This window comes from Methylobacterium sp. 174MFSha1.1, from assembly GCF_900116815.1.
In the GTDB taxonomy this organism is placed as follows: domain Bacteria; phylum Pseudomonadota; class Alphaproteobacteria; order Rhizobiales; family Beijerinckiaceae; genus Methylobacterium.
The window spans coordinates 1-50,784 of the sequence record NZ_FPCB01000043.1 but is presented as its reverse complement, the minus strand read 5'-3'; the positions used below and the strand labels follow the sequence as shown (position 1 = coordinate 50,784).

Annotated in this window: 46 protein-coding genes, 1 rRNA gene and 1 pseudogene; 21 read left to right on the top strand and 27 right to left on the bottom strand. The window is 70.9% G+C overall.

Going from position 1 to position 50,784, the window contains the following annotated elements:
• The 4 genes from glmS to BM430_RS28605 all read right to left on the bottom strand — a co-directional run.
• The coding region (glmS, locus tag BM430_RS28620; protein ID WP_093570626.1) for a glutamine--fructose-6-phosphate transaminase (isomerizing) at nucleotides 1-1,056 on the bottom strand (1,056 nt) is incomplete at its 3' end.
• 251 nt (nucleotides 1,057-1,307) lie between these two features.
• Entirely contained in the window at nucleotides 1,308-1,862 is a 555-nt protein-coding gene (locus BM430_RS28615; RefSeq protein WP_093570625.1) for a fasciclin domain-containing protein, read from the bottom strand.
• Nucleotides 1,863-1,999: 137 nt separating this feature from the next.
• Entirely contained in the window at nucleotides 2,000-2,731 is a 732-nt protein-coding gene (locus BM430_RS28610; protein WP_093570624.1) for an anti-sigma factor, read from the bottom strand.
• Complete coding sequence (locus BM430_RS28605) at nucleotides 2,728-3,324, bottom strand: sigma-70 family RNA polymerase sigma factor (protein ID WP_093570623.1); 597 nt, start codon at nucleotides 3,322-3,324, stop codon at nucleotides 2,728-2,730. The genes BM430_RS28610 and BM430_RS28605 overlap by 4 nt, the downstream gene beginning before the upstream one ends.
• Before the next feature lie 186 nt (nucleotides 3,325-3,510).
• On the opposite strand from BM430_RS28605, the gene BM430_RS28600 reads away from it, so the two are divergent.
• Nucleotides 3,511-4,266 carry a DUF2270 domain-containing protein gene (locus BM430_RS28600; protein ID WP_093570622.1) on the top strand — a complete coding sequence of 252 codons (756 nt, stop codon included), beginning with the start codon at nucleotides 3,511-3,513 and terminating at the stop codon, nucleotides 4,264-4,266.
• A 236-nt stretch (nucleotides 4,267-4,502) separates the two neighbouring features.
• Here the strand turns inward: BM430_RS28600 and glmU are convergent, their stop codons facing one another.
• Entirely contained in the window at nucleotides 4,503-5,864 is a 1,362-nt protein-coding gene (glmU, locus tag BM430_RS28595; RefSeq protein ID WP_093570621.1) for a bifunctional UDP-N-acetylglucosamine diphosphorylase/glucosamine-1-phosphate N-acetyltransferase GlmU, read from the bottom strand.
• Nucleotides 5,865-6,069: 205 nt separating this feature from the next.
• On the opposite strand from glmU, the gene BM430_RS28590 reads away from it, so the two are divergent.
• Nucleotides 6,070-7,653, top strand: a complete 1,584-nt coding sequence (locus BM430_RS28590) for an OpgD/OpgG family glucan biosynthesis protein (RefSeq protein WP_093570620.1) — start codon at nucleotides 6,070-6,072, stop codon at nucleotides 7,651-7,653.
• An 11-nt stretch (nucleotides 7,654-7,664) separates the two neighbouring features.
• Nucleotides 7,665-9,815 carry a glucans biosynthesis glucosyltransferase MdoH gene (gene mdoH / locus BM430_RS28585; protein WP_093570633.1) on the top strand — a complete coding sequence of 717 codons (2,151 nt, stop codon included), beginning with the start codon at nucleotides 7,665-7,667 and terminating at the stop codon, nucleotides 9,813-9,815.
• 240 nt (nucleotides 9,816-10,055) lie between these two features.
• On the opposite strand, the gene BM430_RS28580 is transcribed toward mdoH, so the two are convergent.
• The 6 genes from BM430_RS28580 to BM430_RS28555 all read right to left on the bottom strand — a co-directional run bounded on the left by BM430_RS28580 (nucleotide 10,056) and on the right by BM430_RS28555 (nucleotide 15,997).
• Nucleotides 10,056-10,760 (bottom strand): class I SAM-dependent methyltransferase, encoded by a 705-nt coding sequence (locus BM430_RS28580; protein WP_093570619.1) that lies wholly within the window; start codon nucleotides 10,758-10,760, stop codon nucleotides 10,056-10,058.
• A 667-nt stretch (nucleotides 10,761-11,427) separates the two neighbouring features.
• Complete coding sequence (locus BM430_RS28575; RefSeq protein ID WP_093570618.1) at nucleotides 11,428-12,660, bottom strand: DUF2336 domain-containing protein; 1,233 nt, start codon at nucleotides 12,658-12,660, stop codon at nucleotides 11,428-11,430.
• 26 nt (nucleotides 12,661-12,686) lie between these two features.
• Nucleotides 12,687-13,739, bottom strand: coding sequence for a transglycosylase SLT domain-containing protein (locus tag BM430_RS28570; RefSeq protein WP_093570632.1), 1,053 nt, complete (start codon nucleotides 13,737-13,739; stop codon nucleotides 12,687-12,689).
• Between the two features lie 162 nt (nucleotides 13,740-13,901).
• Nucleotides 13,902-14,189, bottom strand: a complete 288-nt coding sequence (locus BM430_RS28565; protein ID WP_093570617.1) for a ribbon-helix-helix domain-containing protein — start codon at nucleotides 14,187-14,189, stop codon at nucleotides 13,902-13,904.
• 516 nt (nucleotides 14,190-14,705) lie between these two features.
• A complete protein-coding gene (locus tag BM430_RS28560; RefSeq protein WP_093570616.1) occupies nucleotides 14,706-15,332 on the bottom strand; it encodes a flavin reductase family protein in 627 nt (208 codons plus the stop codon).
• A 101-nt stretch (nucleotides 15,333-15,433) separates the two neighbouring features.
• Nucleotides 15,434-15,997 carry a nitroreductase family protein gene (locus BM430_RS28555; protein ID WP_093570615.1) on the bottom strand — a complete coding sequence of 188 codons (564 nt, stop codon included), beginning with the start codon at nucleotides 15,995-15,997 and terminating at the stop codon, nucleotides 15,434-15,436.
• 102 nt (nucleotides 15,998-16,099) lie between these two features.
• On the opposite strand from BM430_RS28555, the gene BM430_RS28550 reads away from it, so the two are divergent.
• From BM430_RS28550 to BM430_RS28530, 5 genes are all read left to right on the top strand, one after another.
• Nucleotides 16,100-18,604, top strand: a complete 2,505-nt coding sequence (locus BM430_RS28550) for a YfhO family protein (RefSeq protein ID WP_244539699.1) — start codon at nucleotides 16,100-16,102, stop codon at nucleotides 18,602-18,604.
• Entirely contained in the window at nucleotides 18,576-19,520 is a 945-nt protein-coding gene (locus tag BM430_RS28545; RefSeq protein ID WP_177303199.1) for a hypothetical protein, read from the top strand. The genes BM430_RS28550 and BM430_RS28545 overlap by 29 nt, the downstream gene beginning before the upstream one ends.
• A 210-nt stretch (nucleotides 19,521-19,730) precedes the next feature.
• Nucleotides 19,731-20,276 (top strand): TadE/TadG family type IV pilus assembly protein, encoded by a 546-nt coding sequence (locus tag BM430_RS28540; protein ID WP_093570614.1) that lies wholly within the window; start codon nucleotides 19,731-19,733, stop codon nucleotides 20,274-20,276.
• A 2-nt stretch (nucleotides 20,277-20,278) separates the two neighbouring features.
• Nucleotides 20,279-21,007, top strand: a complete 729-nt coding sequence (locus tag BM430_RS28535) for a TadE/TadG family type IV pilus assembly protein (protein ID WP_244539698.1) — start codon at nucleotides 20,279-20,281, stop codon at nucleotides 21,005-21,007.
• The gene (locus BM430_RS28530; RefSeq protein ID WP_093570613.1) at nucleotides 20,998-22,440 is read left to right on the top strand and encodes a TadE/TadG family type IV pilus assembly protein; all 1,443 of its coding nucleotides are present in this window, start codon (nucleotides 20,998-21,000) and stop codon (nucleotides 22,438-22,440) included. Before BM430_RS28535 ends, BM430_RS28530 begins: the two co-directional genes overlap by 10 nt.
• A 191-nt stretch (nucleotides 22,441-22,631) precedes the next feature.
• Here BM430_RS28530 and thrS read toward each other — a convergent pair whose 3' ends face one another.
• The 3 genes from thrS to BM430_RS28515 form a co-directional block, all read right to left on the bottom strand.
• Nucleotides 22,632-24,644 carry a threonine--tRNA ligase gene (thrS, locus tag BM430_RS28525; RefSeq protein WP_093570612.1) on the bottom strand — a complete coding sequence of 671 codons (2,013 nt, stop codon included), beginning with the start codon at nucleotides 24,642-24,644 and terminating at the stop codon, nucleotides 22,632-22,634.
• Between the two features lie 169 nt (nucleotides 24,645-24,813).
• Entirely contained in the window at nucleotides 24,814-25,131 is a 318-nt protein-coding gene (yidD, locus tag BM430_RS28520) for a membrane protein insertion efficiency factor YidD (RefSeq protein WP_093570611.1), read from the bottom strand.
• Entirely contained in the window at nucleotides 25,128-25,586 is a 459-nt protein-coding gene (locus tag BM430_RS28515) for an iron-sulfur cluster assembly scaffold protein (RefSeq protein ID WP_093570610.1), read from the bottom strand. The genes yidD and BM430_RS28515 overlap by 4 nt, the downstream gene beginning before the upstream one ends.
• A 283-nt stretch (nucleotides 25,587-25,869) precedes the next feature.
• Between BM430_RS28515 and folE the strand changes: the two genes are divergently transcribed.
• The 3 genes from folE (at nucleotide 25,870) to BM430_RS28500 (ending at nucleotide 28,586) form a co-directional block, all read left to right on the top strand.
• Entirely contained in the window at nucleotides 25,870-26,529 is a 660-nt protein-coding gene (gene folE, locus BM430_RS28510; protein ID WP_093570609.1) for a GTP cyclohydrolase I FolE, read from the top strand.
• Complete coding sequence (gene hisI / locus BM430_RS28505; protein WP_093570608.1) at nucleotides 26,526-26,948, top strand: phosphoribosyl-AMP cyclohydrolase; 423 nt, start codon at nucleotides 26,526-26,528, stop codon at nucleotides 26,946-26,948. The genes folE and hisI overlap by 4 nt, the downstream gene beginning before the upstream one ends.
• 114 nt (nucleotides 26,949-27,062) lie before the next feature.
• Nucleotides 27,063-28,586: an acetate--CoA ligase gene (locus BM430_RS28500; RefSeq protein WP_177303198.1), complete on the top strand. Its 1,524-nt coding sequence runs from the start codon at nucleotides 27,063-27,065 to the stop codon at nucleotides 28,584-28,586.
• A gap of 278 nt (nucleotides 28,587-28,864) precedes the next feature.
• Here BM430_RS28500 and glgX read toward each other — a convergent pair whose 3' ends face one another.
• The 6 genes and pseudogenes from glgX to BM430_RS28470 form a co-directional block, all read right to left on the bottom strand.
• Entirely contained in the window at nucleotides 28,865-30,961 is a 2,097-nt protein-coding gene (glgX, locus tag BM430_RS28495; RefSeq protein ID WP_093570607.1) for a glycogen debranching protein GlgX, read from the bottom strand.
• Nucleotides 30,962-31,104: 143 nt separating this feature from the next.
• Nucleotides 31,105-32,136, bottom strand: coding sequence for a tRNA dihydrouridine(20/20a) synthase DusA (dusA, locus tag BM430_RS28490; RefSeq protein ID WP_093570627.1), 1,032 nt, complete (start codon nucleotides 32,134-32,136; stop codon nucleotides 31,105-31,107).
• A 165-nt stretch (nucleotides 32,137-32,301) separates the two neighbouring features.
• Complete coding sequence (locus BM430_RS28485) at nucleotides 32,302-33,369, bottom strand: Hint domain-containing protein (protein ID WP_093570606.1); 1,068 nt, start codon at nucleotides 33,367-33,369, stop codon at nucleotides 32,302-32,304.
• A 99-nt stretch (nucleotides 33,370-33,468) separates the two neighbouring features.
• Nucleotides 33,469-33,782: pseudogene (locus BM430_RS28480) on the bottom strand (tRNA-dihydrouridine synthase); the annotation flags it as partial.
• A gap of 141 nt (nucleotides 33,783-33,923) precedes the next feature.
• Nucleotides 33,924-36,245, bottom strand: coding sequence for a methyl-accepting chemotaxis protein (locus BM430_RS28475; RefSeq protein WP_093570605.1), 2,322 nt, complete (start codon nucleotides 36,243-36,245; stop codon nucleotides 33,924-33,926).
• Between the two features lie 207 nt (nucleotides 36,246-36,452).
• Nucleotides 36,453-37,100, bottom strand: coding sequence for an urease accessory protein UreE (locus tag BM430_RS28470; RefSeq protein WP_093570604.1), 648 nt, complete (start codon nucleotides 37,098-37,100; stop codon nucleotides 36,453-36,455).
• Nucleotides 37,101-37,356: 256 nt separating this feature from the next.
• Here BM430_RS28470 and BM430_RS28465 point away from each other — a divergent pair, with 256 nt between their 5' ends.
• The 3 genes from BM430_RS28465 (at nucleotide 37,357) to BM430_RS28455 (ending at nucleotide 39,279) form a co-directional block, all read left to right on the top strand.
• Complete coding sequence (locus BM430_RS28465) at nucleotides 37,357-37,626, top strand: hypothetical protein (RefSeq protein ID WP_048453159.1); 270 nt, start codon at nucleotides 37,357-37,359, stop codon at nucleotides 37,624-37,626.
• Nucleotides 37,627-37,784: 158 nt separating this feature from the next.
• A complete protein-coding gene (locus BM430_RS28460) occupies nucleotides 37,785-38,510 on the top strand; it encodes a J domain-containing protein (RefSeq protein WP_093570603.1) in 726 nt (241 codons plus the stop codon).
• Nucleotides 38,511-38,523: 13 nt separating this feature from the next.
• On the top strand, nucleotides 38,524-39,279 hold the full coding sequence (locus BM430_RS28455) for an N-acetylmuramoyl-L-alanine amidase (RefSeq protein ID WP_093570602.1): 756 nt from the start codon (nucleotides 38,524-38,526) through the stop codon (nucleotides 39,277-39,279).
• A 7-nt stretch (nucleotides 39,280-39,286) separates the two neighbouring features.
• Here BM430_RS28455 and BM430_RS28450 read toward each other — a convergent pair whose 3' ends face one another.
• Entirely contained in the window at nucleotides 39,287-39,811 is a 525-nt protein-coding gene (locus tag BM430_RS28450; protein WP_093570601.1) for a CoA-binding protein, read from the bottom strand.
• The gene (locus BM430_RS28445) at nucleotides 39,808-40,590 is read right to left on the bottom strand and encodes an enoyl-CoA hydratase (RefSeq protein WP_093570600.1); all 783 of its coding nucleotides are present in this window, start codon (nucleotides 40,588-40,590) and stop codon (nucleotides 39,808-39,810) included. The genes BM430_RS28450 and BM430_RS28445 overlap by 4 nt, the downstream gene beginning before the upstream one ends.
• Nucleotides 40,591-40,686: 96 nt before the next feature.
• Between BM430_RS28445 and BM430_RS28440 the strand changes: the two genes are divergently transcribed.
• The 3 genes from BM430_RS28440 to rpsI all read left to right on the top strand — a co-directional run bounded on the left by BM430_RS28440 (nucleotide 40,687) and on the right by rpsI (nucleotide 42,272).
• Nucleotides 40,687-41,115, top strand: coding sequence for a PaaI family thioesterase (locus BM430_RS28440; protein WP_093570599.1), 429 nt, complete (start codon nucleotides 40,687-40,689; stop codon nucleotides 41,113-41,115).
• Between the two features lie 202 nt (nucleotides 41,116-41,317).
• A complete protein-coding gene (rplM, locus tag BM430_RS28435; protein WP_093570598.1) occupies nucleotides 41,318-41,779 on the top strand; it encodes a 50S ribosomal protein L13 in 462 nt (153 codons plus the stop codon).
• Between the two features lies 1 nt (nucleotide 41,780).
• Nucleotides 41,781-42,272: a 30S ribosomal protein S9 gene (rpsI, locus tag BM430_RS28430; protein WP_093570597.1), complete on the top strand. Its 492-nt coding sequence runs from the start codon at nucleotides 41,781-41,783 to the stop codon at nucleotides 42,270-42,272.
• A 100-nt stretch (nucleotides 42,273-42,372) separates the two neighbouring features.
• Here the strand turns inward: rpsI and BM430_RS28425 are convergent, their stop codons facing one another.
• A complete protein-coding gene (locus tag BM430_RS28425; protein ID WP_093570596.1) occupies nucleotides 42,373-42,879 on the bottom strand; it encodes a DUF2380 domain-containing protein in 507 nt (168 codons plus the stop codon).
• Between the two features lie 153 nt (nucleotides 42,880-43,032).
• Here BM430_RS28425 and BM430_RS28420 point away from each other — a divergent pair, with 153 nt between their 5' ends.
• The gene (locus BM430_RS28420; RefSeq protein WP_093570595.1) at nucleotides 43,033-44,049 is read left to right on the top strand and encodes an AraC family transcriptional regulator; all 1,017 of its coding nucleotides are present in this window, start codon (nucleotides 43,033-43,035) and stop codon (nucleotides 44,047-44,049) included.
• Nucleotides 44,050-44,124: 75 nt separating this feature from the next.
• Here the strand turns inward: BM430_RS28420 and BM430_RS28415 are convergent, their stop codons facing one another.
• Complete coding sequence (locus BM430_RS28415) at nucleotides 44,125-44,652, bottom strand: DUF5872 domain-containing protein (RefSeq protein WP_093570594.1); 528 nt, start codon at nucleotides 44,650-44,652, stop codon at nucleotides 44,125-44,127.
• A 237-nt stretch (nucleotides 44,653-44,889) separates the two neighbouring features.
• On the opposite strand from BM430_RS28415, the gene argC reads away from it, so the two are divergent.
• On the top strand, nucleotides 44,890-45,831 hold the full coding sequence (argC, locus tag BM430_RS28410) for an N-acetyl-gamma-glutamyl-phosphate reductase (protein ID WP_093570593.1): 942 nt from the start codon (nucleotides 44,890-44,892) through the stop codon (nucleotides 45,829-45,831).
• Nucleotides 45,832-46,082: 251 nt separating this feature from the next.
• Here the strand turns inward: argC and BM430_RS28405 are convergent, their stop codons facing one another.
• The 3 genes from BM430_RS28405 to BM430_RS28395 all read right to left on the bottom strand — a co-directional run bounded on the left by BM430_RS28405 (nucleotide 46,083) and on the right by BM430_RS28395 (nucleotide 48,862).
• Nucleotides 46,083-46,787 carry a glutathione S-transferase N-terminal domain-containing protein gene (locus tag BM430_RS28405; protein WP_093570592.1) on the bottom strand — a complete coding sequence of 235 codons (705 nt, stop codon included), beginning with the start codon at nucleotides 46,785-46,787 and terminating at the stop codon, nucleotides 46,083-46,085.
• Nucleotides 46,788-46,850: 63 nt separating this feature from the next.
• Nucleotides 46,851-47,750, bottom strand: coding sequence for an NAD(P)-dependent oxidoreductase (locus BM430_RS28400; protein WP_093570591.1), 900 nt, complete (start codon nucleotides 47,748-47,750; stop codon nucleotides 46,851-46,853).
• A 26-nt stretch (nucleotides 47,751-47,776) separates the two neighbouring features.
• On the bottom strand, nucleotides 47,777-48,862 hold the full coding sequence (locus BM430_RS28395; RefSeq protein WP_093570590.1) for an isocitrate/isopropylmalate dehydrogenase family protein: 1,086 nt from the start codon (nucleotides 48,860-48,862) through the stop codon (nucleotides 47,777-47,779).
• 128 nt (nucleotides 48,863-48,990) lie between these two features.
• Here BM430_RS28395 and BM430_RS28390 point away from each other — a divergent pair, with 128 nt between their 5' ends.
• The gene (locus BM430_RS28390) at nucleotides 48,991-50,139 is read left to right on the top strand and encodes an epoxide hydrolase family protein (RefSeq protein WP_093570589.1); all 1,149 of its coding nucleotides are present in this window, start codon (nucleotides 48,991-48,993) and stop codon (nucleotides 50,137-50,139) included.
• 478 nt (nucleotides 50,140-50,617) lie between these two features.
• Nucleotides 50,618-50,784 (top strand): 16S ribosomal RNA (locus tag BM430_RS28385); the annotation flags it as partial.

Here is a 50,784-nt window from a genome sequence, read left to right as displayed (position 1 = left end):
GGCGGTCTCGCCCGATTGCGAGATGACGATCGTCAGCCCGTCCTTCTCCAGCGGCGGCTCGCGGTAGCGGGTCTCGGAGGCGACGTCGATCTCGACCGGAAGGCGCGCCAGCGTCTCGAACCAGTACTTGGCGACGAGGCCGGCATAGTAGGCGGTGCCGCAGGCGGTGATCGAGATCCGGCCGAGCTTGGCGAAGTCGAAGGGCAAGGCCTCCGGCAGGGCGACCCGGCCCGCCGCCAGGTCGACGTAGTGGGCGAAGGTGCGGCCCACCACCTCCGGCTGCTCGTAGATCTCCTTGGCCATGAAGTGGCGGTAATTGCCCTTGTCGACCAGGAAGGCCTGGGTGGCGATCCTCTGGCGCGGGCGGGCGACGACGTTGCCGGCGACGTCGCGGATCTCGGCACCGTCGCGGGTCAGGATGGTCCAGTCGCCTTCGTCGAGATAGGTGATCTCGTCGGTGAAGGGGGCGAGGGCGAGCGCGTCGGAGCCGAGATAGGTCTCGCCGTCGCCGAAGCCGACCGCGAGCGGCGCGCCGTGGCGGGCGCCGATCAAAAAGTCCTCCTCGCCGGCGAACAGGAAGGCGAGGGCGAAGGCGCCGCGCAGGCGCGGCAGGGCCGCCTCGACGGCGGAGAGGGGCTTAAGGCCCTGGCGCATCAGGTGGCTGACGAGTTGGGCCACCACCTCGGTGTCGGTCTCGGTCTCGAAGACGCAGCCCTCGGCGGCGAGTTCGGCCTTCAGTTCGCGAAAATTCTCGATGATGCCGTTATGCACCACCGCGAGGCGCTCGGTGGCGTGCGGGTGGGCGTTGGTCTCGTTCGGCCGGCCGTGGGTGGCCCAGCGGGTGTGGCCGATGCCGATCGCCCCGGCGAGCGGGTTCTGCAGCAGCTTGAGCTGGAGGTTCGACAGCTTGCCCTCGGCGCGGCGGCGCTCCAGCCGGCCGGCTTCCAGGGTGGCGATGCCGGCAGAATCGTAGCCGCGATATTCGAGCCGGCGCAGCGCGTCGACCACCTGTCCCGCCACGGCATTCCGGCCGACGATACCCACGATCCCGCACATGCTCACCGCCTCACGTCTCGCTCGCAGAGTGTCCCGCTGCGGGACGCCCCGGCCGTTATGCAGGGCATTGCGGCAGAATTCCTGCCGCACCGCACCTGCCACGCTCGCAGCGCTTCTACCGGACCGGCCGGCGATCCGGCGAGTCAACTTGCGTAACGGTTTGTGACGGCCAAGGTTCGCCGCGGGGTCGTGGCAGGGTTGACGGACCGTGTGCGGGTGGCCCGAAGGCCGACCCGCCCGGCCGGATGCCTTCAGGGCATCATCACGGTGTCGATGACGTGGATGACGCCGTTCGACTGCATCACGTTGCCGATCGTCACCCGCGCCGTGTTGCCCTTGTCGTCGGCCACGAACAGCCGCTTGCCCTTCTGCATCACCGTCAGGGTCCCGCCGGCGGCGGTCTTCAGTTCGGCCTGGCCGCCGCCCTGCTTGACCAGCCCCATCAGGTCCTTGGCCGTGTAGGTGCCGGGCACGACGTGGTAGGTCAGGATCTTGGTCAGCGTCGGCTTGTTCTGCGGCTGGACCAGGGACTCGACCGTGCCGGCCGGCAGCTTGGCGAAGGCGGCGTTGGTGGGGGCGAACACCGTGAACGGGCCGGGGCCGGCCAGGGTGTCGACGAGGCCGGCGGCCTTCACGGCGGCGACCAGGGTGGTGTGGTCCTTCGAGTTGACCGCGTTCTCGACGATCGACTTCGAGGCGTACATCGGCGCGCCGCCGACCATCGGGTTCTTGGCCTCAGCGGCCCCGGCGGCGGTCGCCAGGGCGAGCGCCAGGACCAGGGTGCGGGCGTGGGTCCGGATCGTCATGGGGTGTCGTCCCGTCTCTCGTGTCGGCCCCGCTCTCGTCGGGGTCGAGGGCCGGTACGGCGGGGCGGCGAGGAAAGTTTCAGGCCGGGCGCGATTTTTTCGCGCCTGTCTGCGTCGAGCGTGATATTTCTACCGTCCTATTCCCGTACCAGACGGCCGGAATAGACCACCGGCCCGGTCGGGGCGCCCGAGGGCGAACCGCCCGGGGGCTCGACCGAGACGGCGAGACTCGCCCCGTCGAGGACGGCCCGGTCGGCCGCCGGCAGGGGGAGCCGGCTGCCGGCCTCGGCCCGGACGAGGCCGAGCGAGCGCGGGGCGCCCGCCGCCGGAACCACCCAGAGTTCGAGGCTGCGGTCGCGGGGCGCCTCGGCGGCGAGCGACCGGACCTGGACCGTGCCGGCCCGCGGATCGACCCGCACCACCAGGGCCGGCAGCTCGCCGCCCCGGTTCACCACTGCGAGGTACTGCGACGCCTCGGGCGAGAGAACACCGGGGAGGAGAATCCCGGACGCGAGGCGCTCAACCGCGATGAACAGGGCGAGGCCGGCGGCGAGCGCCCCCGCGGCGAGCGCGGCGCGGCGCCAGCGCCGGAGCGCCGGGCGCAGGTCGACGACGGAGGGCCGCGGCGCCTCGCCCGGTAGGCGGGCGGCGATGCCCGCCCAGGCGCCGGGCGGCGGCGCGACCTCCGGCACGGCCCCGGCCAGGGGGGCGAGACGCGCCTCCCAGGCCCACTCGGCCGCCTGGAGCGCCGGAGAGCCGGCGCGCTCGCGCCGGTAGGCCTCGCGCTCGGCCATGCTCAGGGTGCCGAGCACGTATTCGGCGGCCCGCAGGTCGGTCTCGTCGGGGGCGCTCATATCGGGGGCGCTCATGCGGCCTCGTCCAGGCAGCCGCGCAGCGAGGCGAGCCCGCGATGCAGCCAGGTCTTCACGGTGTTGACCGGCCGGTCGTGGCGCACGGCCAGTTCCTCCCGCGACAGGCCCTCGCAATAGGCCTGCACCACGCAGTCGCGCTGCACCGGCTCGAGCCGTTCGAGGCAGGCGAGGAGCGCGTCGCGGCTCAGGAACTCCGCCTCGCTGTCCCGGGGATCGGCGACGCGGGCGAGCCAGTCGTCATCCTCGTCGTCGCCCGCCGGCATCGGAACCTCGCTTCTCCGCCGCACCCAGTCGATGGCGCGGTGGCGCGCGATCGCGGCGAGCCAGGCCATCGGCTGTCCCGCCTCCGGGGCGTAGCCCGCCGCCTTCTGCCAGACCCGCAGGTAGCAATCCTGCAGCACGTCCTCGGCGGCGCCCCGGTCCCGGACGATACGCAGGACGAGGCCGAAAAGTTTCGGGGCGGTGCGGTCGTAGAGCGTTCGGAGCGCGTCCTGCCGTCCCGCTGCCACCCGGGCGATCAGCTCGGCCAAAGCCGCGGCCTCGGGCGCGCCGGGCGGGTCTTCGTGGGGACGGTCCTCGACGCGCCGCATCGCTTGAAATCTCCGGGGACGCGCCGCCCCCTTCGACCTCGCCATAGATCAATCGCGCCCGAAGGACTACGGGGCGATGAGACCATGGTGCCGCCGCGAGGCGCCTTCCGGTCCCGCCGGATTCTGCGCCATGATGCCGGCTTCCGGGCCCACACGGTGAAGAGGCCCGGCCGGGGGAGGCCCGCCATGATCGCCGCACCGACGGAGGCCGTCGCGCTCCCGTTCCCGAAGACGCCCTCCGAGACCATCACGGTGCTGGCCCATTACCACCGGGCCGAGATCGCCCGGATGGCCGGCTGGCGCGACCGGATCGACCGCACCACGAACTGGGCGATCACCGTCATCGCCGCGATGCTCTCGGTCTCGCTCTCGACGCCGACGGCGCATCACGGCGTGCTGCTGTTCTGCATGCTGCTGGTGATGCTGCTGCTCAGCATCGAGGCGCGGCGCTACCGCTTCTTCGACGTCTACCGCACCCGGGTGCGCCAGCTCGAGCGGCACTACTACGCCGAGGTCTTCGCCCCCGGAACCGCGCCCAGGCCCGGCGCGCCCGACCCGAGGACGCCCGATCCCGGTTGGACCCGGCTGCTCGCCGACGACCTGCGCCACCCGATGTTCCACATCAGCCTGCGCGAGGCCTTCGGCCGGCGGCTGCGGCGCAATTACGGCTGGATGTTCGCGATCCTGCTGCTCGCCTGGGTGCTGAAGATCACCTCGGCCCGGCTCCAGGAAGTGGGAGGCCAGGCGGGAGGCCAGGCGGGAGGCCCGGCGAGCGTCGCCGAGACCACGCACGGGATCCCCGAGATCCTGGCCGGGGCGGGCCTCGGGCCGCTGCCGGGCTGGCTCGTGCTCGCGGGCGTGGCCGCGTTCTACGCCTGGCTCCTCGCGGCGGGCCTGCGCGCCGGCCGCCGCGACCCCGACGACGGATCGGTTCACGTGTGAGGCGTGTTGCGGCAGTTGGGAACGGATGAGTGGACGACGACGCTTCCACCTCGCAGGGTCATCCCGGGGCCGCGTAAGCGGAACCCGGGATCCAGAAACGCAGGTCGTTCAGAAAAAGGTGGGCCGCTGTTCGCTTCTTCCGGAACGAACCGAGGTTCTGGATTCCGGGCTCTGCTCACTCGGCCCCGGAATGACCCGGAGGATCAAAGGTTCGTCTACGACAACGAACTGATCTTTCAGTTCTTCGTCGGCTTCGCCCAGCCGGCCTTGATCACCTGCCGGCCGCGGCCGATCGCGAGCGTGCCGGGCGGCACGTCGTCGGTGATGACCGAGCCGGAGCCCACGAAGGCGCCGGCCCCGACCGTGACCGGCGCGACGAGCGCCGAGTTCGAGCCGACGAAGGCGCCGGCGCCGATCACCGTGCGGTGCTTGTTCACGCCGTCGTAGTTGCAGGTGATGGTGCCGGCCCCGAGATTGGCGCCCTCCCCTACCTCGGCGTCGCCCACGTAGGAGAGGTGGTTGACCTTGGCGCCGGCCTTGATCGCGGCGTTCTTCACCTCGACGAAGTTGCCGATCCGGGTGCCCTCCTCCAGCACCGCGCCGGGGCGCAGGCGGGCATAGGGGCCGACCTGCACGCCGGCGGCGAGGCGAGCCCGCTCCAGGTGCGAGAAGGCGTGGATGGTACAACGATCGCCGACGACGACGCCGGGGCCGAACACCACGTGGGGCTCCACCACCACGTCGCGGCCGAGCGCGGTGTCGTGGCTGAAGAAGACCGTCTCGGGGGCGATCAGGGTGGCGCCGGCGAGCATCGCGCGCCGGCGCAACGTGCCCTGTACCGCGGCCTCGGCGGCCGCCAGCTGCACCCGGTCGTTGACGCCCTGCGCCTCGGCTTCCGCCACCGGCACCACCGCGACGGTGAGGCCGTCCGCGACCGCGAGCGCGACGGCGTCGGGCAGGTAGTACTCGCCCGCCGCGTTGGCGTTGCCGATCCGCTCGAGGATCCCGAGGGCGTGGGCGCCCGAGAGCGCCATCAGCCCGGCATTGCACAGGGTGACGCGGCGCTCGGCCTCGCTCGCGTCCTTCTCCTCGCGGATCGCCGTCACCCGGCCGCCCTCGACCAGCACCCGGCCGTAGCCGGTGGGATCCGGGCTCTCGAAGGCCAGCACCGCGACCGCGGCGCCCTGGCCGAGCGGCGCACGCAGGCGGGCATAGGTTTCCGGCGCGATCAGCGGCGTGTCGCCGAAGGCCACCACCACGTCGTCGGCGCCCTCGGCGAGCGCGCGGCGGGCCGCCAGCACCGCGTGGGCGGTGCCGAGGCGCTCGGCTTGCGAGAAGGTCTCGGCGCCGGGAAAATCCGCCACCACCCGGGCGACGTCGTCGCGGCCGGGCTCGACCACCACGGCGAGGCGCCCCGCGCCGGCTTCCGCCACCGAGGCGAGCACGTGGGCGAGCATCGGCCGGCCGGCGATGGGGTGGAGCACCTTGGGCAGGTCGGAGCGCATCCGCGTGCCCTTGCCGGCGGCGAGCACGACGGCGAGGAGGGAGCGGGTCCCTGCGGGCTCGGACGTCCCGGTGGGCTTCTGCGTGGCGGTCATCGGCGGCCTGTCATCGTCTCGGGACGGGTGGTCCCTGCATGGCGCAACCGTCTAGCCGATCGCCCCGGATCGGCAAGCGCGCGGCGTCTCGACCCGCATCGCTGACGTTGCGGCGTGTGAGACGCGATTCTTAACCCCCGGTTCATTCCGGATCGTGGTAAACGGCCGGCGCCCCTCCGAATCCGGCACGGTTCCTCTCCCCACGATGATGCAGCCTCCCCCCGCTCAGCCCCCTCGCACAGCCCTCGACCGACGCGCCGTGCTGGCGCTCGCCGGCGGCCTCGCCGCGACCGGCGCGGCGGGCGCGCAGCCGGCGGAGCCGGCACCGCTGTCGGACGGGCAGCGTTTCGATCCCGGCCAGGTGGTCGAGCTCGCCCGCGCGCTGGCGAAGAAGCCCTTTGCTGCCCCGGCGAACGACCTGCCCGACCCGTTCAAGAGCCTCACCTACGAGCAGTATATCGGCGTCAGGGCGCAACCCTCCGCCCTGCTCTGGGCCGGCGAGGGCCGCGGCTTCGTGGTCGAGCCGCTGCACCGCGGCTTCGTCTTCACCACGCCGGTGGCCCTGCACGCGGTCGAGGACGGGGTGGTGCGGCGCCTGTCCTACGACCGCAACCGCTTCACCTTCGGCAAGCTGGCTCCCCCGGAGGAGGGGCGCGACCTCGGCTTCTCGGGCTTCCGGCTCTATGCCAGCTTCAACGGCGCCGCCCCGTCCGACTGCGCGATCTTCCAGGGCGCCTCGTTCTTCCGCGCGCTCGCCGCCGGCCAGAGCTACGGCGTCACCGCCCGCGCCCTGACCCTGAAGCCGGCCGAGGCGAAGGGTGAGGAATTCCCGCTGTTCCGCGCCTTCTGGCTCGAGCGGCCCGGCGCCGGCACCGGGCAGATCGTGATCCACGCGCTGGTCGATTCCGAATCGGCCACCGCGGCGCTCCGCATGACCCTGCGGCCGGGCGAGGCCACCATCGTCGACGTCGAGGCGACGGTCTGCCCACGCACGACCCTGGAGCATGTCGGCATCGCCGGCATGACCGGCGCCTACCTCTTCGGGCCGACCGACCACCGCGGCGCCGACGACGCCCGCCCCGCCGCCCACGAGGTCGACGGGCTCCAGATCCGCAACGGCTGGGGCGAGGCGATCTGGCGCCCGGTGCAGAACCCGGAGACCTTGCAGATCTCCGCCTTCATGGACCAGGACCCGAAGGGCTTCGGGCTGATCCAGCGCGCCCGCGCCTATGCCGACTACCAGGACGACGTGCAGCGCTGGGAGAAGCGCCCGAGCCTGTGGGTCGAGCCGCTCGGCAGCTGGGGGCCGGGCGTGCCGCAGCACGGCTGGGGCGCCGGCGCGGTGCAGCTGATCGAGATCCCGAGCGAATCCGAGGTCAACGAGAACATCCTGACCTACTGGCGGCCCAAGGACCCGGTCGCCAAGGAGATCGCCTTCAGCTACCGCCAGTTCTGGTGCTGGAGCGTGCCGGGCGCGCCCCCGCTCGCCGCCTGCTCCGGCACGAGGGTCGGCAAGGGCGCGGGCGGAAAGCGCCGGCTCTTCCTCGTCGACTTCACCGGCGAGGCGCCGTTCGCCGACGGCATCGACCCGAACGCGCTGCAGATCGCGCTCCACACCGCGCCCGGCAGCATCGCCCGCCAGCGGGTCTACCCGTACCCCGAGCGCAAGACCGTGCGGGCGGTATTCGAGCTCGATCCGGGCAACGACACGTCCTGCGAGCTGCGCCTCGTCGTCAAGGCCGGCGACAAACCCGTCAGTGAGACATGGCTGTATCGGTGGACCCCGTGACCCTCGTCCAAATGACTCTCGCTCAAGACCCGGACAGCCTCCGCCGCGATGCCCGTCCCCTCGCGGTCGCGCCCGCGGTGCCGGAGGAATCGCCCCTCGCCATGCCGGTGCAGGATCTGAACGCCTGGTCGGAGGCGCAGGAGCACACGGTCCCCGGCCGCCGGGCGCCCTGGGGGGCCCGCGCCTTCGTGTTCGGCGGCGGCCTCGCGCTGACGGTCTACGGCGCCGTGCAGATGTACGAGGTCGTGTCTGTCGCCGGCTCGACCACCTGGCTGCAATGGCTGCTGCTCGCGCTGTTCACCCTCAACTTCTCGTGGATCGCGCTCGCCTTCACCTCGGGGCTGCTGGGCTTCCTGGCACTCTTGCGCCGGCGCCGGCCGGAGGTGAATCCCACGCCGCTCACCACCCGCACCGCCGTGGTGATGCCGGTCTACAACGAGGCCACCGCCCGCACCTTCGCGGCGGTCGAGGCGATCCGCGACTCGATCGAGGCGACGGGCGAGGGCGCGGCCTTCGATTACTGGATCCTGTCCGACTCGACCCAGGCCGATGCCTGGATCGCCGAGGAGCGGGCCTATCTCTCCTTGCGCGAGCGCCTCGGCGAGGGCGCGCGCCTGTATTACCGCCACCGGCAGAAGAACCATCACCGCAAGGCCGGCAACATCGCCGACTTCGTCACCCGCTGGGGCGGCCATTACGACCACATGCTGGTCCTCGACGCCGACAGCCTGATGAGCGGCGAGTGCGTGGTGACGCTCGCCCGCGCCATGGAGGCGGACCCGGATTCCGGCATCATCCAGTCGCTGCCCTTGATCATCAACCGCAACACCCTGTTCGCCCGGGTGCAGCAATTCGCGGCCCGGATCTACGGCCCGGTCATCGCCACCGGCCTCGCCCTGTGGTCCGGCCGCGACGGCAATTACTGGGGCCACAACGCGATCATCCGCACCAAGGCCTTCGCCGACCATTGCGGCCTGCCGGACCTCTCCGGAAAACCGCCCTTCGGCGGCCACGTGCTCAGCCACGACTTCGTCGAGGCGGCCCTGATCCGGCGCGCCGGCTGGAGCGTCTACATGCTCCCCGAACTCCAGGGCTCCTACGAGGAGAGCCCGCCCTCGCTGATCGACGTCGCGATCCGCGACCGGCGCTGGGCGCAGGGCAACCTCCAGCACAGCCGCATCATCGGCACGGCGGGGCTCAAGCTCGCCTCGCGCCAGCACTTCGCCACCGGCATCGCCGGCTACCTCGCCTCGCCGCTCTGGGCGGCGCAGCTCGTGGTCGGTATCGCGCTGGCCCTCCAGACCGCCTACATCCGCCCCGAATACTTTTCGACCGAGTTCCGCCTCTACCCGGTCTGGCCGCGCTTCGACCCCGTGCGCGCGCTCCAGCTCTTCGGGATCACGATGGCGATCCTGCTCGCCCCGAAGCTGTTCGGGCTGATCCTCGGCCTTCTCGACCGGACGGTGCGGCGCGCGAGCGGCGGGGCCTTGCGCCTCGTGCTCTCGGCCCTGATCGAGACCCTGCTCTCGGCGCTGATCGCCCCGATCGCGATGCTGGTGCAATCGGGCTCGGTGATCCAGATCCTGCTCCGGCGCGATGCCGGCTGGAACCCGCAGCGGCGCGACGACGGCTCGATCCCGCTCTCGGACATCGTGCGCCGGCACCGCTGGCACACCATCCTGGGGCTGGTGGCCGGCATCTCGGCCTTCGCCATCGCGACCTCGCTGTTCCTGTGGATGTCGCCCACCATCCTCGGCCTCGTCCTGGCGATCCCGATCTCCTGGGCGAGCGGGCAATTGGCGCTGGGCCTCGCCCTCAAGCGCGCCGGCCTCTTGATGACGCCCGAGGAGCGGGAGCCCCCGGCGATCGCGGTCGCCGCCAGGGCGATCGAGGCGCGCAACGCGGCTCTGGGCTTCGACGACGCCGACGGAGTGCGCGCACTCCACGCCGATCCCGACCTCCAGGCCGGCCACCTCGCCTTCCTGCCTCCGGCCGAGCCCCGCCCCCGCGGCGCGCCCCAACCCGACCACGTCATGGCCCAGGCCAAGGTGGTCGAGGCCGAGACCATCGACGAGGCGGCGGGCTGGCTCAACGCCAAGGAGAAGATGGTGCTGCTGCACGACCGGGCGCTGCTCGACCGGCTGGCGCGGCTCGGGGGGTGATCGACCCGCCCATTGACGGCCCTGCGCGACAGTCTTGACGTTCTCCGACGTCATTCCGGGGCCGCGAAAGCGGAACCCGGAATCCATAACCGCTGACAGTTCAGGAAAAATGCGGAACGCGTCAAACCGGGTTCTGCGCCGTCAGCGGTTATGGATCCCGGGTTCTCGGCTGCGCCGAGCCCCGGGATGACCCTGCGGGTTGGAAGCCGGCATGAACATCCTGCTTCCCGGCGGGTGCCGTCAGCCTGCCGGCTTCGCCCACTCCATCACCACGAACCACGGCACCCGCCGGTAGCGCGCGACCTTCGCCGGATCGCCGCCCTGCGGCGCCGGCTCGTCGAAGTGGCGCAGCGCCAGCCCCTGCTCGAGCAGAAGATTCATATAGAGCGAGAGCGGCCGGTGCCAGTTGTTCACCCGGATGCCGTGCCACGCCGCCCACTCGGCCCGCTCCTCCAGGTAATCGTCGATCCGGAAGCGGCGGACGCCGTCGGGATCTTCGGTCCAGCCGCCGGCGGTGCAAAAGCTCGTCAGGTTGGCGATCAGGAGTGTGCCGCCCGGCGCCAGAACGCGGGCCATCTCGGGAATCGCCGCGCGGATATCCGGGATGTCGATCAGCGTGAGGTAGCTGACGACGAGGTCGAAGGCGCCGTCCGCGAAGGGCAGCGCCTCGGCGCGGCCCGGGAGATAGACTCCCGCCGGATCGCGGGCCCGAGCCTGCCGCAGCAGGGCGTCGGTGGGATCGATGCCGACCGTCTCGACCCCGTGATCCTGCACCATGCGGCAGAAGCGGCCCTCGCCGCAGCCGACATCGAGGGCGCGGCGGAAGCCGCGGCCGCGGATCCGCGCCAGCATCGGCGCATCGAGCACGCAGGCGCGGCCGAAATCGCCCCCCTCGCCCATGTCGGCGATCCAGGCGGCGGCGGATTCGTCCCAGCCATGGCTCATCGGTGACGCTCGGTTCGGGAAGGGGCGCGTCTCTTACGCTCTCCGCGCCGCCGCCTCGCCAAGTTAACCGTTAGGCCGCGGCGCGGCGGAAGACCGCGCGATGATGTCACGATGTTCCAGGCCTCCCAATCGAGTGCGCCCCGCTGGGTGCGCGGCCCTTCGCTTCGCCATACCGAGACCACGAAAGAACACCCGGGCCTTAATCCCGCTGGTTTAAGGATAAAATTCTCTGCAACAAATACTTGTCGCTGCACCGCACGACGTCGTAAGCAAGATGCGCAACCCGAATCGGGAGGAATCGATGAGCGTTTCCGCGCATTTCGTTCGACCGATCTACACCCAATCCGTGATGGTCTCGCTTGCCGGCTACCTTGCCGCGGCGGTGATGTGCGCCGACCGGCGGGCGGCCGGGCGCTGACGGCGTCCGGAGGCTGCCCGATCGGTCGCGCCGGTCGATCGAGCCCCCTCCTCCGATGATTCCCTCCGGGTCATCCCGGGGCTCGACGCAGTCGAGAACCCGGGATCCATAACCGCTGACGGTGCAAGATCGGGCGGGAAGGCTCCCGCCTCTTCCTGAAGCCTCGGCGGTTATGGATCCCGGGTTCCGCTTTCGCGGCCCCGGGATGACAGTGAGTGTTCCAAGCCGGCCGGCCCCCTCGACCGGCCCTCACGCCGCGAGGCGCGGCCGGTCGCGGCGGTAGCTGGCGATCAGGCCGGCGGGAATCGTCTCCCGCGCGGGTCCGGTCGCCGTGTCGGTGGCGGCCTCGCTCGCGAGGGCGCGGGCGAGCACCCGGGCCTCGTCACGGGCCGCCTCGGCGTCGAAGCGGTTGAGCAGCGCGACGATGGCGTGGGCATCGGCGAAGGGCAGGCGCTCGCAGGCGGTCACCGCCCGCTCGATCATCCGCCGCGACAGGCCGGAGCCGGTGCTCTCGGAGAAGCCGCTCGCCTCCTCGTGCCAGGCGGACATCGCCGCCGCGAAGGCGGGTTCGAGGGCGGGCGGCAGGCCGGCCCGGCGGTAGAGCGCCGCCATGCCGCTGCCGCGCGGATCGTGCAGCAGCCCCGCCACCCGCTCGGCCGACAGGCCCGAGAGTTCGGTCAGCGCCGCCTCGGTGAAGGCCATCCGGCCCGACAGCATCGCCCGCAGGATCAGCCCGGGGGTGAGCTGGGCGGCGGCGCGCAGATGCGCGACGAGGCGGCGCAGGTCAGCCCGGTCCGAGCCTTCGGCGAGCCCGAGCGTCGCGCGCTCGCGCGCCTCCCGGGTCACCCGCTCGCTGCGCTCGCGCGAGAGCCAGCCGCAGCCGCTCACGAAGGCCGACAGGGCGCTGGCGAGGCGGGCGGTCACCGCCTGGCGCACGTCGAGGGGCAGGTCGGCCCGGGCGAGCAGGGCCTCGCGGAGGGCGGCGTCCTCGCCGTGGCGCTCGACCATCCGCAGGAGGCTGCCGCGGGTGATCTCGGCGCCCGGATTGGCGGCGAGCGCCGCGAGCGCCCGCGCGCCGGCGATCTCCGCGAGCGCCCCACACAGCATGGCCGAGAGGTGGGGCCGCCCGGCGATGGCGACCCGGCCCGATTCGTCGCCGACGGCGGCGCAATCGACGAGGTCGGCATCCGACAGGACGGGCGAGCGGGCGAGCACCAGACCGGCGATCTCCGCCTGGTCCTGGGCGAGCGCCACCACCAGGGTCCGGGGTGCCTCCGCGGCGTTGGCGCAGGCCTCGGCGAGCGCCCGCCGCACCAGCGGCGAGGGATCGTCGAGGAGCGCCGTGATGGCGGTCTTCGCCTCCCAGCGCGCCGCCGGGTCGAGCTTGGCGTAGAGGTAGGCCCGGGCGAGCGCCGAGGCCGCCTCGGCGCGGCGGCCGGCGGATTCGTGCTGCGTCCAGAGCAGGAACTGGCGGATGATCATCGGCGCGGCTCCGTGACGGGTTGTCTTCAGGACTGGATCGAGGAGGGCGTGACAGCGGCTCGGGTGCGCCCGCCGAATTCCCGCGGCCGGGCCGGCGGCAGGGGCACGCCGGTCGCCGCGGGGTCTTGAACCGGATCCTGGATCGTGTCCCGGAGGGTATCCGGGATCCCGGCCGGCGCGCCCGGCGACGGCGCGGGCATCGCGGCGGCGACCACCGGCCCGTCGCTCGAGCGCGGGAAGTAGCTCGGCGCCGCCACGCCGCTGCCCCGGCTGCCCCACAGCTTGGCGACGCTGTCGGAGACGGGTCCCCGGCGGGCATCGGTCTGGAACAGCGAGCGCAGGCCGCTGCCCGCCTCGGGCGCGTAGGCGGTCGGCGCGGTGGCCTGCGCGGTGAGCGTCGCGGTCGCCGACGGGACGCCCGGGCTGGTGCCGAGCACGGCGTAGAGCTCGGAGGCGCTGCGGGCCCGGCCGGTGCGGTCGTAGAACAGGCCGCGATTGCCGGCGGCGGCCTCCGGCAGGTCGGCGGCGGCGGAGCGTCCCGGCGCGCCCTCGGCGGCCCGGATCAGGGTCAGCGCCCCGCGCACGCCGAGGAGGTGGGCGGCGTAGAGGTCGGCCCGGTTCGGCTCGCGGCCGAGGGCGTCCGAGAGGGCGTCGGCGTTGCGGCGGGTCAGTGCGCCGGCCATCGCTGAGGCGACCTCCGGGTCGCGCCGCAGATCGAGGATCGCCTGCCGGGCGGCCGGATCGCTCACCGTGTAGCCGCCCGACGAGCGGGCGCTGATCGCCTCGGCGTAGGAGCCGAGGCCGAGCGAGGGGCCATCCTGCTTCATCACCCCGAGCCAGGTCTGCTCGATGAACTGGAACAGGCCGGTGGCCGAGGACGTGCCGGCCTTGGCGCTCGGGTTGAGGCTCGATTCGCGCTGCGCCGTCGAGAGCAGGTAGTCGAAGGCGGCGCCGGTCTTCTCGGCGCCCTGGCGGATCGCGTCGATCACCGGGTTGCCCGAGGCGGCGGCGCGGCCGGTGCCCTGGGCGGCGCCCTGGCTGGCAGTCCCTTGCGACGGCGTGTTGCTGAACAGGAACATGGCGGCCCGGTGGAGCGGCACCGCAAGGCGCGGGCCGGCTCTCTCTCGGGCTTCAGGATGCTGGGGTTATGGTAAAGGAAGATTGAAGCGGGGGCGGGCGGGTGTGTCCCGCGCGGCATTCTCCGTACCGCCCACCGCGGCTCACGCCCTCGCCGGGCGAGCTCAGGAGAACCGGCTCTCCCGTTCGGCCTCGGCGAAGAGTTCTTCCAGGTGGGCGTCGACCTGTTCGAGCGTCAGGTCGGGGCGGGGGTCGTCCAGCGAGCGGCGGATGCGGGCGCGGATGGCGTTCAGGCGCTCGGCATGCTCCTCGCGCTGGCGCTGCCAGAGACGCACCGCATCGCGCAGCGTGTCGCTGACGGAGGCGTACTCGCCGGCCGCGACGCTCTCGTGCACGGCGCGGAGCTGCTGGGACGTCAGGGTGACAGTGATCGTCTCGTCGGGAGCTTGCATCGGTGGGCTCTTCGCTGTCGCCACGCGAGACGATAGCACGGGAGCCGACCGGAACGCCGCACCTCGTTGCGACACAGTGAGAACCGGTCGTTGGGGCACCAGAGTCATCGAGCGAGCTCGCCGCCTTGTCTTCCCATCTGCGGTGTTGGGATATTCGCGCAAAACCCCGCGTAAGGTTTGGCGCGGGATCCCCTCTCCCGTATGGGCAGGGCTGTCCGGGGAAAGAAATGGCGCAGCCTTTTCCCTCCCCCCTCTGCGGGGGAGGGTGGCCTGCGGAGCAGGCCGGGAGAGGGGACGCCGCTTCCGGAGAAGTCGCGCGCTTCATGACGCGCGCCACCTGAAGCAGCGTCGCGCTGCCCCTCTCCCGCCCGGCTCCGCCGGGCACCCTCCCCCGCAGAGGGGGGAGGGGGAAAAGCCCGCGCGATTTTGTTTCCCCCAGACAACCCTGCCGTATGGGAGAGGGGAGCGCACCTTGTCATTTCTCCAAACGGTATTGCTCGCGCGAAGCCCCCGCCCTCACCGCTTCGGCGCGTCCCCCCCGCCCGCCGGCCGGCGCATCTCGAAGCGGTTCTCGGATTCGACCGTGAAGTAGTCGAAGTAGCCGCCGCGCATGATCGGCCGCATCGCCCCGGTATCGACCCGGCCCTCCGGCGTCACGAAGCGGTCGTCGATGTACATCGACACCACCTGGCCGATCACCATGAAGTAGGCCGCCTCCCCGCCCTCGGCCGGGACGAGCGGGATGGTCTGGAGCCATTTGCATTCGAGGGCGGCGGGGGCGTCCGCCACCCGCGGCGGGCGCACCTTGCGCGAGGGCGCGGTGGCGAGGTTCGCGAAGTCGAACTCGCTCTCGCCGCGCGGCAGCGGCGCCGAGGATTGGTTCATCCCCTCGCGCAGGTCGAAGGTCGCGAGGCTGCAGACGAACTCGCCGCCCTCCTCCGCGAAGGTCAGCGCGTCCTTGCGGCCGTAGGAGGAGAACATCACCATCTCGGGACTGTCCCCGACCCCGTTGAAGAACGAGTAGGGCGAGAGGTTCAGCTGTCCTGAAGCACTGAGCGCGCTGACCCAGCCGATCGGGCGTGGCGCCACCAGGGCCTTGAACGGGTTGTGCTTCAGGGGGCGGGTCTCGGCGTCGTAATGCATCGGCGGTCCCGGGGCGTCTCTGGAGAACGGGCGGCCCGCCGACGCGGACCGTCCGCCGCCCAGTAGAGCATCCGCCGGCCGCGGCGCCAGCCCGCCGCCGCTCAGTACCGCGTCACGATCTCAGGCAACGCCGGCCGCGGCCGGTCGGGCGGGACCTGCTCGGCCCGGCCGACATGGACGAAGCCCGCCAGCCGCTCGGCCGGGTCGAGGCCCAGCGCGTCGAGCACCCGGCGGTCATAGGCCATCCACTCGGTGAGCCAGGCGGTGCGGAAGCCGAGACCGTTGGCCGCCACGATGAGGTTCATGCAGACGGCGCCGGCCGAGAGCACCTGCTCCCAGTCGGGGATCTTCACGTGCGGGCCGGCCCGCGACACCACGGCGATCACGAGCGGCGCCTGGGCCAGGCGCCCGGCCTCGAGGGCGAGCCGCTTGTCGTCGGCCTCCGGGTGGTCGGCCCGGTAGGCCTCGGCCACCACGCGGCCGATGCGGGTCTGGCCCTCGCCCTCGATCACGATGAAGCGCCAGGGCGCGAGCTTGCCGTGGTCCGGCACGCGGGACGCGACGGCGAGGATGGCGTCCAGCTCCTCGGGGGACGGGCCGGGGCCGGCGAGCTGGGCCGGCGCGACCGAGCGGCGGGTACGGAGAAGGTCGAGGATTGCGTTCATCTCGGCTTCAGTGGCTTGAGCTATAGCGGACGGACGGAGACGACAGGCTGCCATCCTGGCGCCCCGATGCTCCCTTTAAGCACCATTCCGCCCCGGACGGCCATGTCCGGGCGCGACGTGAAGCCGGGCGCCGGGCGAACCGGGGCCGAGGACGCCGACCGCACCATGACGCGCTCCCCCGCATCCCCTACCCGCAACGGTCTCGCCCATCCCTGGAGTGCCCGGGATTTCTGGCTGGCGCTCGCCGCCGTGCTGCTGTTCTGGGCCGCCGCGGCGGCGGTGTGGCCGCTTCACGGCGCGGTGGTGCCGTGGGACTCCAAGAACCACTTCTATCCGATGCTGCGCTACCTCGGCGCGGCGCTCGCGAACGGCGAATTGCCGCTGTGGAACCCCTACCACTTCGCCGGGCACCCCTCGGTCGCGGATCCGCAATCGCTCCTCTTCACCCCGACGATGCTGCTCTTCGCGTGGCTCGACCCCTCGCCGTCGATGGAGCTGTTCGACGCGGTGGTGTTCGCCCACCTGATTCCCGGAGCGGTCGCGACGCTGCTTCTCTTCCGCCGCCGCGGCTGGCACGCCGCCGGCGCGGTCGCGGCCGCGATGGTGTTCGTGCTCGGCGGCTCGGCCTCGGCCCGGCTGCAGCACACCGGCATGATCATCTCCTACGGCTTCGTGCCGCTGGCCTGGTGGCTCCTGGAGGAGGCCCTCGCCCGCCGCTCCTACGCCTTCGGGCTCGCCTTCGCGGTGGTGGCCGCCGTGATGACGGTGGGGCGCGACCAGGTGGCCTTCCTGTGCGGCCTGAGCCTGATCGGCGTCGCGGTCCACGCGGTGCTCACGGCGCCGGCGCCGTTCGCCTACCTGCGGGCGCGGATCGGCGTGCTCGCCGTGATGGCGGTGGTCGGCGGGGCGCTGCTCGCCGTGCCCTCGCTCCTCACCATGCAGTTCCTGATGACCTCGACCCGGCCGTCATTCGGCTACGGCGCGGCCATCATGGGCTCGCTGCCGCCCTCGAGCTTCGCCACCGCGCTCTTCGCCGACGTGTTCGGCTCCCTGCGCTGGACCTACGATTACTGGGGTCCGGACTGGAAATCGATGGACGGCAACACCTGGACCGACCGGGCGGTGAACTACCTCTTCGCCGGGACCCTGCCGGCCCTGCTGATCCTGTGGCACGGCCTCGCCGGCGGGCGGCTGGCCGCGCGGGAGATCCGCTATCCGGTCGTCGTGCTCGGCGCCGCCACGCTCTACGCGCTCGGGCGCTACACCCCGCTCTTCGCGCCCATCTTCGACCATTTCCCCGGCGTCGACCTCTACCGCCGACCCGCCGACGCCACCTTCGTCATCAATATCGGGCTCTCGCTCACCGCCGGCTACCTCGTCCACCGCTACGTCACGGAGGGGGCGCCCCGGCTCCGGTCGGGCGCCGTCGGCCTCGCCCGCGCAGTCCGCCTCGCCCTGCCGGCTCTCGCGCTCGCGGCCGTCAGTGGCATCCTCTTCGTGTCCTACACCTACGCGGCCAAGGCCCACCACCTGCCGGACGCGCTGCGCGACGGCCTGATCGGCGCCGGCATCGCGCTCGCCGCGGTGGTGGCGATGCTGTGGGCGACCCCCGGCCGGCGGGCGCTGGTCGCCTCCTGCCTCGTCGCGCTGCTCGGGGCGGAGCTCGTCTGGCGCAACGCCGGCAATTCCCTCAACGCCGAGCCGGCGGGCCGCTACGCGGTGTTCCAGAAGCTGCCGCCCGAGCAGCTCCAGGGCCTGACGCTGCTCAAGGCCGAGCTCGACGCCCGCCACGCCAAGGGCGAACATCCGCGGGTCGAGATCCTGGGCCTCGGCGGCGCCTGGCAGAACGCCTCGATGGTGCTCGGGCTCGAGGACACGATCGGCTACAACCCCCTGCGGCTCGCCGATTACGAGCGCGCCGTCGGCCCCGGCGAGAACGCCGCCGACCCGAACCTGCGCCAGTTTCCCGGCCTGTTCCGCGGCTACCGCTCGCGGCTCGCGAGCCTGCTCGGCCTCGAATACCTCGTCCTCGACCGGCCGGCCGAGCGGCTGCCGCGGCACTTCCCGCAGCTGACCGGCGCGAAGCTCCTCTACGGCTCGGGCGAGATGTGGATCTACCGCCTCGACCCGGCCAAGCCCCGGGCCTACCTGGCGACCCGCCTCGTCCCGGTCGATTCCGAGAGCGTGCTCAACCAGGATGAATTGCCCGAGTTCGAGGGCAACGAGACGGCGCTGGTCGACCAGGACAGCGTGCCGAAGATCAAGGGCGGGTTCGGCCTCAAGGACCCGGCCGCGCCGGTGACCGCCGCGACGGGCACGGCGACCATTCTCGCCTATCGCCGCAATGTCGTCACCGTGGAGGTCGAGACCGACCGCGACAGCGTGCTGGTGCTGCACGACATCTTCTATCCCGGCTGGCAGGCGCGGGTGGACGGTGAGCGCCGCCCGATCCTGCGCACCAACCTGCTCTTCCGCGGGGTCGAGGTGCCGGCCGGCAAGCACGTGGTCGAGTTCCGGTTCCGGCCGCTCTCGGTCGACAACCTGGTGGCGGCGGCGAGCGAATTGCTGGCGAGGGACGATGACGCGGGCGAGACGGCGGTTCGGTAAAGGCCTGGCGCTCGCGCTCGCGTCGAGTGCTTGCCTCGCGGCGAGTCCTGCTCTCGCCCAGGCTCCCCTCGCTCAAGCGCCGGCTCCGCTTCCGGGCGGGGTACAGGGTGTCGCGCCGCAGGGCGTGACGCAGGGGCCGTCCCCGGCGCCGGCCCCCGCCGAGGCCAGCCTGTCCCTGCGGGCGGTCTTGACCAGCGAGGCCAAGCCCCTGCGCGGCGGCCTGACCTGGCGGATCTACGAGGACCGTCCGGAGGGCGGCAAGCCCGTGGTGCTGGCCCGCTCCGAGGAGGCGCAACCGACCTTCCGGCTACCGCCGGGCAGCTACCTCGCCAACGTGACCTACGGCTTCGTCAGCACCTCGAAGCGCGTGACCCTGAATTCGGGGGCTTTGAGCGACCAGCTCACCGTCAATGCCGGGGCCCTGCGCCTCTCCGGCGCAGTCGGCGAGGCGAAGATTCCGGGCGGCCAGCTCGCCTTCGCGGTCTTCGTGCCGATCGGCAACAACCCGGAGGGGCGGCTCGTGCGCGACGGCGTCAAGACCGGCGAGGTGGTGCGCCTGCCCGAGGGCACCTACCACGTCGTCTCGACCTGGGGCGATTCCAACGCGATCCAGCGCGCCGACCTGAAGGTGGAGAACGGGCGCCTCACCGACGCGACCCTCAACCACCGCGCCGCCACCGTGACCCTGAAGCTCGTCGCATCCCCCGGCACCGAGGCCTTCGCCGGCACCGCCTTCAGCGTGCTGACGCCGGGCGGCGACACGATCCGCGAGGCGATCGGCGCCTTCCCGCAGGTGACCCTGGCGGACGGCGAGTACCAGCTGATCGCCCGCCACGACGGCAAGGTCTACACCCAGGACTTCAAGGTCGAGAGCGGCGTCGACCGCGACATCGAGGCGATCGCCAAGGACCCCTGAATGCGAGGATCCCTGAGTGCGAGGATCGCTGGGCGTCGGCATCCCATGCGGGATGACCGGGTGCCGATCCCCGGACGGAAGCGGCTTTCGGCGGGCGGGCTAACCCGCGATTAAGCGAGCGGCCGCGCGTCGCCCGGTGTAACGGTGAAGCCCCGCAGTCTCGTGTCACGGCTTATCCGGATCTTAACCCGCTGACGCAACGTTGGCCGCATGCGATGCGTGCGTGCTTTCATCTGCGACGAGAAGGGATCGACGGCCGTCGAGTTCGGCCTGGTCGGCCTGCTGTTCATCGCCTTCCTCGTGGGCACGATGACCGTGGCCCAGATCCTGTATTTCGGCCAGAAGCTCGACTACGCGACCGAGCAGGCGTCGCGGCAGGTCCTCATCGGCACGACCCAGAAGACCCCGACCGCGAGCCTGGCGAGTTTCACGCAGGCGCTCTGCGGCTTCCTGCCCGGGGCCATGTCGTGCAGCGACGTCATCGTCAACCTGTATAGAGTGCCGCCCGGGAATCCGGGCTACTACGCCTACGCCAAGTCCGACATGAGCGGCCTGGCGCTGCCGGCCCTGACGCCGGGCAGCGGCCAGTTCACCCTCGGCACACGGGGCGAGTACCAGTACCTGCAGGTCATCTACCCGATCACCCTCCTGCCGCCCTTCGTGACCGGCTGGCTCGACGCCACCACGACCTACAAGGGCAAGGCGGCCTACCTGCTGATCTCGACGGCCGCCTTCCGCGTCGAGCAGTACCAATAGCCATGATGCGGCCTGCGCTCCTCACCCGGATCCGGCGCTTCCGCCCGGCCGATGACGGGCTCGCCGCCACCGAGCTCGCGCTGGTCCTGCCGATGCTCCTCGCGCTGCTGCTCGGGGGCATCCAGCTCGTCGCCTACGTCAACGCGTCGCGCAAGGTCGATCTGGTGGTGCGGTCGATCAGCCAGATGATCTCGCAGGCCCCGCCCCCCACCGACAACAGCACGGTCAACGGCCTGGTCAACCAGGGGGATCTGCACTTCAGCTACGACGCGTCGCTGGTGCTGTTCCCGTTCCTGATGAGCGAGGGCAGACGCCAGGGCAGGCAGTGGTGGCAGGTCATCACGATCAACTACGCCAGCATCCAGTTCAAGCCGACCGCCGCGACCTGCGCGGACCCGACCGATCAGAGCGCCTGCTACAGCGCCAACGTGGTGTGGACCAGCACCGGCACGACGCAGCCGGCGAGCGGACCGCTCTACCGGCGCTGCGGCGCGGCGCTGATCCCGGCCGACAACAATGCGGCCGCGACCCCGACGACCCTGCCGCGCTCCCTCTACGGTCCCGCCTCGGTGGTGGTGATCGACGCGGTGTTCACCTTCACGCCGACCTTCGGGGCGCGGTACCTGCCCTCGTTCGACATCAAGCGTTCGGCCTACATCCAGCCGCGCTACGCCCCGCTGATCGACTACGACACCACCGGCAACGACGGAATCGCCACGAAATGTCCCTGACTCGCGCATCCCGGCTGGTCGCGGCGCTGGCATCGCTGATGCGGGACCGCGACGGCGGTATCGGCATCATCTTCGGGCTCAGCCTGATCCCGATCGTCGGCCTCGTCGGGCTCGGAGTCGATTACGGCATGGCGATCACCAACCGCGCGCGGCTCGACCGGGCGGCGGATGCGTCGGCGCTCGCCGCCGTGGTGACGGCCAAGGCCTACGTCGCCGCCAACTCGTCGCAGAGCGGCGTCCTCGACAAGGCGAGAGCCGCGGGGGTGGCACAGGCCGTCAACACCTTCAAGGTCAATACCGGCAGCGTGCCGCTGTCGAGCGTGACGCTGGCGACGCCGGCCGTCGACATCTCGGGCCAGACGGTCACCGCCGCCGTGACCTACACGGCGATCGTCCAGAACAGCTTCGCGAAGTTGTTCAGGGTCCCGACCACCACGGTCACCAACACGTCCAAGGCGTCCGCCGACCTGCCGAGCTACCTCGATTTCTACCTGATGGTCGATGTGTCGGGCTCGATGGGCCTGCCGACGACGGCGAGCGGCATGACGCAGCTCGCCAAAGATAATAAAGATAATTACGACGACTACCAGCAAGGCTGCCAGTTCGCCTGCCATTACAACGGCTTCAACGGATGGAACCTGGCGGCGGGCAAGATCCAGCTTCGCTCGGACGCGGTGAACAATGCCGTCTGCGCGCTGCTGAAGCGGGCCGCGGCCCCCGTGGTACCAAATCAGTACCGGATCGGCATCTATCCGTTCGTCAATCAGCTGGCGACTCTCGCGAGCCTCAGCAGCGATGTGAATACCCTGAATACGGCGGCTCAGTGCGGGATGACTTGGCCGCTCGCCCTCACCAATCTCCTCGATACGGGGACGACGCAGCTCAATTCGCCCGGCGACCCGACCACCGGCACCGGCGCGGGCGGCACCCATTTCGAGGTCGCCTTGCCGCAGATGAAAGGCATCGTCGGCCTGAACGGCTTCGGCGACGGATCGACCAGCACGAGCCGCAAGCCGTTCGTGTTCCTCGTCACCGACGGGATGCAGAACGGGCAGCACTACTACGTCATGTCGAACGGAAAATACGCCTACCCGGGCAATCCCTCGAAGTTCCCGGGCTATGCCGATGCTTGGTGGGACGGGTCGCAGCCGTCCCAAATCGACGCGAAGAACTGTGATGCCCTGAAGGCCGCCGGCGCGACGATCTCGGTTCTCTATATCCCGTACAACCAGATCGTCTTCACCAACAACAGCGGATACATCGCCTGGGAGAACAACCGGGTCAACGGGTTCAGCCCATCGCTTGCGACGCCCCTCCAGGACTGCGCCTCCGGGCCGAGCTACTTCCGCACCGCCAACTCGCCGGCCGACATCACCGCCGCCCTGAACGCGATGTTCGATCAGGCGCTGAAGCTCGCTCGCCTCACCCAGTAGGACGGACCGGGCGCGCGGCGCGGAGCCTTCCGCGCGGCTTGCCAGTCCGAGCCGGAACGATCCGATTCGGGAATGACGATCCCGGAAGCGCCGATCTCTCGGGCATGACGACACGGAACAACAGGACTTGCCCGAGTTCCGTGGGCAGGGCTCGGGTGCGGGCGTCGAACGGCGTTCGACGCCCGCATACGCTACGGCACCGGCGTTTCCCCGTGCTGCCCGTCGAGCGTCACGCCCTCACTCGGCATGCTGGCGGCCATCGCCTCCGCCCGGCGCAGATCCGGAAAAGTCGCCTCGGCCACCAGTTCGGCCAGGGCCTGGTCGAGCGGCAGGGTACGGCTCTGGGGGCTGCCGAGGCGGCGGATCGAGACGGTGCGCTCCTCGCCCTCCTTGCGGCCGACGACCAGCATCACCGGCACCTTGGCGTGGGAATGCTCGCGGACCTTGTAGTTGATCTTCTCGTTGCGAAGGTCGGCCTCGGCCCGCAGGCCAGCCGCGTCCGCCGCCTTGAGAACCTCGCGGGCATACGGATCGGCCTCGCCGGTGATCGTCGCGACGACCACCTGCAACGGCGCCAGCCAGAGCGGGAAGTGGCCGGCGAAATGCTCGATCAGGATGCCGGTGAAGCGCTCCATCGAGCCGCAGATCGCCCGGTGGACCATCACCGGGGTCTTCTTCTGCCCGTCGGCATCGACGAAGAAGGCGCCGAACCGCTCCGGCAGGTTGAAGTCGACCTGCGTGGTGCCGCATTGCCAGTCGCGGCCGATGGCGTCGCGCAGCACGTACTCGAATTTGGGCCCGTAGAAGGCGCCCTCGCCCGGGTTGATCGCCGTCTTGATCCGACCGCCGGACTGCTCCTCGATCTGCGCGAGCACCCGGGTCATCACCTCCTCGGCGTGGTCCCACAGCGCGTCCGAGCCGACGCGCTTCTCCGGCCGCGTCGAGAGCTTCACCACGATCTCGTCGAAGCCGAAATCGGCGTAGGTCGAGAGGATCAGGTCGTTGATCTTCAGGCACTCGGCGGCGAGCTGGTCCTCGGTGCAGAAGACGTGGGCGTCGTCCTGCGTGAAGGCGCGCACCCGCATCAGCCCGTGCAGCGCCCCCGACGGCTCGTAGCGCGAGACCGAGCCGAACTCGGCGAGCCGCAGCGGCAGGTCGCGGTAGGACTTCAGCCCGTGCTTGAAGATCTGCACGTGCCCGGGACAGTTCATCGGCTTGATTGCGAAGACGCGCTCGTCCTCGGTCTTCGTGACGAACATGTTCTCCCGGTACCAGTCCCAGTGGCCGGAAGTCTCCCACAGGGCCTTGTCGAGGATCTGCGGCGCGTTCACCTCGGCGTAGTCGCCCTTCAGGCGCCGGCGCATGTAGGCGATGAGGGACTGGAACAGCGTCCAGCCCTTCGGGTGCCAGAACACCACGCCCGGCCCCTCCTCCTGGAAGTGGAAGAGGTCCATCTCGCGGCCTAAGCGGCGGTGGTCGCGGCGCTCGGCCTCGGCGAGGCGGTTGAGGTAGGCGTCGAGATCGGCTTGGGTTCCCCAGGCCGTGCCGTAGATCCGGCTCAGCATCGGCTTCGTCGAATCGCCGCGCCAATAGGCGCCGGCCACCTTCATCAGCTTGAAGGCGCTGCCGACCTTGCCCGTCGAGGTCATGTGCGGGCCGCGGCAGAGGTCGAACCACGCGCCCTGACGGTAGATCCGCAGGTCCTCGCCCGGCGGGATCGCGTCGACGAGTTCGACCTTGAACGCCTCGCCCTTCTCCTCGAACAGCTTACGCACGTCGTCGCGGGCCCAGACCTCCTTGGTGAAGGGGGCGTCGCGGGCGATGATCTCGCGCATCCGCGCCTCGATCGCCGGGAAATCGTCCGGCGAGAACGGGGTCTCGCGGTGGAAGTCGTAGTAGAAGCCGTTCTCGATCACCGGACCGATCGTGACCTGCGTCTCCGGCCACAGCGACTGCACGGCTTCCGCGAGCACGTGGGCGCAATCGTGCCGGATCAGCTCCAGGGCCCGCGGGTCGGTGCGGTCGAGGAACTCGATGCGGACGTCCTCGGCGATCGTGTCGTCGAGATCGCGGACGGTCCCGTCGAGCGCCATCGCCACGGTGCGCTTGGCCAGCGACTTGGCGATGCCCTCGACCACAGTACGGCCGGTCACCGCGCCGTCGTAGGACCGCGTGGCGCCATCGGGAAATGTCAGGATCGGCATGGGACTTCTAAAAGCTCCTCGGGGCTCACTCCTGCGCACGGTGCAGGTAAGCCGGGTGGTGGACGGCGTCCGGCGGGCCCAAGGCCGCGGGGCTGATGGCCGCGCACCGGACCGGCGCCCTATACCAGCGATGCCGGGACATGTCAGGCACGGTCCCGCGCCTTCGCGCTCAGCCCTCGACGCTCTCGCAGAGCGGCGGCGGGGCGTTGACCCCGCGCCAGCGGCCATAGGCCCAGGGGCGGTGCCAGGCGGCACCGGCGGGGGGGGCCTCGGGGACGAGGTCGATGCCGTGGGTGCCGAACGGGCCGCAGCGGCAGATCCGGGCGAGTCCCATCCAGCCGCCGGCCCAGAGGCCGTGGCGCTGGATCGCCTCGTCGGTATAGGCCGAGCAGGACGGCCAGTGCCGGCACTGGCGCCCGACGAGGCCGGACAGGCTCAGCTGGTAGCCGCGGATGGCGAGATGCGCCGCGCGGCGGGCCGGGTTCACGCCGGCACCGCTTCTGTCTTGACGGTTGTCTTGGCAGCGACCTGATCGAGGGCGTCGACCACCGCGTCGAAAGTGAGCAGCGTCGAGGCGTGGCGCGCCTTGAAGTCCCGCACCGGCGCCAGCACCGCGAAATCGGCGAATTTCCCCTCCGGCGCCGGGCCGTTCTCCTTCAGCATCCGCCGCACCGTCTCGCGCAAACCGCGCAGCTCCTCGGCGCTGGCGCCGACCACGTGGCGGGCCATCAGCGAGGAGGCGGCCTGGCCGAGCGCGCAGGCCTTCACGTCGTGGGCGAAGTCGGTGACCGTGTCGCCCTCGGTGACGAGGTCGACCGTCACGGTCGAGCCGCACAGCTTCGAGTGCTTGGACGCGCTCGCCGCCGGCGCCGGCAACCGGCCGAGGCGGGGGATGTCCGCCGCGAGGGCGAGGATGCGGGCGTTGTAGATGTCGTCGAGCATGGCATTCGTACTTTGGACGAGAGGGGCCGCGGGACGGACGAATCGGGCTTGACCGGACGGGTCTGACTTTGGCTTGACGGAAGGATGAGCTTGAGAACGCGGTGACCTGCTGCGCGCCCGGCGCATTGCGTGCACCGGGCGGATTCCCGATATAGGCACGGTTGCCCGGCAGCGCGAGGCGCGGCCGGATCGGGGCGCATCTCGAGTCCCGGCATGGCTCGCTCCCAGGGGCGGCCCTGAACTTGGCGGCCTTGATGTTGACGGCCCTGATCTTGGAGGCGTGATGGATGCGGTGCTGAAGTCCTTGTCGGTCCGGGCCCCGGAGGCGGCCGACAAGCGCAGCGACGCCCCCCGGCCGGAGCGCGTCACCGAGCGCCCGACCCGCCAGGAGGCCGAGGCCGCCGTGCGCACCCTGCTGCGCTGGGCCGGCGACGACCCGGAGCGCGAGGGCCTGCTCGAGACGCCGCAGCGCGTGGTCAAGGCCTACGAGCAGATCTTCGGCGGCTACCGCCAGGACGCGGACGCCATCCTCGACCGGGTGTTCGAGGAGGTCGAGGGCTACAACGACATCGTCCTGGTGCGCGACATCGCCTTCCACTCCCATTGCGAGCACCACATGGTGCCGTTCATGGGAAAAGCCCACATCGCCTATTACCCGCGGCGCGGCGTCGTCGGCCTGTCGAAGCTCGCCCGCGTGGTCGACGCCTTCGCCCGCCGGCTCCAGACCCAGGAGACGATGACGGCCCAGATCGCCGAGACGATCGATTCGGTGCTGCATCCCCGCGGCGTCGCCGTGATGGTGGAGGCCGAGCACCTGTGCATGGCGATGCGCGGCGTGCAGAAATCCGGCGTCTCGACCATCACCACCCAGTTCACCGGCGTGTTCAAGCAGGACCCGACCGAGCAGGTCCGCTTCCTCACCCTGGTCCGCGACCGGCGATGACCCCGCTCCCCACCTTCGACGCCCCCGGCGACAAGCGCGCGCTGGAGGAGGGCGAGACCTTCACCCCGCGCTTCGGCCCGGACGGACTGATCACCGCGCTCGCGGTCGATGCCGATTCGGGCGCGGTGCTGATGCTCGCCCACATGAACGCCGAGTCGCTCGCCCGCACGCTGGCCACCGGCGAGGTCTGGTACTGGTCGCGCTCCAGGTCCGAGCTCTGGCACAAGGGCGCCACCAGCGGGCAGATCCAGACCCTCGTCGAGATGCGGGTCGATTGCGACCAGGACGCCCTGCTCCTGCGGGTGCGCGTCGGCGGCGACGGCGGCTGCTGCCATACCGGGCGGCGGGACTGCTTCTATCGCGGGGTCTCGTACGATGCGGGGAGCGGGGCGGTGAGGCTGGTGCCGCCCTCGTCGTAAGACGACCGCGAGACCATCCTGCCTTGCGTGGCAGGGCTGGCCTCAAGCCCCCTGGCCACCTCCCCCGCCCCCGCGCTAGCACAGGCCCCGGACCCCAGGATCCGGAGCCGCCCCTTGCCCGACGACCGCCAGCCGCCGCCCCGCTTCAACGGCGCCCGCTACTGCCTGGAGGCCAATGCCCGGGAGCGGGGCGACAAGCCGGCGCTGATCATGGTCGGCGATCATGGTCGCACCGACGTCATGACCTTCGCGCAAGTCGACCGGGCGGTGCGCGGCGTCGCGGCGGGCCTTCGCGGTCTCGGCCTGCCGGCGGGCGCCCGGGTGATGATCCGCATGGGCAACGACGCGGATTACGTGATCACCTATTTCGCGGCTCTCGCCGCCGGGCTGGTGGCGCAGCCCTCCTCGCCCCAGCTCACCGCCGGCGAGGCGGCGTTCCTGATGCAGGATTCCGGCGCCGCGGTGATCGCGGCCGCCGACGATTGCCCCCTCGATCCGGAAGCCTGCCGCGGCCGGATCGTGCTGCGCCGCGACGACATCGCCCGCCTGCGCGAGGGAGCGCCGCTCGAGGATTACGCCGACACCGCCGCCGACGATCCGGCGACGCTGGTCTACACCTCCGGCACCACCAGCCGGCCGAAGGGCGTGCTGCACGCCCACCGCGCCGTCTGGGGCCGGCGGCCGATGCACGATTTCTGGCTCGGCCTGCGCGAGGACGACGTGGTGCTGCATGCCGGCACCATGAACTGGACCTACACGCTCGGGGTCGGCATCCAGGATCCCTGGGCGCGGGGCGCCACCACGGTGCTCTATAACGGCCGGCGCGATCCCGCCCTGTGGCCGGCGCTCATCGCCCGCCACCGCGCCACCCTGTTCGCGGCGGTGCCGAGCCTCTACCGGCAGATCCTCAAATACGCCGACCTCTCCGCCCACGACCTGTCGTCCCTGCGCCACGGCATCACGGCGGGCGAGGCGCTCTCGCCCCAGCTCCTCGCCGAGTGGCGGGCGGCCACCGGCACGCCGCTCTACGAGGCGCTCGGGATGAGCGAGATCTCGACCTACATCTCGACGAGCCCCCTCGTGCCGATCAAGCCGGGCTCGCCGGGCAAGCCGCAGCCGGGGCGGCGCGTCGCGATCCTCCCCGTCGAGGGCGCGCCGGAGCCGCTGCCGGCGGGCGCGGTCGGGCTGCTGGCGATCCACCGCTCCGACCCGGCCCTGATGCTCGGCTACTGGAACCGCCCCGAGGAGGAGGCGGCGGTGATGCGGGGCGACTGGTTCACCGGCGGCGACCTCGCTTCGTTGGATGCCGACGGCTACGTCTGGTTCGAGGGCCGCAACGACGACATCATGAACGCCTTCGGCTACCGGGTGTCGCCGAACGAGGTCGAGAGCGTGCTGATCGCGCATCCCGACGTGCAGGAGGTCGCGGTGACCGAGCTCTCCGTGCGCGACGACGTGCGGGTGATCGCCGCCTTCGTGGTGCCGAAGGCCGGCGCCGAACCGCAGCGGGACGCGCTGCTGGCTTGGTGCGGCGAGCGGCTCGCCGCCTACAAGTGCCCGCGCGAGGTCGTCTTCCTGGAGGCGCTGCCGCGGACCCCGAACGGCAAGGTGCAGCGCAAGCGGCTGGCGGCGGGGTAAGAGTATGAATGGCGAGGTCCCACCGCCGACATGCCGTCCAGACCTCGCTCCCTCCTCGCATCTGTCACGCTCCGCGTCATCCCGGGGCTCGCCGCAGGCGAGAACCCGGGATCCATAACCGCTGACGTTGGCGGACGAAGCGGATCGCGCACCGCTCTCTCCTGAACCGTCGGCGGTTATGGATCCCGGGTTCCGCTGTCGCGGCCCCGGGATGACATGGAGGGTGCTGCGACCGTCGTGGCTGGGCAACGAAGCCGGCGCAGGTGAGCCAATCGGGATCAGGTCCCCCGACGCCCCGCATTCCGCGCCAGCACCAGCAACGCCCGCTCCGGCAGCCGCACCACCCCCCCGGCCTTGACGCTCTCCCGCCCGCCCGGCCGGCCATCCGGCACCGTGGTGTCGAAGAGCGGCACCCACGGCCCGCCGATCACCGGGGCGAGCCGGAAGTCCAGTGGCCCCTCCCCCGCATTGGCGAGGATCAGGAGGCGGCGCCCATCCGGGGCGTCGTTGCCGATCTGCATGCCGAAGGCCCGGCGCTCGCCGTCGCCCCAGGCGCCGTCATCCATCTCGGCGCCGCAGGGCGAGAGCCAGTGCACGTCCCTCAGGCCCCCCGACGCCACGGTCTCGCCGGTGAGGAACTTTCGCCGCCGCAGGGCCCGGTGGTCGCGGCGCAGCCCCAGCAGGTTGCGCACGAAGGCGGTCAGGCCCGGATCGCCGTGATCGGTCTCCCAGTCGACCCAGGAGGTGGCATTGTCCTGGCAATATGCGTTGTTGTTGCCACCTTGCGTGCGCGAGCGCTCGTCGCCCATCAGCAGCATCGGCACGCCTTGGGCCAGCAGGATCGTGGCGAGCAGGTTGCGCTTCTGGCGCGCCCGCACCGACAAGATGGCCGGGTCGTCGGTCGGCCCCTCGACGCCGTAGTTGCGCGAGACGTTGTGGCCGTGGCCGTCGCGGTTGCCCTCGCCATTGGCCTCGTTGTGCTTCTCCTCGTAGGCGACGACGTCGGCCAGCGTGTAGCCGTCATGCGAGGCGATGAAGTTGATGCTGGCCGACGGACCGCGGCCGGAGGCGGAAAAAATTTCCTTCGAGCCGGTCAAGCCTTGCGTCAGTTTCGGCAGCTGGCCGGCATCGCCGCGCCAGAAGCCGCGGGCCGCGTCGCGGAACTGGTCGTTCCAGTCGCTCCAGCCGACGGGGAAGCCGCCGAGCTGGTAGCCGCCCATGCCGATGTCCCACGGCTCGGCGATGAGCTTGACCCGCGACAGGAGCGGGTCCTGCGCCATCGCCTGGAGCACCGCGGCGCGGGGGGTGAAGTCGTGGGGGGCGCGGGCGAGGCTCGAGGCGAGGTCGAAGCGGAACCCGTCGATCCGGTAGGTCTCGACCCAGTGGCGCAGGGAATCGAGCACCATCTGCATCACCCGCGGCACCGCCACGTCGAGGGTGTTGCCGCAGCCGGTGCAGTCGATGTCGCGGCGCGGATCCTCGGGGTTCAGCTTGTAGTAGCTGGCATTGTCGATGCCGCGGAACGACAGGCTCGGGCCGGTATGGTCGGCCTCGCAGGTGTGGTTGTAGACGACGTCGATCAGCACCTCGATGCCGGCGGCGTGGAGCTGGCGGATCGCACTTTTCAGTCCCGCCGTCCCCGCCGGCCCGAGATAGCGCGGTTCGGGGGAGAAGTAGTTGAGCGGCGAGTAGCCCCAGAAATTGGTCAGGTCCTTCTCGACCAGGAAGCGGTCGTCGACGAAGGCCTGGATCGGCAGCAACTCGATCGCCGTGACGCCGAGGCGCACGAGGTGATCGACGATCGCCGGGTGGCCGAGCGCCGCGTAGGAGCCGCGCCAGGGCAGCGGCACGTCCGGATGCGTCTGGGTCAGGGCCCGGACATGGGCCTCGTAGATCACGCTGTCGACGAGGGGATGGCGCAGGGGCGGATCGTCGTGGACCGGCGCCTCGGGGGCGGTGACGACGCCCTTCGGCATCATCGGGGCGCTGTCGCGCCGGTCGAGCACGTCCTCGCGGTGGCTGCCGCGGCGATAGGGGTAGAGCGCGTCGTGCCACCGCACGCGGCCGTGCAGTTCGCGGGCGTAGGGGTCGATCAGGAGCTTGTGCGGGTTGAAGCGGTGGCCGCGCGCCGGCTCCCAGGGGCCGTGCACCCGGTAGCCGTAGAGCTGCCCCGGCAGCACGCCCGAGAGGTAGCCGTGCCAGACGTCGTCGGTGCGGCGCGGCAGGCGGACCACGTCGGTCTGGACCCGGCCGGTCGGGTCGAACAGGCACAGGTCCACCGCCGTGGCATGGGCGGAGAACAGCGCGAAATTGACCCCGCGCCCGTCGAAATGGGCGCCGAGCGGGCCCGCGGCGCCGTCGTCGAGTGCGATCATCCGGTCCGTCCACCCCTCGGGCGCGCCTGTTCGCCAGCGAACATGCCCGCGGAGCGCCCGGCTGCCAAGCTGAGGCGCGACAGCGATCCCCGGCGAAGTCTTTTGAGACGTCGCCGGGGATCGCTGTCGCCGGAGTGCCGTCCTCAGGCGGCGGCGCTCGCCGGCTCCCGGGAGACGAACGCCACGGCGTCCCGCAGGGTGTGCAGGCCGGCATCAGGCCGCGTGCCGGCGACCGAGAGGTGGCGGCGATAGGGCCGCGCGCCCGGGCGGCCGTTGAACAGGCCGAGCATGTGCCGGGTCATGGCGTGCAGGCGCACGCCCTCCTGGAGCCGCGCCGCGATGTAGGGCGCGTAGGCCTCGACCGCCGCGAACGGATCGGCGACCGGCGCGGGTTCGCCGAACAGCTCGGGATCGACCCCGAGCAGCAGGGCCGGCTCCGCATAGGCGGCGCGGCCGAGCATCACCCCGTCGAGACCGACCCCGTCCCGCGGCTCCAGCTCGGCCTTCGCGGCGGCCAGGTCCTGCAAGCCGCCGTTGAGGGCGACCGGCAGATCGGGATTCGCGCGCTTGAGGCGGTGGACCCGGCCGTAATCGAGGGGCGGGATATCCCGGTTCTCCTTCGGCGACAGGCCCTTGAGCCAGGCCTTGCGGGCATGCACGATCAGGGCGTCGACGCCCGCCGCCCGCACCGCGGCGGTCAGCGCGTCGAGCGCCGCCTCCGGGTCCTGGTCGTCGACGCCGATGCGGCACTTCACCGTCACCGGCACCGAGACCGCCGCCTTCATGGCGGCGACGCAGTCACCGACGAGGGCCGGCTCGCGCATCAGGCAGGCGCCGAAGCGCCCGTCCTGCACCCGGTCGGAGGGGCAGCCGACATTGAGGTTCACCTCGCGGTAGCCGAAGTCTTCGGCGATGCGCGCCGCCGCCGCGATGTCGCCCGGATCCGACCCGCCGAGCTGGATCGCCACCGGGTGCTCGGCCGCGTCGAAGCCGATCAGCCGCTCCCGCGGCCCGTGCAGCACCGCCCCGGTCGTCACCATCTCGGTGTAGAGGAGCGCCCGGGCCGAGAGGGTGCGGTGGAACGCCCGGCAGTGGCGATCCGTCCAGTCCATCATCGGGGCCACGGAGAACCGCCAGGCGCTGCCGTCGCCGGCGCCATTGATCGTGTCAGCCATCATGGCGAGCGTTATGCCGCATCGCCCGCCGTCGTTCCAGGCGACGAGCCGCCGCTCGGTCGCGCCGCCTGGCGAGACGGCTCTTCGTTTCTACCACAGAGCTCCCGACCACCGTCGTCGCTCGCCGTGGCGACGTCAGCACGATGGCAGGTCTATGATGTGCACTTAGACGGCGAGCCAGGAGCAGCGCTTGGCCTCGTCCCAGGCACACTGTGCGGTGAGCGTATCGGCAAACCAAGCCGACAGGCGCGCCCGCTCGGCTTCAACCAACGGTCCTTCAGTCACGACGGGACGGCAGCGACCGTTGCGCCCGGTCGGCACGAAATCGGGATTTTCGAGGAGATTGTCGCTCTCGGCCTCGAACCAGGCGCGAGATCCCAGATCGATATAGCTCTCCACCGGCAGGCCCTCGGTGACGAGAATGTCATGCTCGTCTAGCTCCACGTGCCAGTAAGTGATGCATTCGACAGGCAGCCGCTCGATCGAGGTTCCGTTGATGAGGCACATCGCGGGTACGAGCGCGCCACCTTCGCCGCGTTCGTCATGGCTGATTAGAATCGGATGGCCGGGCGACAGTCGAACGTCGATTCGCGGGAGGTCTGGGCCGAAGGCGCCCTTGAGGATACGCACCGGCCAAGCATTAAAGGGTAGGTTGCCTTCGGAAGTCTTCAGGTGCCTGCAGCCAGTCCAGACGATCCTGCGGCGGCGTCCAGATAGTGTAATCGCCACATCCCCGGTGCGCAATTTTTCGACCGCGATATCACCTCGGATCGTGCGGACGAGTGACCCTTCGACAAGGCAGAGCGCCGGAAGGCTGTTGAGATCGAAGGCTTCTCCGCGATTTAACGTAAAATTGACTTGACTAACGCTCCCCCCAAGCCTCACAAATGATGTCGGATTATAGTTTTCATAATATTCAGCAGGTCCGAAAGGTGACCCGGAAGGCGAGCCGAAAACAGACCCCCCCTTCACGGGACCAGCAATACCTGCGATGAAACCTCCACCCCCTGTACCAACATACACTAGAGGGTATTGATTTAGGGTTCCGCGCGGACCCGTTGTTATCAGCGTAAATCTGTCGTTTGGAATATCTCCCAGGATATCCAGGTTATCGAAATTGCTGTCGGCTGTCTCTGAGATCGTGATACCGGCAAGGTTTCCCGCAGGTCCGCTGACGACAGAATTGCCGTCGATCTGGACGCCAGCGAACGGATATGTAAATCTATCGACCATTCGCCGGTTCTCTTGCCTATTGCTTCAAAATTTGTCTGCTCGAATTAAGAAAAACGAGGGCACCCGTCAAGGTAGAAGCCGGCCAGAATGATGTTGGATCTCGCCGACGAGGGCCGGCTCGCGTATCAGGCAGGCGCCGAAGCGCCCGTCCTCCACCCGGCCGAAGGGGCCGCCGACATCGAGGTTCACCTCGCGGTGGCCGAACTCCTCGGCGGTGCACCCGCCGCGAGGCCGCCCGGATCCGACCCGCCGAGCTGAATCACCACCGGGTGCTCCGCCGCGTCGAAGCCGATCAGTCGCTCCCGCGGCCCGTGCAGCACCGAGCCGATCATCACGATCTCGGTGTACAGCAGGGCGCAGGTCGAGAGGGTGCGGCGGAATGCCCGGCAGCGGCGTTCGGTCCAGTCGATCATCGGGGCCACGGAGAATCACCACGCGCTGAATTGGCGGGCTTTATTCGCTGTGGCAATCGCCCAGCCTGCCCTTCGTGCGGGAGAGTACAAGCCTGTAGAATCTGTTTTTGGCCGCTTTGTTGTCCGCAGGACAGCAGCGCCTCACGCCGCCTTCACGCCCCCCAGGAACGCATCGACCTCCCCGCGCAGGCCCGTCGCGGTGCCGGCGAGCGCCTCGGCGGCGGCGAGCACGCGGGCGGCGGCCGCGCCGGCGCCCTCGGCATCGCGGCGCACGTCGCGGATGCCGGTCGAGACCACCTGCGTCCCCTGCGCGGCCTCGCCGACGTTGCGGGCGATCTCCTGGGTCGCCGCGCCCTGCTGCTCCATGGCGGCGGTGATGCCGGTCGCGATCTCGGACATCTCACCGATCACCCCGCCGATCGCGCTCAGGGCCGCCACGGCCTCGCGGGTCGCGCCCTGGATGCGGGCGATCTGGTCGCCGATCTCCTCGGTGGCCTTCGCGGTCTGGCCGGCGAGCTGCTTGACTTCCGCCGCCACCACCGCGAAGCCGCGCCCCGCCTCGCCGGCCCGCGCCGCCTCGATCGTGGCGTTGAGCGCCAGCAGGTTGGTCTGCCCGGCGATGCCCTGGATCAGAACCACGACCTCGCCTATGCGCTCGGCGCCGGCGGCGAGCGCCGCGATGACCGCGTCGGTCTCCCGGGCGCGCCCGACGGCGTTCGTCGCGATGCCCGCCGAGTGCGCGACCTGCCGGGCGATCTCGCGGATCGAGATCGCCATCTCCTCCGTCGCGGCGGCGACCGTCTCGACATTGGCCGAGGTGCGCTCGGCGGCGTCCGCGACCTCGGCCGAGCGGGCGTTGGTGCGCGCCGCCGCCGCCGACATCGAGGTCGCCGTGTCCTGCATCGTGTCCGCGGCCTGCGACAGGCCCCGGGTCGAGGAGGCCATCGTGTCCTCGAAGCCCGCGGTCAGCGTGCCGAGGCGGGCCGCCCGCTCGGCCTCCGTCCGGGCGGCCTCGGCGGCGTCCGCGTCGCTCCGCGCCTTGGCGACGAGGGCGTCCCGGAACACGCCGACCGCCCGCGCCATGGCGCCGATCTCGTCGCGCCGCTCCCGGGCCGGGACCGCGGCGGAGAGGTCGCCGGCGGCGAGCGCCCGCATCGCGGCGCCGAGCTGCCCGATCGGCCGCACGATGCCGCGGGCGAGCCACAAAGCCGCCGCGATGCCGAGGGAGGCGGCGAGCGCGACGCCGACGAGGAGCAGGATCTCGGCGGCGCGCCGCTCGGCCCCGATCCGGGCGAGCTCGCCGTCGCCGGCCTGGCGGGCGGCGGCGACGAGGCTGGTGAGGTGCCCGTCGCGCTCGCCCAGGATCGCGGCCTGCGCGCCGTTCGCCTGGACGATCCCCGGCACCTGGCCCTTGATGTCCCGCACCTTGGCGATCAGGTCCTCGATCGACCGGCGCGCAGATGGGTCGGTCTCGACGCGGAGGATCGTCTCGACCGCCTTGGTCAGGGCGTCGGCGCTGGCGACGACCGCCGCGCCCTCGTCCCGGGCCGAGAACAGGGCGATCTCGGCGATCTGGAGCGACTTCGCGGCGTCGAGCGCCTCGGCGCTGGCGCTCAGCAGGGCGGCCGCCTGCTCGACCCGGTCCTGCTCCGCCCGCAGGCGGGCCTGAACGGCGGCGCCGGCATCGCTCTGGACCTGCTCGACCTCGCGCAGGGCCGCCATGATGGCGGTGAAGGATTTTGCGATCGTCTCCGCCCGCCCGGCCTCTTCCGGGCCTAAATCGACCGCGTCGAAGTAGTCGTCGAGGGCGTCGACGGCCGCCTTGGCCGGAACCCGCATCGCGTCCTGCCCGGCGAGGCGCTTGAGGATCGCCGACAGGAGGCGGTAGCGCTCGGCGACCGCCGCCCGGTCGCCGCCGGGCGCCTGCTCGCCGTTGCGCATCTCCAGGGCGCCGCGGACCGCCGAGCCGGTGAGCGAGCCGGCGGTGGCGGCTTCCTTGAGCGCCTCGACGCTCTCCTGGAGCGCCTGGCTCGCCGCCGCCAGGCGGGCCTTCTGCGCCGCGCCGATCCGGCCGGCCGCGCCCTGCAGGTCCTCGATCAGGCGCAGGTGCTCGGCCTGGACCCGCGCCTTGCGCTCCTGCTCGGCGGCGTAGGCCGTGCGGGTGCGCGCGAAGGCGTCGGTGCCGCGGGCCATCGCCTCCGCGCCCGGGACGGCAACGATGCCGGCGTGGACCCGCGCGAGGCCGTCCGTCACCGCTCCCTCCCCCCGGCCGGTCGCGTCGTGCAGCGAGCGTTCGGCGGCGAGCGCGAGGTCGCCGACGCGCCCCGCGAGCACCTGCGCCGCGTTCGCGGTGTCCACGCGCTGGGCGAAGCCCGAGAGGCTGACCCAGCCCGAGGCGGCGACGCCGGCGGTCAGCGCCAGCATCACCGAGAAGCCGCAGAGGAGGCGCGCCTTGATCGTCATCGGACCGTGAACCCGGGTCTTCCTGTCACCGGGACCGGAAGTTATGACACCGGGCTTAAGTACGGCTTAAGGCTTCGCGGCGGACTTGATTTCGCACTGCACAAATACTTCAGGTCGCAGGCCGTCGAGACGGGACGAAGGGCAACTGGCCCCGTCCCGTCGGAGAGCGACCGGAAGGCCGATCCGCGCGGGGCGCGCGGTCCGCGTTCAGTGGCCGTGCTTGCAGTTCGGGCCGTGGACATGCCCGTGATCGTGGTGCTGGTGGTCGTGCCCATGGTCGTGGCCGTGATCGGCATGATCGTGATGCCCGTGGTCATGGGCATGGTCATGATGGCCGTGGGCGTGATGGTCGTGGCTATGGGCGTGGGGCTCGTGCCCGTGGTCGTGCCCGTGATGGTGGTCGTGCCCGCAGGTGCTGTGGTCGTGGGCCGCCGCCTCCTTCTCGGGGCGGAACGGGCGCTGGAGCGCGGTCGCGGTACAGCCCTGGCCGCGGATCAGCTCCGCCACCACCGGGTCGTCGAGGACGTAGAGCGCGTCGGCGGTCACCTCGGCCTGGACGTGGTTGCTGCCGAGCTGCCAGGCGAGGCGGGTGAGCCGGAGCGGGTTCTCGGCCGTGACCGCGAGCAGGGCCTGGGGGGCCGCGAGGATGCGCACCAGGCGGCCGTCCTCCAGGCGCACCGCGTCGCCGTCCTCCAGCACCGTCGCCCGGTCGAGGTCGAGCCGGAGGCCGAGGCCGCCCTTCGTGGTCAGCTCGGCGCTGCGGCGAGAGCGGGCGGCGTGGTCGAGGGCGACCTCGTCGGCGACGGCGTCGGGGCGCACGGCGGCTTTGCGGACGATGGTGGTGGCGCGCTGCATCGGGTCCTCGCGGGCGTATCGGGCCTGAAAATCGGTCCGGCCCCCTGTAGAGCATTTGGCCGGTTCGCGGCAGGTCCCGGAACCTGTGGCTTTCGCGTCGCACCCCGGGGATTCGTCACCGGTCCGGCACCGGTTCCGGGAACTCCCTGGCGGCCAAGCTCATTTGGCGTTCAGCCGGGTTACGGCTAAGCTCGGGGCCAGGGTGCGGGGTCGACGACCCGGTTCCGGACCGCGATATGCACGAGGGGAGAACTCCATGAAGAAGCTCATCGCCGCCACGCTCGCCGGCGCCATGGCGCTGTCGCTCGGCGCCTGCAACACCCCCGGCGACCGCGCCGCCGGCGGCGCCGCCCTCGGCGGCCTGACCGGCGCGGCGATCGGCGCGGCGGCCACCGGCCGGGCCGGCGGTGCTCTCGCGGGCGGCCTGATCGGCGCGGCCGGCGGCGCCGTGGTCGGCGCGGCCACCGCACCCCAGTGCCCCTACGGCACCTACCGCGATCCCTACGGCAACGTGTACTGCCGCTGATCGGCCTTGCGTGAGCGCATCCGGCGGTGTCGCCGGGTGCGCTACCACATTCCGCAGACGGCCCGGGGGCGCTACAACGGCGCCATGACGTCCTTGCTTCCCCGAAACCGCCCCCTCGCAGCCCCCCTCCCCTGCCCGACCGGGACCGGGAGGCGCGCGTGAGCCAGGGCGTCTGGGGCAAGCTCGGCGGGGCGGGCATCGGGCTCGCCGCCGGCGGTCCGCTCGGCGCGCTGATCGGCGCGGTGGCGGGCCATTTCCTCCTCGACCGCGAGGGCTCGCTGTTCGGGCCGACCCCGCGGGAGGTGGTGTTCACCACCGGGCTCGTCGCGCTCGCCGCCAAGATGGCGAAGTCGGACGGTGTGGTGACGCCCTCCGAGGTCGCGGCCTTCGCCGACATCGTGCAGGTCCCCGAGTACGAGCGCGCCGGGATCGAGCGCCTGTTCGACCTCGCCAAGCGCACTACCAGCGGCTTCGAGGGCTACGCCCGCCAGGTCGCCGACACTTTTCACGATGACCCGGCCCTGCTCGAGGACGTGCTCGACGGCCTGTTCCACATCGCCAAGGCGGACGGCGCGGTCCACGAGAGCGAGGCGCGCTACCTCTCCGAGGTGGCGGCGATCTTCGGCTTCGACGAGGCGCGCTTCGCCGCCGTCACCGCCCGGCACCTGCGGCTCGCCGACGATCCCTACGAGGTGCTGGGCGCCGCCCGCACCCTCACCGATGCCGAGCTGAAGGCGCGCTACCGGGCGCTCGTCTCCGAGAACCATCCCGACCGGGCGATCGCCCGCGGCCTGCCGCCGGCCGCGATCGCCATCGCGACGCGGCGGCTCGCCGCCATCAACGCCGCCTACGACCGCATCGCCGCCGAGCGGCACCTGAGCTGAAGAGCCTCCCTCCATGAGCCTCGCCCCCGACAGCCCGGTCGCCACCCAGGTGGTGCCCTCCCCCAACCACGACGAGCGGACCCTGCCGGTCGACGCCCTGATCCTGCACTATACCGGCATGGCGAGCGCCTCGGAGGCGCTGCTGCGGCTGTGCAACCCGCTCTCGAAGGTCTCGGCGCATTACCTCGTCTTCGAGGAGGGCCGGGTGGTGCAGATGGTGCCGGAGGCGCGGCGCGCCTGGCAGGCCGGCGTGTCGGCCTGGGAGGGGGTGCGGGACATGAACTCGCGCTCGATCGGCATCGAGATCGCGCATCCGGGCCACGCCGCGGACGGGACCATCGCGCCCTATCCGGCGGCGCAGATGGCATCGGTGACGGCGCTCTGCCGCGACCTCCTGGGGCGCTGGCCGATCCGCGCCGACCGGGTGCTCGGCCATTCCGACATCGCGCCCGAGCGCAAGATCGACCCGGGCGAGAGCTTTCCCTGGGAGCGGCTCCACCGCGACGGGATCGGCCACTGGGTGCCGCCGGCCCCGATCCGCGACGGGCGCTTCTTCTCCGAGGGCGATGCCGGCCAGCCGATCGAGGCGCTGCAATCGATGTTCGCGCTCTACGGCTACGACGTGCCGGTGAGCGGCACCTTCGACGCCCGGACGAAGGACGTGGTCACGGCGTTCCAGCGCCACTTCCGTCCCGCCCGGGTCGACGGGGTGGCCGATGCCTCGACCATCACCACCCTGCGCGACCTGCTGGCGGCGAAGCCCGCATAGGGCGGCCTCACCTCTCCTCGATCGTCAGCTTCTGGAATCCCTTGGCGGCGAGCTTCGGCCGCTTGGCGCTGAGGATGCGGGAATTCACCCCCGTCCAGCCGATCTCGCCCGAGAGGCGGCCGTACTCGATCTTCGGGCAGCGATTCATCACCACGGTCACGCCCCGCGCCTCGGCCCGGGCCGCGCCCGCGTCGTTGCGCACGCCGAGCTGCATCCAGATCACCTGGGGCAGCGGGTCGAGGGCGAGCGCCTCGTCGACGAGCGGGCCGGCGGCCTCGGAATTCCGGAAGATCTCGACCATGTCGACCGGCTGGGTCAGGTCGGCGAGGCGCGCCACCACCGGCCGGCCCAGGATCTCGCCCCCGGCGAGGCCCGGATTGACCGGGATCACCTGGTAGCCGCGCTCCAGCAGGTACTTGGTGACGATCCAGCTCGGCCGGGCCGGGTTGGCGGAAGCGCCGACCAGCGCGATGCTGCGCACCTGCCGCAGGATTTTTCTCAAGGCCTCGTCGTCGTAGCGATCGTGGTTCATCGGGCCGCCCTCTTGTCGAGGAAGGCCGCGATGCCGTCCTCCGCCGCGCGGGCGAGCATGTTCTCGGTCATCACCCGGCCGGCATGGGCGTAGGCCTCCGCCAGCGGCATCTCCAGCTGCTCGTAGAAGGCGCGCTTGCCCACCCGCACCGTGTAGGCGCTGCGGGCCGCGATGCCGGCGGCGAGCGCTCGCGCGGCGTCGAGGGCCGTACCGGCCGGCACCACCCGGTTGACGAGGCCGAGCGCCCTCGCCTCCTCCGCTTCCGCCATCTCGGCGGTGAGCAACATCGCCATCGCGGCCTTGCGCGACAGGTTGCGCGACAGGGCCACCATCGGGGTCGAGCAGAACAGGCCGATCTGCACGCCGGGCGTCGCGAACCGCGCCTCCTCGCCGGCCACCGCGAGATCGCAGGAGGCGACGAGCTGGCAGCCGGCGGCCGTCGCGATGCCCTCGACGGCGGCGATCACCGGCTGCGGCAGGGCGGGGATCGCCATCATCACCGACGAGCAGAGATCGAACAGGTCCTTGAACCGGGCAGCACCCCGGTCTCCTTCCGCCCGGTAGGCGGTCATCTCCTTGAGGTCGTGGCCGGCGCAGAAGGCGGGTCCTTCCGCGGCCAGCACCACCGCGCGCACGCTCTCGTCCGCGGCGAGCCGGTCGAACTCGTCCGACAAGGCACTCAGCATCGCGTGCGACAGGGCGTTGCGCGCCCGCGGCCGGTTGAGGGTCAGGGTCGCGACGCCGTCGCGGTCGTCGCGGAGGATCAGGGTCTCGGACATGCGGTCTCGGTTGCGGGCGAAACGGATGGCCTATTGTCCGGTGCGGGAGGCCGTGCTGCAAGATCGTGCATGACGCCGAACGGACACGCCCCACGCATGCCTTCTCTGATGATGGACCGCGACGCGGTCGCGGCCTTCCTCGACGAGGTCTTTCCGCAGATCCATCACGGCGGCCCAGGGCCAGTGGTCGAGAGCGTCGGTCCGCTCACCGCCACGATGCGCCTGCCCTACCACGAGCGCCACCTGCGGCCCGGGGGAACCCTGTCGGGCCCCGCCATGATGGGTCTCGCCGACGTGGCGCTCTACGTCGCGATCCTGGCCCAGATCGGCCCGGTGGCGCTCGCCGTCACCACCAACCTGTCGTTCAACTTCATGCGCAAGCCGGCGCAAGCCGACCTCCTGGCAGAGGCCCGCCTGCTCAAGCTCGGGCGCTCGCTCGCCGTCGGCGAGGTGCTGATTCGCAGTGCCGGGGGTGACGATCTCGTCTGTCACGCCACCGGCACCTACGCGCTGCCGCCGCGCTAGATCCGGCCAGAGTTTAGCGGTATCATGATACCGCTATGCGGAAGCCGCTCGAAAATATCGGCTTTTTGCCTCCTCGGAATTTCCGTGTCGCTTGACGCCGGCGCGATCCTCGATTACTGAGCCGGCCATCGCCGCCGCGCGCTCGTTCCCGACCGCGGCGGCGTCCTGTTTTTTCGTCCAAGACTTCCGGGATCTATCCGCGATGAAGACCTTTTCGCTGAAGCCCGCCGACGTCGACAAGAAGTGGGTGATCATCGACGCGGAGGGCCTGGTGGTCGGCCGCCTGGCGTCGGTCATCGCGATGCGTCTGCGGGGCAAGCACAAGCCCCAGTACACGCCCCACGTCGATTGCGGCGATAACGTCATCGTCATCAATGCGGAGAAGGTGAAGTTCACCGGCCGCAAATATAACCAGAAGGTGTACTACCACCACACTGGTTACCCGGGCGGCATCAAGGAGCGCTCGGCCAAGTTCATCCTCGAGGGCCGCTTCCCCGAGCGCGTCGTCGAGAAGGCCGTGGAGCGCATGCTGCCGCGCGGCCCGCTGTTCCGGCAGATCCTGGGCAACCTCCGGGTCTACAAGGGCAACGAGCACCCCCACACCGCCCAGCAGCCGGAGACGCTCGACGTCGCCGCTCTCAACCGCAAGAACGTGAGCGCGTAAGATGGCGACCCTTCAGTCCCTCGCCGACCTCGGCCAGGCCAGCAAGGCCCAGAACTCGTCGCAGGGCGAGAACGAGGCCCCGGTCCATGTCCAGAAGCTGGACTCCCTCGGCCGAGCCTACGCCACCGGCAAGCGCAAGGACGCGATCGCCCGCGTCTGGATCAAGCCCGGCGCCGGCAAGATCACGGTGAACGACCGCCCGGTCGACACCTACTTCGCCCGCCCGGTGCTGCGCATGATCCTGCAGCAGCCGCTCCAGATCGTGGACCGCGTCGACCAGTACGACATCGTCGTCACGGTCGCCGGCGGCGGCCTCTCCGGCCAGGCCGGTGCGGTGCGCCACGGCCTGTCCAAGGCCCTGACCTACTTCGAGCCCGAGCTGCGCAGCCCGCTGAAGCGCGAAGGCTTCCTGACCCGCGACCCCCGCGTGGTCGAGCGCAAGAAGTACGGCCGCAAGAAGGCCCGCCGCAGCTTCCAGTTCTCGAAGCGCTGAGGCGACCATTCGGTCATTACAAAATGGAAGGGGCGGGTCTGCGAGGGCCCGCCCTTTTTCTTTCACCGTTCGGACCTCTCGGCTGCTCCGACAAGGACGGTCAGTCGCTGCGGGGCCGGCCGGCATCCCGGATCTGCGAGACCAGGAACGCTTCGGCGCGCTGCCACGCCTCGTCCGTGTCGCCGCGGAAGTTGAGATCGCGCGAGAAGACCTCCTGGCCGGTCCGGGCATCCGCGAGCCGTGCCCAGATCTGCAGGATCAGGGTGCTGCTCTTGTGCACGACGCCGATGAAGACCAGCTCGGCGCCCTGCCGGCGCGCCGCGTCCAGGAGGCAGGCCGCCTCGCCTGCCGGACAATCCTGCTGCAGATCCTCGGCCGAGAGGATCGTCGCCCGATACAGGCTCGCGCGGGTCAGGTCCCCCGCCAGGTCGTGAGCCGGGCGCTCCAGCCGGCGGTCGTGCTGGCCGGTCTGGTCACCCGGTTCGCCCGAGGTGTCGAGCAGCTTGATCGGCAGTACCGCGAGTGGCGGCGGCGCCCCGGCGGCGTGTGCGTCGAGGATGGCGGTTGCGGCGAAGAGGAAGCCGAGCGCAGCGTGTCTCACGAGCATTGGCGATCTCCGTCCCTGCTGTGACGGGGCGTCGGGACGCCTGCTTAGCCGGGCGGCCGCCTCCCCCTTTGGGCCCAAGGCTTACGCCGTGCGGGCGGCCGGCGCTTGCCATTCGGTGCCAAACGGGAAACCCTGGCGCCGGGGGAGGCTCCGATGTCGGCATACGGCCTGACCCGGGCGCGGACCGTGGGGACGATCGCCCGGGCCGTCTCGGAGGCCGGGGGCTCGCCCGCGCGCCTGTTCGGGCGGACCGGGCTGCCGCTGACGCTCCTCGAGACGCCCGACCGCCTGATCCTGCTGCGCGACCAGCTCGCGCTCGTCGAGGCCGCCGTTCGGGAGGTCGGCGATCCGGCCCTGCCCGCCCGCCTGTCGATGCAGGCCGGAATCGCCGGGCTCGGACCGATCGGCGCGCAGGTGCGGTCAGCCGGGACGCTGGACGTGGCCCTGCGCCGGGTGGAGACCGTCACGCCGCTCCTGCTGCAGACCGCAACCTGGACAGGTGTCAGGCAGCAAGGCGAGGAGGCCTTCTACGGCTATCACGTGACCGAGCGGATCGAGAGCGGGCGCCAGACCAACGAGATCCTGGCGCTCGGCTACCTGCTCGGCACAGCCCGCCATTTCCTCGGGCCGGCCTGGCGGCCGGAACGGGCGATGGTGACGGGGGCGAGCCTGCCGGGCCGGGCCGAGATCGAGGCGCGCCTCGGTTGCGAGGTCTCGTTCGGGCCGCGGGCAGGCTTGGTTTTCCCCGCCCGCCATCTCAACGCGGGGAACCCGGACCGCCTCGATCCGACAGACCGGGACCCGGCGGAGGCCGTGCCGATCGGCGGCGACCTCGCGGCCTGCGTCGTCCATCTCATCGAACTCGGCCTCGACGAGGCCCGTCCTTCCATCGACGACATCGCCCGCCGGCTCGGCCTCTCGCGCCGGACCCTGCAACGCCGGCTGGACGAGGCCGGCACCGGGTTCGCGGATCTCCGGCGCGGCGCGATGCTGCGGCGCGCCGAGGCGTCCCTGTCGGCGGAGTCGTACGCTATCGGCCGGATCGCGCTCGAGCTCGGCTACTCGGACGCCGCGCACTTCTCGCGGGCCTTCCTGGAATGGACCGGCGCGACGCCGAGCCAGTGGCGCCGCAGCCTGCGTGCGAAGACCCGCTCCCGACACGGCGCTTGAACCGGTGTCGGCGGACGACCCGTTTCGGCCGGGAGAGGTCGATCGATGCCCTGTCGAGGCGCCGGAGAGCCTCGATCAGGCGTTCAGCGCCCGCTCCAGCTCGCCCTTCGACATCGTCGAGCGGCCCGGGATGTTCTTCTCCCGCGCCTTCCGCATCAGCTCCGCCTTGGTCGGCCCGCCGTCCCGGCTCCCGGTCTTGCTGTGCGAAGCCTTGCGCGCCGCGGCCGCCTTTTTCGCCACGTCCTTCGGCTGCTTCGAGTGCTGCTTGCCCTTGGCGCTGTCGGCGCGCTTCTTGGCCGTCGAGCGCTTATACTCGTCGTCGGAGAGTTTTTCGCGAGCCTTCTTCGGCAGGTAGCGCTCGCCGGTCTCGCCGCTCTTATTCCCGGACTTGGTGCCCCACTCCTCCTCGGTCCATTGCTTGAGGTGGTTGTCGGACGACTTCTTGCCCTCGTAGCCGCCGCCCTCCTCCTTGTATTCCTGCACCGCCATCTGGGCCTTGCGGGCCGACCACTGGCCGGGCTTGCCGCCCTTCGCGGAGCGGGTGACGTCCTTCTTGACCTTCTCCCAGAGCTTCGGGTCGGTCTTCTTGGCGGTGCCGGCCATGGTAGGCTCCTGCTCTCGTCTGCTGTCGATCTGGCAGCACAACCGGGGCGCGCGGCCCGGGTTCCTCTGGGGCGCAGTCCTGTTGTGGACGGCCCATGCGACACGAGACCGTCGCACACGCCGTGGCACGCTCACGGCCCGCGGACCGTCATTGGCGATTGACTCGACGGTCCACCGCCCTCAACAACGCGCGCGTCGCCCGGCATCGTCCGGTCCGCGCCACGGAGCCTCTCGCCCATGACCCGCAAGCACAGCCCGAGCGTCTTCATCGACGGCGAGGCCGGCACGACCGGTCTCGGCATCCGCGAGCGCCTGGACGCCTTCACCGACATCACCGTCCGGTCGATCCCGCACGAGAGCCGCAAGGACCCGGAGGCGAAGCGCAAGCTCCTGTCCGAGGTCGACCTCGTCATCCTCTGCCTGCCCGACGAGGCCTCGCGCGAGACGGCGGCGCTCGCCGATTCGCTGCCCGGCGGCGGCCCGCGGCTTCTCGATGCCAGCACCGCCTACCGGGTCGATCCGGCCTGGACCTACGGCTTCGCCGAACTGGCGCCGGAGCAGGAGGCCGCCATCCGGGCCTCGCGCCGCGTCTCGAATCCCGGCTGCTACCCGACCGGCGGCATCGCGCTCCTGCGCCCGCTGATCGATGCCGGCCTGATCCCGGCCGACTTCCCGATCAGCATCAACGCAGTGTCCGGCTATAGCGGCGGCGGCCGCAAGATGATCGAATCTTACGAGGCCGGCGAGGCCCCGGCCTTCCAGCTCTACGGCCTCGGCTTCGGCCACAAGCACCTGCCCGAGACGCAGAAGTACAGCGGCCTGACCCGCCGCCCGATCTTCGTGCCGTCGGTGGGCAACTTCCGTCAGGGCATGCTGGTATCGATCCCGCTCCATCTCGACCTGCTACCCGGGAAGCCTAGTCCGGGCGACCTCGAGGCCGCCCTCGTCGCCCGCTACGAAGGTGCCAAGCTCGTCACGGTCGTGACCGGGGCCGAGGAGGGCGCGCATCGCGAGCGCATCGAGCCCGAGGCGCTGAACGACACCGACAGGCTCGAACTGCGCGTGTTCGGCTCCGACAGCCACCGCCACGCGGTGCTGGTCGCCCGCCTCGACAATCTCGGCAAGGGCGCGTCGGGTGCCGCGGTGCAGAACCTGCGCCTGATGCTCGATCTGGATTGAGGATCGGGTCGCCGGCGCTCCTGGTAACCTGCCTGGTTCTCCCGACAATCCTGAAACCCTCAGGGTCATCCCGGGGCTCGGCGAAGCCGAGAACCCGGGATCCATAACCGCTGACGCCGAAGAACGAAGCGCATCGCGTTCCGCCTTGTCCTGTACCCTCGGCGGTTATGGATCCCGGGTTCCGCTGTCGCGGCCCCGGGATGACGCGGAGGGTTTGAGAAGCGTCGGGCGCGCCGAACCGGCCCCGGGCCTTACCCCCGCGCCGGAATCTCCAGCCCCCTTTGCACCGCCGGCCGGGCGAGCCCCCGCTCCAGCCAGGCCGGGACGTGCGTGAGCGCATCGTACTCCACCAGCTCCCGCGCCTCGTAGAAGCCGATCAGGTTGCGCACCCAGCCGAGCATCGCGATGTCGGCGATGGTGTAATCCGCGCCCATGATCCAGTCGCGGCCGGTGAGCCGGGTCTCCAGCACCCCGAGGAGCCGCTTCGACTCGTCGCGGTAGCGGTTGAGCGGCCGTTTGTCCTCGATCTCGCGGCCGGCGAACTTGTGGAAGTAGCCGAGCTGGCCGAACATCGGTCCGAGCGCCGCCATCTGGAAGAAGAGCCACTGCGCGGTCTCGTAGCGCCCGGCCGGATCGGCCGGGATCAGCCGCCCGGTCTTCTCGGCGAGATACATCAGGATCGCGCCCGATTCGAACAAAGCGAGCGGCTTGGCCCCCGGCCCGTCCGGATCGAGGATCGCCGGGATCTTGCCGTTGGGGTTGAGCGACAGGAATTCGGGCGTCCAGGTCTCGTTCTTGCCGATGGCGACCGTGTGCGCCTCGTAGGGGAGGCCGAGCTCCTCCAGGGCGATCGACACCTTCACGCCGTTCGGGGTCGGGAAGGAGTAGAGCTGGATCCGGTCCGGATGCCGGGCCGGCCAGCGGGCGGTGATCGGGAAGGCGGAGAGGTCGGGCATCGCGAAAAGCTCCCCTGGGCCTCGTGACGATACCCGCCCTCGCCTGCCGGACAAGGCCGGTCGTTAGTTCTTCGCCGCCAAGTACTTCGCCGCCAAGTGCTTGACGACGAGCGGCAGGTGGTCGTTCCCGTGTCCGGCCTCGACCAGGCCGTCGAGATCGGCCAGCACCCCGTCGGCGACGGCGTGCGCGGCCCCCAGGGTCTCGGCCATCGCCACGTAGTAGCTCAGGTCCTTGCGGGCATTGGCGATCGAGAACCGCATCGGCGAGGAATCGCCTTCGAGCAGGTAGGGCGACAGCCGGTCGAGGGCCGCGCCGTGGCCGCCGCCCTTGCGCAGCACGTCGACCAGCACCTCGGGGGCGATGCCGGCCCGGCCGGCGCTGGCGGCGGCCTCGGCGATCAGCGTGACAGTGCCGAGCGACACGTAATTGTGCAGGAGCTTCAGGGTGTGGCCGGCCCCGGCCTCATGCCCGGCATGGAAGATGTTTTCCGCGAAGGCCGAGAGCAGGGGCTTCATCGCCTCGAACAGGTCGGGCTCGGCCCCGACCAGGAGGTTGAGCCGGCCTTCCGCCGCCTCCTTCGGCGTGCGGGTCATCGGCGCGTCGAGGAAGCGCCCGCCGGCCTCGCGCACGGCCGCGGCGACCCGTGCCGTCGAGGCGGGGACCGCGGTCGAGCAGTCGATCACCACGGTACCCGGCTTCAGGGCGGAGAGGAGCCCGCCCTCCCCGAGAAGCACGTCCTCGACCTGCGGCGTGCCGGTCACGCACAGGATCACCACCTCGCTCGCCCGCGCCAGCGACGCCCGGTCGGCGTGGCGCGTCGCGCCCAAAGCGTCGAGGTCGTCCGTCGGCTGGTTGCCCGGATGGTCGAGGTAGCCCAGCGGCCAGCCCTTGCGCGCCACGTTGAGGGCGATGCCGTGCCCCATCAGCCCGACGCCGACGATGCCCACACTCTGCTTGGTCATGATGTCCGTCTCCAACGATGAAACAATCAGGCGAGCGCGCGGCGCACCGCGTTGGCCACCTCGGTGCAAGTCGCGCGGCCGCCGAGATCCCGCGGCACCGCGCGGCCCTCGGCGAGCACGGTCCCGACCGCCGCCTCGACCCGGTCCGCGGACGCCGCGAGCCCCGCGTCGCCCGTCCGGTCGGAGAGCCAGCGCAGCATCATCACCCCCGACAGGATGGTGGCGACCGGGCTCGCGACGTTCTGCCCGGCGATGTCCGGCGCCGAGCCGTGGGCGCCCTGGAACAGGGCGTGACGATCGCCGATCTCGCCCGAGGGCGAGATGCCCATGCCGCCGACGGTGGCGGCCCCGAGATCCGAGATGATGTCGCCGAACATGTTCTCGGCCACGATCACGTCGTAGAAATCCGGCCGCTTGAGCATGTGCACGGTGATCGCGTCGGCATAGGCGTAGTCGATGGCGATGCCCGGATAGTCGCCGTGCACCTCGTCGCAGATGCGGCGGAAGAAGGCGTAGGACCGCAGGATGTTGGCCTTGTCGCAGACCGTGACCCGGCGCTGCCCGTCCCGCTTCGCGCCGCCGCGCTTTGCCGCGAGGTCGAAGGCGAAGCGCGCCACCCGCTCGGTGCCCTTGCGCGTCACCACGAGGCTGTCCGTGGCGATCTCGTCGCGCAGGACCACCCCGGCGCCGCGGCTGGCATAGAGCCCCTCGGTGTTCTCGCGCACGATGACGTAGTCGATGCCGCCGCCCTCGTAGGCGCGCAACGGCGAGAGCACGCCGGGCAGGAGCTTGATCGGGCGCACGTTAGCATAGAGGTCGAGGCGGAAGCGCAGGCGCAGATGCAGGTCGTTGCCGACCTCCGTTCCGTCCGGGTAGACCACGCCCGGCAGGCCGGCGGCCCCGTGCAGGATCGCGTCGGCGTCGCGGCAGCCCGCGAAGGTGTCCTCCGGCAGGACCTCGCCGCTCTTCCGGTAATGCCCGGCGCCGCCCTCCAGCATCTCGAAGGCGAGGGTCCCGGTGCCGCAGGCCTCCGTCAGCACCGCCATCGCCGCTTGCGTCACCTCGGGGCCGATGCCGTCGCCCTCGATCGTGGCGATGCGATACTGCGCCATTTCCCCGCTCCTCCCCTTGAGATCCGCCGGCAGCGCGGAACCTTTGCGGGGGCGCGTAGCATAGCGCCGCGGGCCGCGACATCCGGTCCGACGCAAGAATGCTGACGTAAGAATGGGAGGAACCGCCGATGACCGGAGAGCCGTTCACCTACCACGTGCCGGACGCCGCGCTCGCCGACCTGCGCGAGCGCCTCGCCCGCACCCGCCTGCCCGATCAGGCGCCGGAGGCGCCCTGGACCTACGGCACGGACGTCACTTACCTCGCCGACCTCGTCGCCTATTGGCGCGACCGGTTCGACTGGCGCGCCGAGGAAGCCGCGCTCAACGTCTTCCCGCAGGCCAGGCAAAAGGTCGGCGACATCGACATGCATTACCTGCACGTGCCAGGGCGGGGGCCGAATCCCCGTCCGCTCCTCCTCTGCCACGGCTGGCCCGGCTCGGTGTTCGAGTTCCTCGACCTGATCCCGCGCCTGACCGACCCGGCCCGCTTCGGTGGCAGGCCGGAGGACGCCTTCACGGTGGTGGCGCCGTCGCTGCCCGGCTACTGCCTGTCCTTCCGCCCCGGCCAGCCGCGCCTCGGCGTCGAGGAGATCGCCGACCATTTTTCGGAGTTGATGACGCGCCTCGGCTACGAGCGCTTCATGACGCAGGGCGGCGACTGGGGCGCCTTCATCACCACGCGGCTCGCCTGGCGCCACCCGCAGCGGGTCGAGGGCCTGCATCTCAACATGCTGCCGGTGCGCCGCGACCTCTCCGGCCGCGACGCCACGCCCGAGGAAGCGGCGCATTACGCGCGCGTCGGCACCTGGCTCAAGGAGGAGACCGGCTATCAGTGGATCCAGGGCACCAAGCCCCAGACCCTGGCCTTCGCGCTGACCGACTCGCCCGCCGGCCTCGCCGCCTGGATCGCGGAAAAGTTCCGGTCCTGGTCCGATTGTGACGGCACGATCGAGACCGCCATTCCTCGCGACCGGATGCTCGCCAACATCTCGCTCTACTGGTTCACCGGCGCGATCGGTTCGTCGTTCCACCCCTATTACTCGCGCATGCACCGGCCCTGGCCGGTCCCGGACGGCGAGACGGTGCAGGTGCCGACCGCCTATGCGGCCTTTCCAAAAGAGATGGTGCGCCCGCCCCGCTCGCTGGCTGAAAGCACGATGTTCTCGGATCTCCGCCGCTGGACCGAGATGCCGCGCGGCGGCCATTTCGCGGCGCTGGAGCAGCCGGACCTCCTCGCCGAAGACGTGCGGGCCTTCGCGGCCTCGCTGCCGCGATAGGATCGTGCCGCCCGGGCTTGAACGCAGGACGTGTAGACCCATCTAGGGTACACGCCGGCTGCAGGGTCAGGGCAGCCCCCCTGCCCTCCCCCGTCGCCTCGCTCGGATCCTTCCGGGTTCGAGCGAGTTGACAGGCGAGCCGGCTACCCTTAAACGACCGCTCACCGACGGGGCGCCGAGACGAACGGCCTGCCCCGCAGGACTTCCCGAGAGAGACTAAAGCAAGGGCCAGGGCAACCCGGCGCTGCTTTCTGTTCTCCAAGGGTACGAGATCTGGCCTTGAGCCCGATCAGCTCTTTGACAAGTTCATACGAGGAAGAGAAGCGTGGACGGCGTCGTCCCTGCGGATCCTGCCTTCGGGTGGGATCGTGAGTAGGATGATGCTGGTCTGACGTTTCGGTGCTCACACGATCAGGCGGAAACGCCGGTCGGTCGTGAGCCTCCGTTTATGTTGTGATCAGCCTGAGATCTAACTCTTCAACTTGAGAGTTTGATCCTGGCTCAGAGCGAACGCTGGCGGCAGGCTTAACACATGCAAGTCGAGCGGGCATCCTTGTGGTGTCAGCGGCAGACGGGTGAGTAACGCGTGGGAACGTGCCCTTCGGTTCGGAATAACTCAGGGAAACTTGAGCTAATACCGGATAC

Bases quoted from the DNA above. Each gene is read 5' to 3' on its own strand.
- BM430_RS28615 (WP_093570625.1), bottom strand. From the start codon at position 1,862: ATGACGATCCGGACCCACGCCCGCACCCTGGTCCTGGCGCTCGCCCTG.
- BM430_RS28610 (WP_093570624.1), bottom strand. From the start codon at position 2,731: ATGAGCGCCCCCGATATGAGCGCCCCCGACGAGACCGACCTGCGGGCC.
- BM430_RS28605 (WP_093570623.1), bottom strand. From the start codon at position 3,324: ATGCGGCGCGTCGAGGACCGTCCCCACGAAGACCCGCCCGGCGCGCCC.
- BM430_RS28600 (WP_093570622.1), top strand. From the start codon at position 3,511: ATGATCGCCGCACCGACGGAGGCCGTCGCGCTCCCGTTCCCGAAGACG.
- glmU (WP_093570621.1), bottom strand. From the start codon at position 5,864: ATGACCGCCACGCAGAAGCCCACCGGGACGTCCGAGCCCGCAGGGACC.
- BM430_RS28590 (WP_093570620.1), top strand. From the start codon at position 6,070: ATGATGCAGCCTCCCCCCGCTCAGCCCCCTCGCACAGCCCTCGACCGA.
- mdoH (WP_093570633.1), top strand. From the start codon at position 7,665: ATGACTCTCGCTCAAGACCCGGACAGCCTCCGCCGCGATGCCCGTCCC.
- BM430_RS28580 (WP_093570619.1), bottom strand. From the start codon at position 10,760: ATGAGCCATGGCTGGGACGAATCCGCCGCCGCCTGGATCGCCGACATG.
- BM430_RS28575 (WP_093570618.1), bottom strand. From the start codon at position 12,660: ATGATCATCCGCCAGTTCCTGCTCTGGACGCAGCACGAATCCGCCGGC.
- BM430_RS28570 (WP_093570632.1), bottom strand. From the start codon at position 13,739: ATGTTCCTGTTCAGCAACACGCCGTCGCAAGGGACTGCCAGCCAGGGC.
- BM430_RS28565 (WP_093570617.1), bottom strand. From the start codon at position 14,189: ATGCAAGCTCCCGACGAGACGATCACTGTCACCCTGACGTCCCAGCAG.
- BM430_RS28560 (WP_093570616.1), bottom strand. From the start codon at position 15,332: ATGCATTACGACGCCGAGACCCGCCCCCTGAAGCACAACCCGTTCAAG.
- BM430_RS28555 (WP_093570615.1), bottom strand. From the start codon at position 15,997: ATGAACGCAATCCTCGACCTTCTCCGTACCCGCCGCTCGGTCGCGCCG.
- BM430_RS28550 (WP_244539699.1), top strand. From the start codon at position 16,100: ATGTCCGGGCGCGACGTGAAGCCGGGCGCCGGGCGAACCGGGGCCGAG.
- BM430_RS28545 (WP_177303199.1), top strand. From the start codon at position 18,576: ATGACGCGGGCGAGACGGCGGTTCGGTAAAGGCCTGGCGCTCGCGCTC.
- BM430_RS28540 (WP_093570614.1), top strand. From the start codon at position 19,731: ATGCGATGCGTGCGTGCTTTCATCTGCGACGAGAAGGGATCGACGGCC.
- BM430_RS28535 (WP_244539698.1), top strand. From the start codon at position 20,279: ATGATGCGGCCTGCGCTCCTCACCCGGATCCGGCGCTTCCGCCCGGCC.
- BM430_RS28530 (WP_093570613.1), top strand. From the start codon at position 20,998: ATGTCCCTGACTCGCGCATCCCGGCTGGTCGCGGCGCTGGCATCGCTG.
- thrS (WP_093570612.1), bottom strand. From the start codon at position 24,644: ATGCCGATCCTGACATTTCCCGATGGCGCCACGCGGTCCTACGACGGC.
- BM430_RS28515 (WP_093570610.1), bottom strand. From the start codon at position 25,586: ATGCTCGACGACATCTACAACGCCCGCATCCTCGCCCTCGCGGCGGAC.
- folE (WP_093570609.1), top strand. From the start codon at position 25,870: ATGGATGCGGTGCTGAAGTCCTTGTCGGTCCGGGCCCCGGAGGCGGCC.
- hisI (WP_093570608.1), top strand. From the start codon at position 26,526: ATGACCCCGCTCCCCACCTTCGACGCCCCCGGCGACAAGCGCGCGCTG.
- glgX (WP_093570607.1), bottom strand. From the start codon at position 30,961: ATGATCGCACTCGACGACGGCGCCGCGGGCCCGCTCGGCGCCCATTTC.
- dusA (WP_093570627.1), bottom strand. From the start codon at position 32,136: ATGGCTGACACGATCAATGGCGCCGGCGACGGCAGCGCCTGGCGGTTC.
- BM430_RS28485 (WP_093570606.1), bottom strand. From the start codon at position 33,369: ATGGTCGATAGATTTACATATCCGTTCGCTGGCGTCCAGATCGACGGC.
- BM430_RS28475 (WP_093570605.1), bottom strand. From the start codon at position 36,245: ATGACGATCAAGGCGCGCCTCCTCTGCGGCTTCTCGGTGATGCTGGCG.
- BM430_RS28470 (WP_093570604.1), bottom strand. From the start codon at position 37,100: ATGCAGCGCGCCACCACCATCGTCCGCAAAGCCGCCGTGCGCCCCGAC.
- BM430_RS28465 (WP_048453159.1), top strand. From the start codon at position 37,357: ATGAAGAAGCTCATCGCCGCCACGCTCGCCGGCGCCATGGCGCTGTCG.
- BM430_RS28455 (WP_093570602.1), top strand. From the start codon at position 38,524: ATGAGCCTCGCCCCCGACAGCCCGGTCGCCACCCAGGTGGTGCCCTCC.
- BM430_RS28450 (WP_093570601.1), bottom strand. From the start codon at position 39,811: ATGAACCACGATCGCTACGACGACGAGGCCTTGAGAAAAATCCTGCGG.
- BM430_RS28445 (WP_093570600.1), bottom strand. From the start codon at position 40,590: ATGTCCGAGACCCTGATCCTCCGCGACGACCGCGACGGCGTCGCGACC.
- BM430_RS28440 (WP_093570599.1), top strand. From the start codon at position 40,687: ATGCCTTCTCTGATGATGGACCGCGACGCGGTCGCGGCCTTCCTCGAC.
- rplM (WP_093570598.1), top strand. From the start codon at position 41,318: ATGAAGACCTTTTCGCTGAAGCCCGCCGACGTCGACAAGAAGTGGGTG.
- rpsI (WP_093570597.1), top strand. From the start codon at position 41,781: ATGGCGACCCTTCAGTCCCTCGCCGACCTCGGCCAGGCCAGCAAGGCC.
- BM430_RS28425 (WP_093570596.1), bottom strand. From the start codon at position 42,879: ATGCTCGTGAGACACGCTGCGCTCGGCTTCCTCTTCGCCGCAACCGCC.
- BM430_RS28420 (WP_093570595.1), top strand. From the start codon at position 43,033: ATGTCGGCATACGGCCTGACCCGGGCGCGGACCGTGGGGACGATCGCC.
- BM430_RS28415 (WP_093570594.1), bottom strand. From the start codon at position 44,652: ATGGCCGGCACCGCCAAGAAGACCGACCCGAAGCTCTGGGAGAAGGTC.
- argC (WP_093570593.1), top strand. From the start codon at position 44,890: ATGACCCGCAAGCACAGCCCGAGCGTCTTCATCGACGGCGAGGCCGGC.
- BM430_RS28405 (WP_093570592.1), bottom strand. From the start codon at position 46,787: ATGCCCGACCTCTCCGCCTTCCCGATCACCGCCCGCTGGCCGGCCCGG.
- BM430_RS28400 (WP_093570591.1), bottom strand. From the start codon at position 47,750: ATGACCAAGCAGAGTGTGGGCATCGTCGGCGTCGGGCTGATGGGGCAC.
- BM430_RS28395 (WP_093570590.1), bottom strand. From the start codon at position 48,862: ATGGCGCAGTATCGCATCGCCACGATCGAGGGCGACGGCATCGGCCCC.
- BM430_RS28390 (WP_093570589.1), top strand. From the start codon at position 48,991: ATGACCGGAGAGCCGTTCACCTACCACGTGCCGGACGCCGCGCTCGCC.